Origin of the sequence: Sphingopyxis sp. Root154 (assembly GCF_001427105.1) — a bacterium.
In the GTDB taxonomy this organism is placed as follows: Bacteria; Pseudomonadota; Alphaproteobacteria; order Sphingomonadales; family Sphingomonadaceae; genus Sphingopyxis.
This window is the reverse complement of the sequence record NZ_LMGI01000001.1, coordinates 1,077,426-1,130,932: the sequence shown is the minus strand read 5'-3', so window position 1 is coordinate 1,130,932 and position 53,507 is coordinate 1,077,426. Positions and strand designations below refer to the sequence as shown.

At 65.0% G+C, this 53,507-nt stretch carries 64 protein-coding genes (2 of these 64 cut by a window edge); 25 read left to right on the top strand and 39 right to left on the bottom strand.

Features of this window, described 5'->3' with window-relative positions; translation table 11 throughout:
* Together ctrA and ASD73_RS05110 are read right to left on the bottom strand one after the other, a co-directional pair.
* Window positions 1–496 carry the 5' portion of a response regulator transcription factor CtrA gene (ctrA, locus tag ASD73_RS05115; RefSeq protein ID WP_037513859.1) on the bottom strand. It extends 212 nt beyond the left edge of the window, so 496 of the gene's 708 nt are visible here — the first part of the coding sequence; it begins with the start codon at window positions 494–496; its stop codon lies off the left edge, out of view.
* A gap of 182 nt (window positions 497–678) precedes the next feature.
* Entirely contained in the window at window positions 679–1,626 is a 948-nt protein-coding gene (locus ASD73_RS05110) for a LysR family transcriptional regulator (protein ID WP_056368589.1), read from the bottom strand.
* A gap of 135 nt (window positions 1,627–1,761) precedes the next feature.
* Here ASD73_RS05110 and ASD73_RS05105 point away from each other — a divergent pair, with 135 nt between their 5' ends.
* The 7 genes from ASD73_RS05105 to ASD73_RS05075 all read left to right on the top strand — a co-directional run bounded on the left by ASD73_RS05105 (window position 1,762) and on the right by ASD73_RS05075 (window position 6,107).
* The gene (locus tag ASD73_RS05105; RefSeq protein WP_056368591.1) at window positions 1,762–2,457 is read left to right on the top strand and encodes a pirin family protein; all 696 of its coding nucleotides are present in this window, start codon (window positions 1,762–1,764) and stop codon (window positions 2,455–2,457) included.
* 124 nt (window positions 2,458–2,581) lie between these two features.
* Window positions 2,582–3,178, top strand: coding sequence for an FMN-dependent NADH-azoreductase (locus ASD73_RS05100; protein ID WP_056368593.1), 597 nt, complete (start codon window positions 2,582–2,584; stop codon window positions 3,176–3,178).
* Window positions 3,179–3,182: 4 nt separating this feature from the next.
* The gene (locus tag ASD73_RS05095) at window positions 3,183–3,989 is read left to right on the top strand and encodes a DODA-type extradiol aromatic ring-opening family dioxygenase (protein WP_056368595.1); all 807 of its coding nucleotides are present in this window, start codon (window positions 3,183–3,185) and stop codon (window positions 3,987–3,989) included.
* Window positions 3,990–4,013: 24 nt separating this feature from the next.
* On the top strand, window positions 4,014–4,697 hold the full coding sequence (locus ASD73_RS05090; protein WP_056368597.1) for an RluA family pseudouridine synthase: 684 nt from the start codon (window positions 4,014–4,016) through the stop codon (window positions 4,695–4,697).
* Window positions 4,690–5,091: an alternative ribosome rescue aminoacyl-tRNA hydrolase ArfB gene (arfB, locus tag ASD73_RS05085; protein WP_056368599.1), complete on the top strand. Its 402-nt coding sequence runs from the start codon at window positions 4,690–4,692 to the stop codon at window positions 5,089–5,091. The genes ASD73_RS05090 and arfB overlap by 8 nt, the downstream gene beginning before the upstream one ends.
* A gap of 7 nt (window positions 5,092–5,098) precedes the next feature.
* On the top strand, window positions 5,099–5,689 hold the full coding sequence (locus ASD73_RS05080) for an SOS response-associated peptidase (protein ID WP_056368601.1): 591 nt from the start codon (window positions 5,099–5,101) through the stop codon (window positions 5,687–5,689).
* 88 nt (window positions 5,690–5,777) lie between these two features.
* A complete protein-coding gene (locus ASD73_RS05075; RefSeq protein ID WP_056368603.1) occupies window positions 5,778–6,107 on the top strand; it encodes a PilZ domain-containing protein in 330 nt (109 codons plus the stop codon).
* A gap of 6 nt (window positions 6,108–6,113) precedes the next feature.
* Here ASD73_RS05075 and ASD73_RS05070 read toward each other — a convergent pair whose 3' ends face one another.
* Window positions 6,114–6,539, bottom strand: coding sequence for an EVE domain-containing protein (locus ASD73_RS05070; RefSeq protein ID WP_056368605.1), 426 nt, complete (start codon window positions 6,537–6,539; stop codon window positions 6,114–6,116).
* Between the two features lie 132 nt (window positions 6,540–6,671).
* On the opposite strand from ASD73_RS05070, the gene ASD73_RS05065 reads away from it, so the two are divergent.
* Window positions 6,672–7,601, top strand: coding sequence for an isopenicillin N synthase family dioxygenase (locus ASD73_RS05065; RefSeq protein WP_056370273.1), 930 nt, complete (start codon window positions 6,672–6,674; stop codon window positions 7,599–7,601).
* A 43-nt stretch (window positions 7,602–7,644) separates the two neighbouring features.
* Window positions 7,645–8,067, top strand: a complete 423-nt coding sequence (locus tag ASD73_RS05060) for a GFA family protein (RefSeq protein WP_056368607.1) — start codon at window positions 7,645–7,647, stop codon at window positions 8,065–8,067.
* Between the two features lie 34 nt (window positions 8,068–8,101).
* Here the strand turns inward: ASD73_RS05060 and ASD73_RS05055 are convergent, their stop codons facing one another.
* The 3 genes from ASD73_RS05055 to ASD73_RS05045 are packed head-to-tail and all read right to left on the bottom strand — an operon-like array spanning window position 8,102 to window position 9,920.
* On the bottom strand, window positions 8,102–8,506 hold the full coding sequence (locus ASD73_RS05055; RefSeq protein WP_056368609.1) for a hypothetical protein: 405 nt from the start codon (window positions 8,504–8,506) through the stop codon (window positions 8,102–8,104).
* Window positions 8,482–9,300 (bottom strand): DUF1295 domain-containing protein, encoded by an 819-nt coding sequence (locus ASD73_RS05050; protein ID WP_056368611.1) that lies wholly within the window; start codon window positions 9,298–9,300, stop codon window positions 8,482–8,484. Before ASD73_RS05050 ends, ASD73_RS05055 begins: the two co-directional genes overlap by 25 nt.
* The gene (locus ASD73_RS05045) at window positions 9,297–9,920 is read right to left on the bottom strand and encodes a lysophospholipid acyltransferase family protein (protein ID WP_056368613.1); all 624 of its coding nucleotides are present in this window, start codon (window positions 9,918–9,920) and stop codon (window positions 9,297–9,299) included. Before ASD73_RS05045 ends, ASD73_RS05050 begins: the two co-directional genes overlap by 4 nt.
* A gap of 133 nt (window positions 9,921–10,053) precedes the next feature.
* On the opposite strand from ASD73_RS05045, the gene ASD73_RS05040 reads away from it, so the two are divergent.
* Window positions 10,054–11,466, top strand: a complete 1,413-nt coding sequence (locus ASD73_RS05040) for a M20/M25/M40 family metallo-hydrolase (RefSeq protein ID WP_056368615.1) — start codon at window positions 10,054–10,056, stop codon at window positions 11,464–11,466.
* Here ASD73_RS05040 and ASD73_RS05035 read toward each other — a convergent pair.
* The 16 genes from ASD73_RS05035 to ASD73_RS04965 all read right to left on the bottom strand — a co-directional run bounded on the left by ASD73_RS05035 (window position 11,463) and on the right by ASD73_RS04965 (window position 24,555).
* Entirely contained in the window at window positions 11,463–12,278 is an 816-nt protein-coding gene (locus ASD73_RS05035) for a ferredoxin--NADP reductase (protein ID WP_056368617.1), read from the bottom strand. The genes ASD73_RS05040 and ASD73_RS05035 overlap by 4 nt on opposite strands.
* Entirely contained in the window at window positions 12,275–12,736 is a 462-nt protein-coding gene (locus ASD73_RS05030; protein ID WP_056368619.1) for a hypothetical protein, read from the bottom strand. The genes ASD73_RS05035 and ASD73_RS05030 overlap by 4 nt, the downstream gene beginning before the upstream one ends.
* A gap of 252 nt (window positions 12,737–12,988) precedes the next feature.
* The gene (locus ASD73_RS05025) at window positions 12,989–13,444 is read right to left on the bottom strand and encodes a PilZ domain-containing protein (protein WP_056368621.1); all 456 of its coding nucleotides are present in this window, start codon (window positions 13,442–13,444) and stop codon (window positions 12,989–12,991) included.
* A 312-nt stretch (window positions 13,445–13,756) separates the two neighbouring features.
* A complete protein-coding gene (locus ASD73_RS23150; RefSeq protein WP_156407301.1) occupies window positions 13,757–13,897 on the bottom strand; it encodes a hypothetical protein in 141 nt (46 codons plus the stop codon).
* A gap of 122 nt (window positions 13,898–14,019) precedes the next feature.
* Window positions 14,020–14,562, bottom strand: coding sequence for a hypothetical protein (locus ASD73_RS05020; protein WP_056368623.1), 543 nt, complete (start codon window positions 14,560–14,562; stop codon window positions 14,020–14,022).
* Between the two features lie 182 nt (window positions 14,563–14,744).
* Complete coding sequence (locus ASD73_RS05015; protein WP_056368624.1) at window positions 14,745–15,281, bottom strand: hypothetical protein; 537 nt, start codon at window positions 15,279–15,281, stop codon at window positions 14,745–14,747.
* Window positions 15,282–15,474: 193 nt separating this feature from the next.
* Window positions 15,475–16,296 (bottom strand): glycine zipper 2TM domain-containing protein, encoded by an 822-nt coding sequence (locus ASD73_RS05010; protein ID WP_056368626.1) that lies wholly within the window; start codon window positions 16,294–16,296, stop codon window positions 15,475–15,477.
* Between the two features lie 115 nt (window positions 16,297–16,411).
* The gene (locus tag ASD73_RS05005; protein WP_056368628.1) at window positions 16,412–16,900 is read right to left on the bottom strand and encodes a GAF domain-containing protein; all 489 of its coding nucleotides are present in this window, start codon (window positions 16,898–16,900) and stop codon (window positions 16,412–16,414) included.
* A complete protein-coding gene (locus ASD73_RS05000) occupies window positions 16,900–19,059 on the bottom strand; it encodes a prolyl oligopeptidase family serine peptidase (protein WP_056368629.1) in 2,160 nt (719 codons plus the stop codon). The genes ASD73_RS05005 and ASD73_RS05000 overlap by 1 nt, the downstream gene beginning before the upstream one ends.
* Before the next feature lie 220 nt (window positions 19,060–19,279).
* Window positions 19,280–19,702, bottom strand: coding sequence for a 50S ribosomal protein L17 (rplQ, locus tag ASD73_RS04995; protein WP_056368631.1), 423 nt, complete (start codon window positions 19,700–19,702; stop codon window positions 19,280–19,282).
* Between the two features lie 112 nt (window positions 19,703–19,814).
* Window positions 19,815–20,873, bottom strand: coding sequence for a DNA-directed RNA polymerase subunit alpha (locus ASD73_RS04990; protein WP_056368633.1), 1,059 nt, complete (start codon window positions 20,871–20,873; stop codon window positions 19,815–19,817).
* Window positions 20,874–20,972: 99 nt separating this feature from the next.
* Window positions 20,973–21,362, bottom strand: coding sequence for a 30S ribosomal protein S11 (gene rpsK / locus ASD73_RS04985; RefSeq protein WP_003040416.1), 390 nt, complete (start codon window positions 21,360–21,362; stop codon window positions 20,973–20,975).
* 102 nt (window positions 21,363–21,464) lie between these two features.
* Window positions 21,465–21,833 carry a 30S ribosomal protein S13 gene (gene rpsM / locus ASD73_RS04980; protein ID WP_037513891.1) on the bottom strand — a complete coding sequence of 123 codons (369 nt, stop codon included), beginning with the start codon at window positions 21,831–21,833 and terminating at the stop codon, window positions 21,465–21,467.
* Between the two features lie 200 nt (window positions 21,834–22,033).
* Entirely contained in the window at window positions 22,034–22,825 is a 792-nt protein-coding gene (locus ASD73_RS04975) for an inositol monophosphatase family protein (RefSeq protein ID WP_056368635.1), read from the bottom strand.
* Window positions 22,826–22,836: 11 nt separating this feature from the next.
* The gene (locus ASD73_RS04970) at window positions 22,837–24,180 is read right to left on the bottom strand and encodes a TldD/PmbA family protein (RefSeq protein WP_056368637.1); all 1,344 of its coding nucleotides are present in this window, start codon (window positions 24,178–24,180) and stop codon (window positions 22,837–22,839) included.
* Window positions 24,181–24,234: 54 nt separating this feature from the next.
* Window positions 24,235–24,555: a hypothetical protein gene (locus tag ASD73_RS04965; protein WP_235534156.1), complete on the bottom strand. Its 321-nt coding sequence runs from the start codon at window positions 24,553–24,555 to the stop codon at window positions 24,235–24,237.
* 374 nt (window positions 24,556–24,929) lie between these two features.
* On the opposite strand from ASD73_RS04965, the gene ASD73_RS04960 reads away from it, so the two are divergent.
* Window positions 24,930–26,867, top strand: coding sequence for a S9 family peptidase (locus ASD73_RS04960; protein WP_056368641.1), 1,938 nt, complete (start codon window positions 24,930–24,932; stop codon window positions 26,865–26,867).
* Between the two features lie 56 nt (window positions 26,868–26,923).
* Here ASD73_RS04960 and ASD73_RS04955 read toward each other — a convergent pair whose 3' ends face one another.
* The 10 genes from ASD73_RS04955 to ASD73_RS04910 form a co-directional block, all read right to left on the bottom strand.
* Complete coding sequence (locus ASD73_RS04955; RefSeq protein WP_056368643.1) at window positions 26,924–27,529, bottom strand: hypothetical protein; 606 nt, start codon at window positions 27,527–27,529, stop codon at window positions 26,924–26,926.
* A gap of 79 nt (window positions 27,530–27,608) precedes the next feature.
* Window positions 27,609–28,124: a demethoxyubiquinone hydroxylase family protein gene (locus ASD73_RS04950; RefSeq protein ID WP_056368644.1), complete on the bottom strand. Its 516-nt coding sequence runs from the start codon at window positions 28,122–28,124 to the stop codon at window positions 27,609–27,611.
* Complete coding sequence (locus tag ASD73_RS04945) at window positions 28,121–28,603, bottom strand: disulfide bond formation protein B (protein WP_056368646.1); 483 nt, start codon at window positions 28,601–28,603, stop codon at window positions 28,121–28,123. The genes ASD73_RS04950 and ASD73_RS04945 overlap by 4 nt, the downstream gene beginning before the upstream one ends.
* Window positions 28,604–28,615: 12 nt before the next feature.
* A complete protein-coding gene (locus ASD73_RS04940; RefSeq protein ID WP_443027950.1) occupies window positions 28,616–30,028 on the bottom strand; it encodes a S41 family peptidase in 1,413 nt (470 codons plus the stop codon).
* A gap of 134 nt (window positions 30,029–30,162) precedes the next feature.
* Window positions 30,163–31,356, bottom strand: coding sequence for a murein hydrolase activator EnvC family protein (locus tag ASD73_RS04935; protein ID WP_235534154.1), 1,194 nt, complete (start codon window positions 31,354–31,356; stop codon window positions 30,163–30,165).
* A gap of 17 nt (window positions 31,357–31,373) precedes the next feature.
* Window positions 31,374–31,802 (bottom strand): 23S rRNA (pseudouridine(1915)-N(3))-methyltransferase RlmH, encoded by a 429-nt coding sequence (locus tag ASD73_RS04930; protein ID WP_056368651.1) that lies wholly within the window; start codon window positions 31,800–31,802, stop codon window positions 31,374–31,376.
* A gap of 33 nt (window positions 31,803–31,835) precedes the next feature.
* Entirely contained in the window at window positions 31,836–32,234 is a 399-nt protein-coding gene (rsfS, locus tag ASD73_RS04925; RefSeq protein WP_156377288.1) for a ribosome silencing factor, read from the bottom strand.
* Window positions 32,231–32,884, bottom strand: coding sequence for a nicotinate-nucleotide adenylyltransferase (locus ASD73_RS04920; protein WP_056368653.1), 654 nt, complete (start codon window positions 32,882–32,884; stop codon window positions 32,231–32,233). Before ASD73_RS04920 ends, rsfS begins: the two co-directional genes overlap by 4 nt.
* 7 nt (window positions 32,885–32,891) lie before the next feature.
* The gene (locus ASD73_RS04915) at window positions 32,892–33,518 is read right to left on the bottom strand and encodes a hypothetical protein (RefSeq protein ID WP_056368655.1); all 627 of its coding nucleotides are present in this window, start codon (window positions 33,516–33,518) and stop codon (window positions 32,892–32,894) included.
* Window positions 33,515–34,801 carry a glutamate-5-semialdehyde dehydrogenase gene (locus tag ASD73_RS04910; RefSeq protein ID WP_082521360.1) on the bottom strand — a complete coding sequence of 429 codons (1,287 nt, stop codon included), beginning with the start codon at window positions 34,799–34,801 and terminating at the stop codon, window positions 33,515–33,517. The genes ASD73_RS04915 and ASD73_RS04910 overlap by 4 nt, the downstream gene beginning before the upstream one ends.
* Window positions 34,802–34,880: 79 nt before the next feature.
* Between ASD73_RS04910 and ASD73_RS04905 the strand changes: the two genes are divergently transcribed.
* Entirely contained in the window at window positions 34,881–36,005 is a 1,125-nt protein-coding gene (locus tag ASD73_RS04905) for a DUF3667 domain-containing protein (RefSeq protein WP_056368657.1), read from the top strand.
* Between the two features lie 57 nt (window positions 36,006–36,062).
* On the top strand, window positions 36,063–37,694 hold the full coding sequence (locus ASD73_RS04900; protein ID WP_056368659.1) for an alkaline phosphatase D family protein: 1,632 nt from the start codon (window positions 36,063–36,065) through the stop codon (window positions 37,692–37,694).
* On the opposite strand, the gene ASD73_RS04895 is transcribed toward ASD73_RS04900, so the two are convergent.
* Window positions 37,679–38,581 carry a PD40 domain-containing protein gene (locus ASD73_RS04895; RefSeq protein WP_056368661.1) on the bottom strand — a complete coding sequence of 301 codons (903 nt, stop codon included), beginning with the start codon at window positions 38,579–38,581 and terminating at the stop codon, window positions 37,679–37,681. The two genes, ASD73_RS04900 and ASD73_RS04895, sit on opposite strands and share 16 nt — an antisense overlap.
* A gap of 115 nt (window positions 38,582–38,696) precedes the next feature.
* Between ASD73_RS04895 and ASD73_RS22925 the strand changes: the two genes are divergently transcribed.
* Window positions 38,697–39,113 (top strand): Lrp/AsnC family transcriptional regulator, encoded by a 417-nt coding sequence (locus ASD73_RS22925; RefSeq protein ID WP_056368663.1) that lies wholly within the window; start codon window positions 38,697–38,699, stop codon window positions 39,111–39,113.
* Between the two features lie 9 nt (window positions 39,114–39,122).
* On the opposite strand, the gene ASD73_RS04885 is transcribed toward ASD73_RS22925, so the two are convergent.
* Entirely contained in the window at window positions 39,123–39,491 is a 369-nt protein-coding gene (locus ASD73_RS04885) for a RidA family protein (protein WP_056368665.1), read from the bottom strand.
* 234 nt (window positions 39,492–39,725) lie between these two features.
* Between ASD73_RS04885 and ASD73_RS04880 the strand changes: the two genes are divergently transcribed.
* From ASD73_RS04880 to ASD73_RS04870, 3 genes are read left to right on the top strand one after another with little or no spacing between them, the layout of a single operon-like run.
* Window positions 39,726–40,052 (top strand): ArsR/SmtB family transcription factor, encoded by a 327-nt coding sequence (locus ASD73_RS04880; RefSeq protein WP_056368667.1) that lies wholly within the window; start codon window positions 39,726–39,728, stop codon window positions 40,050–40,052.
* A complete protein-coding gene (locus ASD73_RS04875) occupies window positions 40,049–40,477 on the top strand; it encodes an SRPBCC family protein (protein ID WP_056368669.1) in 429 nt (142 codons plus the stop codon). The genes ASD73_RS04880 and ASD73_RS04875 overlap by 4 nt, the downstream gene beginning before the upstream one ends.
* A 21-nt stretch (window positions 40,478–40,498) precedes the next feature.
* Window positions 40,499–40,708 (top strand): hypothetical protein, encoded by a 210-nt coding sequence (locus ASD73_RS04870; protein ID WP_056368671.1) that lies wholly within the window; start codon window positions 40,499–40,501, stop codon window positions 40,706–40,708.
* Here ASD73_RS04870 and ASD73_RS04865 read toward each other — a convergent pair.
* Complete coding sequence (locus tag ASD73_RS04865; RefSeq protein ID WP_056368673.1) at window positions 40,699–41,622, bottom strand: crotonase/enoyl-CoA hydratase family protein; 924 nt, start codon at window positions 41,620–41,622, stop codon at window positions 40,699–40,701. The genes ASD73_RS04870 and ASD73_RS04865 overlap by 10 nt on opposite strands.
* Window positions 41,623–41,835: 213 nt before the next feature.
* Here ASD73_RS04865 and purC point away from each other — a divergent pair, with 213 nt between their 5' ends.
* From purC to ASD73_RS04850, 3 genes are all read left to right on the top strand, one after another.
* Window positions 41,836–42,615 (top strand): phosphoribosylaminoimidazolesuccinocarboxamide synthase, encoded by a 780-nt coding sequence (purC, locus tag ASD73_RS04860; protein WP_056368675.1) that lies wholly within the window; start codon window positions 41,836–41,838, stop codon window positions 42,613–42,615.
* Between the two features lie 92 nt (window positions 42,616–42,707).
* Complete coding sequence (locus ASD73_RS04855) at window positions 42,708–43,346, top strand: methyltransferase family protein (RefSeq protein ID WP_056368677.1); 639 nt, start codon at window positions 42,708–42,710, stop codon at window positions 43,344–43,346.
* A gap of 14 nt (window positions 43,347–43,360) precedes the next feature.
* Window positions 43,361–44,149 (top strand): sterol desaturase family protein, encoded by a 789-nt coding sequence (locus ASD73_RS04850; RefSeq protein WP_056368679.1) that lies wholly within the window; start codon window positions 43,361–43,363, stop codon window positions 44,147–44,149.
* A 63-nt stretch (window positions 44,150–44,212) separates the two neighbouring features.
* Here ASD73_RS04850 and ASD73_RS04845 read toward each other — a convergent pair whose 3' ends face one another.
* On the bottom strand, window positions 44,213–46,201 hold the full coding sequence (locus ASD73_RS04845) for a lipoxygenase family protein (protein WP_056370282.1): 1,989 nt from the start codon (window positions 46,199–46,201) through the stop codon (window positions 44,213–44,215).
* A gap of 159 nt (window positions 46,202–46,360) precedes the next feature.
* Between ASD73_RS04845 and ASD73_RS04840 the strand changes: the two genes are divergently transcribed.
* From ASD73_RS04840 to ASD73_RS04830, 3 genes are read left to right on the top strand one after another with little or no spacing between them, the layout of a single operon-like run.
* Window positions 46,361–47,506: a GGDEF domain-containing protein gene (locus tag ASD73_RS04840; RefSeq protein ID WP_235534149.1), complete on the top strand. Its 1,146-nt coding sequence runs from the start codon at window positions 46,361–46,363 to the stop codon at window positions 47,504–47,506.
* A gap of 42 nt (window positions 47,507–47,548) precedes the next feature.
* Entirely contained in the window at window positions 47,549–50,443 is a 2,895-nt protein-coding gene (locus tag ASD73_RS04835; protein ID WP_056368681.1) for a M16 family metallopeptidase, read from the top strand.
* Between the two features lie 22 nt (window positions 50,444–50,465).
* Window positions 50,466–51,038 (top strand): Slp family lipoprotein, encoded by a 573-nt coding sequence (locus ASD73_RS04830; RefSeq protein WP_056368683.1) that lies wholly within the window; start codon window positions 50,466–50,468, stop codon window positions 51,036–51,038.
* Window positions 51,039–51,200: 162 nt separating this feature from the next.
* Here ASD73_RS04830 and ASD73_RS04825 read toward each other — a convergent pair whose 3' ends face one another.
* The 3 genes from ASD73_RS04825 to ASD73_RS04815 all read right to left on the bottom strand — a co-directional run bounded on the left by ASD73_RS04825 (window position 51,201) and on the right by ASD73_RS04815 (window position 52,603).
* Window positions 51,201–51,620: a hypothetical protein gene (locus ASD73_RS04825; RefSeq protein WP_056368685.1), complete on the bottom strand. Its 420-nt coding sequence runs from the start codon at window positions 51,618–51,620 to the stop codon at window positions 51,201–51,203.
* 225 nt (window positions 51,621–51,845) lie between these two features.
* Window positions 51,846–52,328, bottom strand: coding sequence for a bacterioferritin (bfr, locus tag ASD73_RS04820; protein WP_056368687.1), 483 nt, complete (start codon window positions 52,326–52,328; stop codon window positions 51,846–51,848).
* A gap of 101 nt (window positions 52,329–52,429) precedes the next feature.
* Window positions 52,430–52,603 (bottom strand): (2Fe-2S)-binding protein, encoded by a 174-nt coding sequence (locus ASD73_RS04815; RefSeq protein WP_037513974.1) that lies wholly within the window; start codon window positions 52,601–52,603, stop codon window positions 52,430–52,432.
* 193 nt (window positions 52,604–52,796) lie between these two features.
* Here ASD73_RS04815 and purS point away from each other — a divergent pair, with 193 nt between their 5' ends.
* Both purS and purQ read left to right on the top strand, forming a co-directional pair.
* Window positions 52,797–53,027, top strand: coding sequence for a phosphoribosylformylglycinamidine synthase subunit PurS (gene purS, locus ASD73_RS04810; protein WP_037513977.1), 231 nt, complete (start codon window positions 52,797–52,799; stop codon window positions 53,025–53,027).
* 14 nt (window positions 53,028–53,041) lie between these two features.
* Window positions 53,042–53,507, top strand: the 5' portion of a protein-coding gene (purQ, locus tag ASD73_RS04805; protein ID WP_056368689.1) for a phosphoribosylformylglycinamidine synthase subunit PurQ. 200 nt of this gene lie beyond the right edge of the window; 466 of the gene's 666 nt are visible here — the first part of the coding sequence; it begins with the start codon at window positions 53,042–53,044; its stop codon lies off the right edge, out of view.

Genomic DNA, 53,507 nt, shown 5'->3' with positions numbered 1-53,507 from the left:
CTTTGCGAAGGCTCAGCAGCTCGAGCATCTGATATTCCTTGCCGGTCAGATGCACGCGCGTCGTGTCGACTTCGACCGTCTTGGTGTCGAGGTTGACCGCCAGCTTGCCTGTCTTGATGACGCTCTGGCTGTGGCCCTTCGACCGGCGGACGACCGCGTGGATGCGGGCGACCAGTTCGTCGCGGTGGAACGGCTTGGTGACATAATCGTCGGCGCCAAAGCCGAACGAGCGCACCTTCGAATCCATTTCCGAAATGCCCGACAGGATCAGCACCGGCGTCTGCACCTTGGCGGTGCGGAGCTTCTTCAGCACGTCATAGCCGTGCATGTCGGGCAGGTTCAGGTCGAGCAGGATGATGTCGTAATCATAGAGCTTACCCAGGTCCAAGCCTTCCTCACCGAGATCGGTGGTATAGACATTGAAGCCCTCGGTCGTGAGCATCGTATCGATCGCTTTCGCGGTCGTCGGCTCGTCCTCGATCAGCAGTACGCGCATTGGGCACCCCTTTTTCCCACGATAATCCCGCGAACCCGATCGCATGACCATCAAGGATGTCACCGACCAAACCCCCGTTGCAGGACTGCCGGAACATTAACCACGAAACTAATGAAGGGAAAAGGTTAATTTTGATTTAACCCTCAGAAGTCCGCGAGTCGCGGCCATTTTGCAACAGTCGCTCAGGCCGTTTTCGGATCATGGTGAAGCGCCACATAGCGATCATGTGCGCCGGTACAGGACATCTTCAGCGTGTCGACCAGATGGTCCGAAAGCGCACGCACGCGCGCCGGGCGCAGCCGCGATGGCGGTGACAGCAGGTGCAGGTGCGACTGCGGTAGCGACCAGTCGGTCAGGATCGGGACGACCGCGCCCGATGCCAGTGCTTCGGCGGCGATGAAGTCGGGCAGCGAGGCGATTCCGACCCCCGCGACGACCAGCGGCACCGCGACATCGCCATTGTTCGCGAACAGCGGCCCGGTCGGCAGCACGGTCGCCTCCTCGCCCTTGCGGTGGAAATGCAGCGGCATCGCGCGCTGGCGGTGGCCGTAACCGATCAGCCGGTGGCCCGCGAGTTCGAGCGGATGTTTGGGCGTGCCGTGCTTTTCCAGATAGGCGGGGCTGGCGATCACCGAGGCCGCGACGGGGGCGATCGTGCGCGCGAGCAGGCTCGAATCGGCGAGCGGCGCGATGCGCAATGTCAGGTCGATCCCCTCGGCGACCGGATCGTTTCGCGCATCGCTCAGCAATACTTCGATCTCGACCGCCGGATGCCGCTCGAGAAAGACCGCGAGCGGCGGGCCGAGCACCTTGATCCCGAAGCTCATCGGCGCGGCGAGACGGATCGGCCCCGCCAGGTCGACGCGGTCTCCGCGCGCAGCTTCAGTGGCCGCGGTCGCCGCCGCGACCATCGCGCGCGCCTCGTCGAGCAGCCCCGCGCCGGCGGTCGACACCGCGACGACGCGCGAGCTTCGGTGGAGCAGGGTGATGCCGAGCGACGCCTCGAGCCGCGTCACCGCCTTCGACACGCTCGCCTTCGACAGCCCGAGCGATGCCGCCGCGGCGGTAAAGCTGCCGCCATCGGCGACAGCGACGAAACAGGCCCAGCCTTCATAGTCGGGAAGTGCCACGCAACAGCTCCTGAATGGAAACGATGGTTTTCCATCTACGCTATTTTCGAAACGATCGGAATGCCTATTTTGTCCTCAACAGATGAACGCCGCCGGGCCCCGATGCCCCAAGGCGGCAAGGAAAGGACAAGGCCAATGATCGACATTCGCAAATTCGACAGCTTGGGCCACGCCGACCACGGCTGGCTCGACGCCCGTCACCATTTCTCTTTCGCAAACTATCACGACCCGAAACGGATGGGTTGGGGCGCGCTCCGCGTCTGGAACGACGATGCCATCGCGGCGCAGTCGGGTTTCCCCCCGCACCCGCACCGCGACATGGAAATCATCACCTATGTCCGCAGCGGCGCGATCACGCATCGCGACAGCATGGGCAACAGCGGCCGCACCGCGGCGGGCGATGTCCAGGTCATGAGCGCCGGCACCGGCGTGACGCACAGCGAGTTCAACCTCGAGGATGAGGAAACGACGCTGTTCCAGATCTGGATCATGCCCGACCGTGATGGCGGCAATCCTGGCTGGGGCGCGCGCCAGTTTCCCAAGAATGACCGCTCGGGCCAGTTCGTGACGCTGGCGAGCGGCATCGAGGGCGACGAAGCCTTGCCGATCCGCGCCAACGCCCGCGTCGCTGCGGCGACGGTCAACGCCGGTGAGAGCATCTCCTACGACCTCGAAGCTGGACGTCACGCCTACCTCGTCGCCGCCAAGGGCCGCATCCGCGTCAACGGCGCGGAGGCCGATCCCCGCGACGGCATCGCGCTCCGCGATGTCGGAACGATCGAGGTTGAGGCGCTCGACGACGCCGAGCTGGTGCTGGTCGACAGCCTCTGACGAAGCCACCGGGCCGCCGACGTCCCCCTCCCTGACGGCGGCCCACCCGGTGCCGCGAGTTCTTCCCAAAACATGGGCGGCTCGCGGCACCCTCTCTCCCCTGAAGTGAAAAGGAGTATCCCCGATGACCCATATTCTTCGCATCGACGCCAGCGCCCGCAACGAAGGTTCGACCACCCGCCCGCTCGCCGACCAGCTGGTGAACCGCCTCGTCGAACAGGGTTACGGCGCCACCATAACCCGTCGCGACCTCAACACCGCACCGCCCGCGCTGCTCACCGAAAGCTGGATCGGCGCCAATTTCACCGACGAAGCGGCGCGCAGCGACGAGCAAAAGGCCGTGCTCGCGGGGTCGGACGAACTGATCGCCGAACTCGAAGCCGCCGACACGATCGTCATCACCGCACCGATCTATAATTTCGCGATCCCCGCGTCGCTCAAAGCCTGGGTCGACCTGATCGCCCGCGCGCGCCGTACCTTCCGTTATACCGAAGCCGGTCCCGAAGGGCTGCTGACGGGCAAGCGCGCGTTCATCGTTTTTGCCTCGGGCGGCGTACCGCTGGGCAGCGAGGTCGATTTCGCGAGCGGTTACCTGAAGCATATCCTCGGCTTCGTCGGCATCACCGACGTCACGATCATCGCCGCCGACGGCCATATGATGGACGGCGAAGCGGTCGCTCGCGCCACCTCGACGATCGATGGCCTGAAGCAGGCTGCCTGAACCGATGCGCCATCTCCCGAGCCTCTTCCTTTCGCATGGCTCGCCGATGATGGCGCTCGAGCCCAGCCCGGCGCGGACCTTCCTCGCCGGGCTGGGTGCCGGGCTCCCGCGCCCGCGCGCGATTCTCGTCGTGTCGGCGCATCATGACGCCGCGTATCAGGGCGATCGCGCCACCGTCACCGCCTCGCCGGCGCCGCCGACGATCCACGACTTCGGGGGCTTTCCCGACGAACTGTTCGCGATGTGCTACCCCGCGCCGGGCGATCCGCTGCTCGCGACGCGCGTGGTCGAACTGCTCGCGGAACACGGCCTTGCCGTCACCGCCGATCCCGAACGCGGGCTCGATCACGGCGCCTGGGTGCCGTTGTCGCTAATCTACCCCGACGCTGACATTCCCGTCGTCCAGCTCTCGATCGCCTCGAACGCCTCGCCCGAATGGCATTATGCGCTCGGGCAGGCGCTCGCGCCGCTTCGCGATGAGGATGTGCTGATCATCGGATCGGGCAGCATCACGCACAATCTGCGCGCGCTGTTCGCGGCGCGTCTGCCGATCGACGCCCCGGCGCCAGCATGGATCACAGACTTCACCGACTGGATCGCGGATCGGATGGCCGCCAGCGCCGTCGATGACGTGCTGCAAAGCGTCGAGCGCGCGCCGCATGGCCGCGACAATCACCCGACCCCCGACCATATATTGCCGCTGTTCGTGGCGATGGGCGCGGGTGGGGCGGCGGCGCCCTTCAAAGCCGAACGGCTGCACGCCAGCGTGACCTATGGCCTGCTCGCGATGGACGTTTACGCTTTCGACTGAGCGGCAGCCCGCCTATAGCGCGCCATGCTCCTTTCAGATCGTGTTCTCTTCCTCGATGGCGAGGCCCTCGTCATCGACAAGCCTGCGGGCCTTCCCGTCGATGCCCCGCGCGACGGCAGCATCAGCCTCGAGAATCATCTCGACCTTTTGAAGTTCGGCTTCAAGCGCTGGCCGCTCGCGGTCCACCGGCTCGACCGCGACACCTCGGGCTGCCTGCTGCTCGCGCGCAATCCCAAGGCGCACGGCCGTTTCACCCGCGCGTTCGAAAGCCGCGAGGTCGAAAAGCAATATCTCGCGATCGTTGATGGCATCCCCGACGGCGACGGCGGCACGATCGACCTTCCGCTGTCGAAGGTGTCGACCGCCGAAGAAGGCTGGCGCATGGTCGGCGATCCGAAGGGCAAGCCCTCGGTCTCGCATTGGGAAAAGCTCGCCGTCGTCGGCGACCGCGCGCTGCTGCGCTTCCGCCCCGAAACCGGCCGCACGCACCAGCTGCGCGTCCACGCGCTCGAAGGGCTCGGCTTTCCGCTTGTCGGCGACCCCGTCTACGGCCGCGGTGGCACCAGGACGCGCACCTTGCTCCATGCCGAACGGCTGGTGGTAAAACGTGACGTCAAGCCGTCGATAATTGCCGAGGCGCCGTTCCCCGACAGCTTCATCGCATTGGGCTTCGCGGCGCCGGAGGGAGCGGAGCCAACGCGTGGCTGAGATCCCCGAAAGCGCGATTAGTGAAAAATTTCTAGCCGGCACGGGCCCCGGCGGACAGAATGTCAACAAGGTCGCGACCGCGTGCCAATTGCGCGTCAATGTCTATGCGCTCGGCCTCACGCCCGACGCGTTCAAACGACTGAAAACCCTCGCGGGCAGCCGGATGACGACCGAGGGCGAACTCATCATCCTCGCGCGCCGCTATCGCACGCAGGAAGCGAACCGCGCTGACGCTCGCGAACGCCTGTCCGAACTGATCGACGCCGCGCTCGTGCGCCCCGAACGCCGCATCAAGACCAAGCCGAGCAAGGCGGCCAAAGCGCGCCGCGTCGACAGCAAGAAAGCGCGCAGCAGTGTCAAGGCCGGTCGCGGACGGGTGCGCGGGACCGACTAAGCTTGCAATGACCAGTCTCTACCGTCTTGATGTCCCCGCCAGCACGATCGCCGCGGCGTTCGGTGCCGAGGCCGGCAATGACCCTTGGACCGGCGACTATGTCGCGCCCGGTCGCCCGGCGCCGGTGATCGTCAGCGACGGCCGTGGCGGATCGCGGCGTTATCTGCGCCCGAAACTCTGGGGCGTTCCGCCGCCGCCGCAGGGCGACCGGCCGGTCACCAGCGTTCGCAACCTTGCCAGCCCGTTCTGGATCGGGACGCTGCGCCACGCCGAATTGCGCTGCCTGATCCCCGCGACCGCCTTTGCCTATTGGTCGGGCCCCGAAGGCGCGCGGCGCCAGCACTGGTTCTCGGTGCCGTCGCGGCCGGTCTTCGCCTTTGCCGGAATCCATCGGCAGGGCGATGACTGGCCCTGCTTCGCGATGCTTACGACTGACGCCAATCGGCTGGTCGCGCACCATCAGCCAAAGGGCATGCCGGTGATCCTTCATCCCGAAGATTATGGCACCTGGCTGAGCGGCGAGTGGCGTGCCGCCGTGGCGCTCGCGGTCCCCTATCCCAGCCAGTTGATGGCGGTCGGCGACACACCACCGGTATAACCGATTTTCACCATATCGCTTCACTTTGAGGTAACCAACGGTGTCCTAAAAGCGGTGCGACCAAGAATGACATGCAGGGACCGAATCCGTGTTGGGGAATCGCACCATCGAAACCAGGAAAGCGCCGACCGCCGGGCGAGGCGCCGAGCGCGCACCCGTGACCGCGCGCGCGCGTTTCCGCGAGCCGGGGCTAAACCCCTTCGACGTCGAACTGTTCGATCTTTCGTCGACGGGCTTTCGCATGGTCACCTTTTTCCGGCCGCAGATCGGCAAACATATCTGGGTGAACCTGCCCGGGCTCCAGCCGCTGGAGGCGGTCGTCCGCCGCGCCGATGGCAACAATTATGGCTGCGAATTCGTCAATCCGCTTCATCCTTCGGTGGCGAAGCACCTGCAGGTAAAGCTGCGCGGCCAGTAAGCCGGTTCAGCCCTCGGGCTTCTCCGATTTTTTCAGGATGTGCTTCCACTCATCGGGCGTCACGCGCCCGACCGATAGCCGCGACTGGCGGATCAGATCCATGTCGGCGAGCTTGGAATCGGCCTTGATCGCCGCCAGCGTCACCGGATTGGCGAGCGAGCGCACTGGCGCGACGCGCACCACGACCCAAGGCGATCCCTTCTCGGCAGTCGGGTCGGGAAAGCTCTCTTCGGTGATCTCCATGATCCCGACGCATTCCTTGCCGATATTGCTGTGATAGAAAAATGCCTCGTCGCCGACCTTCATCGCCATCATGTTGAGTTTCGCGGTGTGATTGCGCACGCCGTCCCAGATGCCGGTGCCGTCCTTGACGAGTTGCTCCCACGCATAGGCGTCGGGCTCGGATTTCATCAGCCAATATTGCTTGCTCATGGGCCGGGGCTTAGCCGAGCCGCGCGCGGGACGAAACCGCCTTTTTCCCTTTAACCGTCGGCGGACAGCGCCTAAATCGCGACTCATGACGCGCCCGAGCGGCGCCGCCCCGATCAGATGGACAATAATCGCATGACTGCTGCCGTACCCGTCATTTCCATGTCGCTCCCTGCCGACCAGTTCGCAAAGGATTTCGGCGCCTCCTTCGAACGCTTTGGTTTCGCGATGATTACCGATCATGGCATCGACCCCGCGCTGATCGACGAAGCGTGGGACAAGGCGAAAGCCTTCTTCGCGCTGCCCGAGGAAACCAAGCGCGCCTATCATATCGCCGGCGGCGGCGGCGCGCGCGGCTATACCCCCTTCGGGACCGAGATTGCCAAGGGCGCGAAGGAAGTCGACCTCAAGGAATTCTGGCACGTCGGCCGCGACCTGCCCGCCGGGCACCGCCTCGCCGCGCAGCAGCCGAACAATGTCTGGCCCGCCGAAGTCGAAGGCTTCCGCACTGCCTATGACAAGCTCTTCGCCGAATTCGACCGCGTCGGCGGCCGGCTCCTGTCGGGCATCGCGCGCTATCTCGGCCTCGCGCCCGATTTCTTCGACGACACCGTCGCCGACGGCAACAGCGTGATGCGCCTGCTCCATTATCCGCCGGTCGAAGCCCCCGCGAAGGGCATCCGCGCCGAGGCGCATGAAGACATCAACACGATCACGCTGTTGCTCGGCGCCGAAGAAGCCGGCCTCGAAATCCTCGACAAGGACGGCAGCTGGCTTCCGGTCTCGCCCCCGCCGGGCGCGATGGCGGTCAATGTCGGCGACATGCTGCAACGGCTGACCAACAACAAGCTGCCCTCGACCACCCACCGCGTCCGCAATCCCGACGCGGGCCGCGCGAGCGTCGCGCGCTATTCGATGCCCTTTTTCCTGCATTTCCGCTCAGACTATCCGATCGAGACGCTCGAAAGCTGCGTCGATGCCTCGCACCCAAATTTATATCCGACGCCGATCACCGCAGACGAGTATCTGCAGGAGCGGCTGCGCGAGATCGGACTCAAGAAATAGGTTGATTTGAGCTATACTGGCTGTTCTCCGGAGGAGAGTGGCTATGACCTACGAAGGCGAATGCTTCTGTGGCGCGGTGAAGCTGGAGGTTACGGGCGAGCCCGAAGGCATGGGCTATTGCCATTGCCAATCGTGCCGATCCTGGTCCGGCGGGCCCGTTAACGGCTTCACTTTGTGGAAGCCCGGAAACGTCCATATCATTGAAGGAGAGGATAATGTCCGAACCTTCAACAAGACGCCGGGCAGCAGCCGCAAATATTGTAGCCAGTGCGGCGGTCATCTGATGACCGATCATCCGGGGCTCGGCGTCGTCGATGTCTTCTCGGCGACACTATCGACGCTCGCGTTCGCGCCGGGACTGCACATCAACTACGCCGAGACGGTGCTGCCGATGAAGGACGGACTGCCCAAGTTCCGCGATTTTCCTGGCGCTTTCGGCGGATCGGACGAGCAGGTCGCCGAATAGGCGGGTCTTGTCGCCGTTCATGGTTCCCGTCGACTTAACGATTTCTCCAATAATCGAACGCGAGCTGCTGCTGTTCCCTGATAAACCGCGCCGCCGCGACGCCTTCCCACGGGCCATTATAGCCGAGCAACAGCGCCGTCCCGCCGACCCACCAGCCTTGTCCGGGCAGCCGGTCGCTCTCGCGCACCACCAGCACCGCCAGATCGGGTCCGCCGTCCATCGCGCTGAGGCGGTCGACCTCTTCGAGCGTCCGGCACACCGCGCGCATCTTGGGCCGCGTGAAGCGGAAACCCAGATCGCCGAGCAGTTCGGAGTAGCTGACGCTGCGCCCTTCGCGCGCCGCCTCGATCAATATCGCGCGGATGCGCGGCGCGTCGCCGAGCGCCGACACATCGGCCGGGCTTTCCTCGCCGCCTAAACCCTGGTCTTTGGCGGCCATGGGATGAATCCGGAGGTGCGCGCGACATAGTCGGCATAATCGGGCCGCGTCTTGTGCAGCCCCTTTTCGAGCAGTGCCTTGCCCGACCATCTGGTGAGCGTGAAGGTCAGGAAGACCGGTCCGATCACACTCGCGAGCGCGGGCGCCCAGCCGAGGTCGGCGACCACCAGCCAGATGCCCCACCACGCCAGCGCATCGCCGAAATAATTGGGATGGCGGGTATAGCGCCACAGTCCGGTGTCGAGCACCTTGCCCTTGTTCGCGGGGTTTTTCCGAAAGGCGTCGAGCTGCGCGTCGCCGATGCTTTCGAACGCAATGCCGGCGAGCGCCGCCGCCGCGCCGATCCAGCCAAGGGCGCCGACGCTCGCGGCCGGGTTGCCCGCGCTCGCCCAGATACCGATCTGCGCGGGCAGGCAGGTGATGAACAGCAACGGCGCCTGCGTCAGGAACACCAGGACAAGCGCGGTCCTCGCCCAGCTCCACTTCCGCTTCTCCATCGAGAGCGCGAGGATTTTCTTGTAGCGCGGGTCCTCGCCATGGCCTGCCCAGCGGATCGTCAGATGGATTGCGAGCCGTAGCCCCCACAGCGATGTCAGGCCGAGGAGCAGCCTGGCGTGCGCGCCCTCGGCGCCGACCTGCCACCATGTGCCCCACGCGAGCAACACCATGCCGAACGCCCAAAAGGCGTCGATGAATGATACATCGCGGATCAGCGTCGCGATGCCCCACAGCAGCAGGATCAAGCCGAGCAATCCGCCGAAATTAACCGTAAGCAGCAAAAGGGCGTCACTCACGCGCGCATGTCTCGTTCCTCATCGCGGCCGACGATGTCATCGATCGAGCGCGCCTGCCGCTCGGGGAATCGGGCGGTATGGCTCTTATATACCTCAAATACCTTCATCATGTCGGCGCGAAAGTCGCCGCTGGGCCATATCAGCGGGCCGAGCCCGCCGGTCTTGGTGCCATAATCCATGAAGCCGACGACGAGCGGCACCTTGGCCGCCATCGCGATCTGATAAAAGCCGGTGCGCCATTTCGCCGCCTTGCCGCGCGTGCCCTCGGGCGCGACGGTCAGCATGAATTCGGCGCGACGCGCGAATTCATCGACCATCTGCTGGACGACATTGCCGCCGCCGCGGCGATCGACCGGAACCCCGCCCATCTGGCGGATAAAGCCACCGATCGGCCAGCGGAACAGCGACAATTTGCCCATGAAAAAGGGACGGATCTTGAGGTCGGCGGTCAGTCCGAGGAAATTGACGAAATCCCAATTGCTCGTGTGCGGCGCCGCGATCAGGATGAAACGCCGCGGCTCGGGCACCTCGCCGACCGCTTTCCATCCGCGCATCCGGTACAGCAAAAGCAACAGACGGCGCACCGCGCGCGCCACCAGCCCCGGCGGGTCGTCATTCATACTCGTCACGCTTGGTCCTCTCCCTAGGCCCGGATTGCGCGAAAGCCCGCCGCGGCGCAAGGGGCCGCGCATCGCGGGCTTGCCGCGGCCCGGTCTTTCTGCTCCCTTCGTCCGCAAAACAGGGGAGAAAAAGATGAAGACGCTGTCCGCGCTGCTGACGTCCGCCATGCTGCTTGCGGTGCCGGCTATTGCCGCCGAGGCGCAGCCACGCCCCGATCAGATCGCCTTCCGTGACCTTTACAAGGAGCTCGTCGAGACCAACACGACGCTCTCTTCGGGCAGCTGCAGCCTCGCCGCCGAACGCATGGCGGCGCGGCTGAAGGCGGCGGGCATTCCGGCCAGCCAGCTTACCCTGTTCGCCACCGCCGAAAACCCCAAGGAAGGCGGTCTTGTCGCCGTCTATCCGGGCACCAGCAAGACCGCGAAGCCGATCCTGCTCGTCGCACATATCGACGTCGTCGAAGCGAAGCGCGCTGATTGGGAGCGCGATCCGTTCGTCATGGTCGAGGAGAATGGCTATTTCTATGGCCGCGGCACCGCCGACGACAAGGCGCAGGCGGCGGTATGGGTCGACACGCTGATCCGTTTCCAGAAGGCGGGCTACAAGCCCAAGCGCACGGTCAAGGTCGCGCTGACCTGCGGCGAAGAAACCAACGGTGCGTTCAACGGGGTCGAATGGCTCGCCGCGAACAAGCGCGACCTGATCGACGCCGAATTTGCATTGAATGAGGGCGGGGGCGGCGACAGCGACGGGAAAGGCAAAGTTCTGGGCCAGTCGGTACAAGTCGGCGAAAAGACCTTCGCGAACTTCCGGTTAGAGACGAGAAACCCCGGCGGGCACAGCTCGGCGCCGGTGCCCGACAATGCGATCTACGAGCTTTCGCGCGCGCTCACCAAGGTTGCGGACTATGAATTCCCGGTCGAGATGACAGACACGACGCGCCGCTTCTTTGCCGAGGCGGGCGCGGCGCGCGGCGACGAGACGGGGAGGGCGATGGCCGCGCTGGCGAAGAACCCCGCCGACAAGACTGCCGAGGCGATCGTCAACAAGGACCCGTTCCTCCACAGCAATTTGCGCACCACCTGCGTCGCGACGTTGCTGGATGGCGGCCATGCCCCGAACGCACTGCCGCAGCGCGCGGGCGCGAACATCAATTGCCGCATCTTCCCGGGGCACAGCATCGAATCGATCAAGGACGAACTCGCGAAGGTGATCGGCGATCCGGGCGTCACGATCACGCAGCTGCCGCCCAAACGCCCCGCGCCGCCCGCACCGCCGCTCGATCCGAAAATCATCGGCCCGATGCAGACGCTCGTCGACAAATATTGGTCGGGGCTAAAGGTCATCCCGTCGATGGCGAACGGCTATACCGACGCGACCTTCCTTGGCGCCGCCGGCATCCCGACCTATGGCATCCCCGGCATGTGGGGCGACCCCGACGGCAATGGCGCGCACGGCCTGAACGAACGCATGGAAGTCCGCTCGGTCTATGTCGGGCGCGACTATATGTTCGATCTGGTGAAGGCTTACGCGGACAAGCCTTAACCCACGAACGCGCGCTCGATCACGAAGTCGCCGGGCGCGGCGTTCGACCCTTCCTTGAAGCCGAGCGCCTCGAAGCGCGCTTCGAGGTCGCGGATCATCGCCATGCTGCCGCACATCATGATGCGGTCGGTGGCGGGGTCGAAATGCGCCGGGCCGGTCAGCGGATGGCCGAACAGGCCGCCATTTTCGATCAGCGCATCGATGCGCCCCTCGGTGCGGAAGGGCTGGCGCGTCACCGTCGGCAGGTAATGGAATTGCAGCAGCGCCTGGTCCTGCACCAGCGGGTCGCCCGCGAGCTGGCTTTCGAGCTCGTCGCGGAACGCCAGGTCGCTGACCTGCCGCACGCAGTGGACGAGCTGGATCTGGCTGAAGCGCTCATAGATATCCGGATCGCGCGCGAGGCTGAGGAAGGGCGCGAGGCCGGTGCCGGTCGACAGCAGGAACAGCCGCTGGCCGGGAAGCAGCGCGTCGGCGACGAGCGTCCCGGTCGGCTTGCGCCCGAGATAAACGGGATCGCCCGGCTGGATCTTCTGGAGCCGCGAGGTCAGCGGGCCGTCGGGCACCTTGATCGACAGAAATTCGAGCTCGTCGGCATAGGCGGGGCTGGCGATCGAATAGGCGCGGAGCAACGGGCGGCCTTCGCCCGGCAGCCCGATCATCACGAACTCGCCCGAGCGGAAGCGGAAGCTCGGCGGGCGTGTGATCGTGAAGCTGAACAGATGCTCGTTCCAGTGGCGCACCGAACGCACCTCCTCGACGGTCAGCGAGGCGGAGGGGGCCAGCTTGGCGGCTTCGGCAATACGGTCACTCATCGCTTTGAACTTTCCTGATGTGTCATGGTGCCGGCCGCGAGGTCCGGCATATCGAATCCCGCCGCGACCAGCCGGTCGACCGCGGCGCCCATCGCCTTGGCGATCGGGCCGACGCTTTCTCCCTCGGCCAGAAAGGCCAGCGTCGCATGGGCATTTGCGGCGTTCTCAAGCGAAAAATCGCGCCAGAGTCCAAGCAGAATTGCTTCATCCTCTGAAATCTGGAGACAGGGCAGGGGCGCAAGCAGCAATGTTTCGACCGCATCGCCGGCAAGCAGCGCCATCGCGACGTGGAAGTCGGGCAGGGCGGGCGCGGCATCGACCGCGGAAAAGCCCCGATGCAGGACCTGCGGCGGACATCGCCCGCGGTCGGCGGCGTGCACCCACCCGCGCATCGCCCAGAGCAGAAAGCGTCCGCTGTTGCAAAGGCTGTCCACCCGGCGGTCGACAAAGGCGTACATAGTTTCCCTTTCCAGCGCGCGCGGCAAGGCGCGCCGGCGGGCTTATATGTTATTGCGAGTCATTTGCAATTAATATTTCTATGGGGGATGCCGCCGGCGGACTGAACCCGGGCCGTGCGGCCAAAGGAAGCGCTTCCGTCCGGCCGTTCAAGATCGGGCGTGGCCGCGCTCTTTCTTCTTTCGTCATTCCCACTTCCGCGGGAACAACGGATGTTAGAAACATTAGCTCACCGCCCCCAACGCCAAACTGCTTCACTGCCGTTTGCCTTGCCACACGCTGCGGCCGGAGTGCGCCGGCTGGGCAGCGCCGAGGACGAGGCCGGGCCGGCGTGCGGGAGCGCTGGGGGGTGGGACGATCTCGAAGCCCGAGGGGACGGCATGGGTCGCCGGAGCCGCCCCGCCGTGCGCGGCGCGGAGCAATGTCGTGTCGATCGTCCGGTCGGTTTCGATGCCAAATCTTTTGTCGACCACCCAGCGGACGGTGCCCAGCATCGGGTCGTGACCTGGCAGAAACACCGTGATTCGCTCGCCGATATTAAGGGCGACGGGCCCCTGTCCGCCGATACCGGTTTCGGACACGTTGCGGATCGTTACATCGAATTGCCCGAGTCGCGTGCAGGCAAGCGCGCCCTTTACCAGGCGCGACTGACGCCGCTGGCGTTTGTCGGGAGAAACGGATGAGGCAGGGGAAGCCTCGGGACTGGACATGCGCGACTCATCTCTGTCGCCCGACCCCCACGCCGGCCGATATTGTGGTCCGCAGATAGTCGTAAAGGCAGAAGGTAAATTTTCGTATAGCGTGTTCGGTAATTATTGCGCCGGCGGCAGCCCGTCAAAAGTGACGATGCTTTCGCTGCCGTCTACGGAAAGCGCTGAAACAACAAAGAAATTATCGTCGACGATCGCACCGGACAACACGACCTCGTAGCATCCGACGGGACGACCCGGCGGCCGGACCAGTCGTTGCGTCGGCGCGGCGCCAGTACAGCCGACAGGCGGCAGCGTCCTTAACACGCGGACTTAACACGCGGACGCGCCCGCGACGATCAAGCCATCGGTGCCGTGAATGCCGTCGACGATATCGTTGTTGAGCAGCCGCGACCTGCCAATTCTGTTCCTTGGCGTGGCCTTCAGCCGCGCCGGTCGGCGGCGGGCTTTCATCTTTCGCGAAGGCCGCGGTGAGCAGCAGTACGGCGAGCAGGCTCTGTTTAATCATGCCGCCTCATGCCTTCCAACGCGAACAAAGTTAAAGCCCCTCCCCTAAAGGAGAGGGGCTTTAACGGTTAGCCGAGGCCCGAGAAGCGGATGTCCTGGACGCGTCCATAGCGAATCTCGCAGGTGAACTTGCCCTTGTCGTACGATCCGCCGCGGCCCCAGCGGCCGCCATAACCGTCGCGGACGATGACGCGGCCCTTGACGCGGTAACCGTCACGCTTGCGGTCGATGCTCGTCACCTCGGTCACGTCGATACGGCCATAGCGGCGGCTGCCGCGCTCGACCGAATTGACGCACTGGCTGACCGCGCTGCGGCTGTTGCCATAGCGGTTATAGTCATAGCCATAGCCGTAGCGGGCATCGTCATAGCGGCCGCGATAGCGATCGTCGTAACGGGCGTCGCGGTCGTAACGATCATAGCGGTCGTTGTCGCCGCTCGACAGGATCGCGGCGAGGCCGCCGATCACGACGGCGCCGGCGATGATTTCGCCCGCGCTGATCCCGTCGCGGTCATAGCGATCGCGCGCGACCGCGGGGGCGGCGCTCATCAGCATCGCGCCGGCGGTGGCCGCACCAATTGCGGCCTTGGTCAGGGTGGTCTTGATAGCCATGGTTCGGTCTCCTTAAGCGCAGGCGGCAGCGTCGCGGCCTGTTGGAGACTGTTTACCGATTCGGCTGTGACAAGGCGCTGAACCCGCTGCTTATCTGGGGTTCAGACTTGGTTTCGCTGGCGTTCATAAAGAAAAGGCCCCTCGCCATGGGCGAGAGGCCGTTTACCGGTCGTTGAATAGCGTCAGCCAAAATTGACGTCGACGACGCGGCCGTTGCGGTAGCTGCAGCCAAAGCTGCTCACCTCGCCGCCGAGGCGCGAAGCGGTGCCGGTGACGTACCAGCCGCCGTTATTCGGTTCGGTCCCGGTGATGCTGTCGACGCGGGCGTCGTCGCCCATCTCGCCCTCGACCGCCCAGCTGCACGCGTCGGCGGCGCGGCTTTCGGCCTCGCCGCGGCCATAGGCGCCGGGTGTGATGTCATTCGGTGCATCGGGTTCGTAACGCGGCACCTCCAGCCGCTGGTCGTCGCCGCGATAGGGCGGCTCGTAACGATAATCGGGCGCGCGTTCGCGCTTGTCCTTGCCCACCGAGCTCGCGATCGCGGCGATCGTGCCGATGACGAGCAGCCCGCCGAGCACCTCTCCGGTGCTGATATGGTTGCGGTCGCGATAACCCCAGCCGCCATGATGGCGCCCGCGCGCTTCGGCGGGGACGGCGCTGAGGCCGACCGAGGTCAGGACGATCGCCGCCGCGGTGGTGATGCTGGTCAATTTACGCATCGAGGGAAACTCCCCTTCGGCGGGCTCAGGATGGTCCAGCCCGCAATGTCACCGCCCTACGCGCGCGATGCTTTCGCGCCGCTGAACCGTGGCCGGCGCGCGGCGAGCCGAGTCCCGATATGGAAAGGCCCGCCATCCGAACGGATGACGGGCCTTGGGACCAGTTATAGGTGACCAGACCTGTTCCTGGGTATCAGCAGACGCAGCGCGGCTTAGGCCGTGGCTTCCACTTTTTCTTCGCGACATAGCGTTTCCGCACCGGGACATTTTCATAATAGGTGCGCGTGCTCGTCTCGACCGTTTCGGTGACGATCGGGGCGCCGTTGATGATCGTCGTGACGACGACGCCAGGGGTGTAATAGCCGTAGCCATAGCCGCCATATTGATAGCTCGTCGAATAGCCGCCGGGATAATATCCACCCTGATAATTGCCGCCATCATGGCGATAGCGGACAGTGCGGTTTGACCAATATTCGTCGCACTTCTTCTTGTCCGACGCATTGCCGATCGCCGATCCGGCAAGGGCGCCGACCCCGGCGCCGATCAGCGTGCCCGCGGTGCGATCGCCGCGTCCGGCTATGCGGTTGCCGGCGATGCCCCCCACGAGCCCGCCGACAACCGCGCCGCCCACTGTGCCCCCCCGGCCACAGCGGCGTTCCATCTCTTCGTCGTAACGGGCGTCATAGCCGCCCTGATAGTAGGGTTCATAGGCGGGCGGCGGCGGGTAACCCGCGCCATGGCCCTCGATCGTGCCTTCATAACGGCCTTCGTAACGGCGGCCGTCGGATGTCTCGTACGTACCGTCCCAGGTGCCGGTCCAGCGGCCCTCGGCGTCATAGGTGCCGTTGACGTGGCGATAATCGACTTCGCTCGGTACGCGGTCGGGATAGCCGGTGTAGACGCGGCTATCGGGATCGGCGGGAACACCATAGTCGAGCGCGGGCTGTTCGGCTCCGGCGCGCCCCGCCAGCAACAACGACCCTGCGGCCATTCCCAACAACACGAACGTGCGCATGACTTACTCCCTGTTCCACCGGCCCGAACCGATTGGTTAACAGTTTGTTAGCAAATTTAGCGATTCGTCGCGAATCCGTTAACCGTGACTTATCTGTCCCGATTTGGGGCGGGATTCAGGCCGCGAGCGCGGTCGCGATGCGCACGACGAGCGCTTCTGCGCCCGCCTGGTCGGCGGCGGTGAAGCGGTCAGGGATCGGGCTGTCGAGGTCGAGCACGCCGACCAGTCGGTCGTTCGCGATCACCGGCACGACCAGTTCGCTGCGGCTGTCGGCGTCGCACGCGATATGGCCGGGGAAGGCATGGACATCGTCGACGCGCTGAGTCGCGCGCAGCCGCGCGGCGGCGCCGCACACCCCTTTGTCGAGCGGAATGCGGATGCACGCCGCCTTGCCCTGGAACGGGCCGAGCACCAGTTCCTGACCGTCGAAGCGATAGAAGCCCGCCCAGTTGAGGTCGGGGATCGCCTGCCAGATCAGCGCCGCGACATTCGCCATATTGGCGATGCCGTCGGGCTCGCCCGCGACGAGCGCCGCCGCGGCGTCGCCCGCCTCGGCCCAGAGTTCGGCGGAGTCGGTCGCGGAGAAGGACAGGGCATAGGACATTATTCGACGCTCAGCCCGGTCCACTTCGCCGCGAAGGCATATTTGTCGGCCGCCTCGGCGATGATCTTGTCGGTGGGCTTGCCGCTGCCGTGTCCGGCGCGCGTTTCGACGCGGATCAGGTGCGGCTTGTCACCCGCCTTCGCATGCTGGAGCGCGGCGGTATATTTGAAGCTGTGCCCCGGGACGACGCGGTCGTCGGTGTCGGCGGTCGTCACCAATACCGCAGGATAGGCGGTGCCGTCCTTGATATTGTGGTACGGCGAATAAGCGAGCAGGTTCTTGAAATCGCCTTCCTTCGACGGATAGCCATAATCGTCGACCCAATAGCGCCCCGCGGTGAAGCGGTCGAAGCGCAGCATGTCCATCACCCCGACCGCCGGCAGCGCCGCGGCGAACAGGTCAGGGCGCTGGTTGGTCACCGCGCCGACGAGCAGCCCGCCGTTTGATCCGCCTTCGATCGCGATCTGGCCTTTGCCCGCGATGCCTTCGGCGATCAGATATTCGCCCGCGGCGATGAAATCGTCGAAGACATTCTGCTTCTTGTCGAGCCGGCCGGCGTCGTGCCATGCCTTGCCATATTCGCCGCCACCGCGGAGGTTCGCGATCGCGAGCACGCCGCCCTTGTCGACCCACGCGAGCTTGGTAGGTGAAAAGCCGGGGGTCATCGAAACGTTGAAGCCGCCATAACCGTACAGCAGCGTCGGCGATCCCTTGCTGCGGTCGAGACCCTTCTTCATTACAATGAACATCGGCACCTCGGTGCCATCCTTCGACTTGTAGAAACGCTGTTCGACACTGAAGTCGGCGGGCTTGAAGGTCAGCTTCGGTTCGGCGAAAATCTCGCTCTTCCCGGTCTGCGTGTCGAAGCGGTAGATCGTCGTCGGGCGCGCGTAACTTGAAAATTCATAGAAGGTCTCGGGGTCGCTCGACTTGCCGCCAAAGCCCTTTGCCGCGCCGATGTCGGCGAGCCGGATGTTGGCGACTGGCTTGCCGTTCAAGGCGACCATGCGCGCCTCCGACTTCGCATCACCCAGGTAGGAGAGGATCAGGCGGTCCCCGACGCGCGATGCGCCGACCAGCGTTGCCTCATTCTCGCCGACCAGCTGTGTCAGCGAGGCGGGTTTTTTGATGTCCATCGACACAATGCGTCCGCGCGGCGCGCCCTGGTTGGTGACGAAGGTAAAGCGCGTGCCCTGGTTGGTGACATACTCCCAGTTGTTCGCGAAATCGTCGACGAGGGCGATCGGCTTGGCGCCGCGCTTGCCGAGCGGATGGAGGGTCAGGCCATAGCGCTCGTCGGTCCCTTCGGACGAGACGACGAGCAGATATTGGCCGTCGTCGGTGACCACCGCGCTGTTGTTGAGTTTGGGCTTGTCGGGGGTGGCGTGGATCAGCACGTCTTCGCTTTGCGGCGTCCCGAGCGTGTGGAAATAGACGCTGTGATTTTCGTTCAATGACTGGAACGCTTCACCCTCTTTGGGCTCTGGGAAGCGCGAATAATAAAAGCCGCTGCCGTCCTTCGCCCAGTCGAGCGCCGAGAATTTGACCCAGCGCACCTCGTCGGGAAGATCCTGCCCGGTCGCGACGTCCTTGACGCGCACGATGCGCCAGTCGGTGCCGCCGTCCTGCACCGAATAGAGAAGATATTTGCCATCCTCCGACGGGTTCCATTCGCCGAGCGCGGTCGCACCGTCCTTCGCCCAGCTATTGGGGTCGATCAGCACGCGGCCTTCGCCCTTCAACCCTTCGCGGACATAGAGCACCGACTGCGGTTGCAGCCCGTCGTTCCGGCTATAGAAATAGCGCGTCCCGGCCTTCGTCGGCAGTCCGAAGCGCTCATAATTATAGAGCTCGGTCATCCGCTCCCTGAACGTGTCGCGGCCCGGCAGCGTCTCCAGATAGCTGTCGGTGACCTTGTTCTGCGCCGCGACCCAGTCGGCGACCTTCGGATTGACACGCACATCGTCCTCGAGCCAGCGATACGGGTCGGCGACGCCGACGCCGAACTGCGGATCGACCGTGTCGCCGCGCGCGGTGTCGGGATAGGTCAATGCCTTGGACGTCGCCGATGTCGCGGCGGCATCGGCCGCCGCTGCTGCGCCCGGGGTCATCGTAAGGGCAACCAGCGCCAGCGGCGCGGACAGGGCTTTACGGGACATGGCAAGGCGATCCTCATGTTCTGGGGAGAAATTATCGTGCGCCGATATGTAGGCATCGGCAAGGGCCGGGCAAGAGGGTTTTCCCGTCCCTGCGGCAGGCACGGCTTTTCATCCATGCGGATGTCGGCTTTGGGGTGGGAAGCGGACTTGTCACCCCCAAAGAAAAAGGGCGGCTGTCCCACCGGACGCCGCCCTTGATCTGTTAGCGAAGACGCGAAGCTCAGGCTTCGGCCAGCTCGTCGTCATACTGTTCGACGGGACCCGAGTCCTGGCCCTTGGCATCGACGTCGCGATCGACGAATTCAATGATCGCCATCGTCGCCGCGTCCGAGGCGCGGATGCCGGCCTTGATCACGCGGGTGTAGCCGCCGTTGCGGTCCTTGTAGCGCTCGGCCAGGACGTCGAACAGCTTCTTGAGCTGCGTGTCGTCGAGCAGGCGGCTGTTCGCGAGGCGACGGTTGGCAAGGCCACCGCGCTTGGCGAGCGTCACCAGCTTTTCGATATAGGGACGCAGTTCCTTCGCCTTGGCGACGGTTGTCGTGATCTGCTCATGCTTGATGAGCGAAGCCGACATGTTGCGGAACAGGGCCGTGCGATGCGCGCTCGTGCGCTGAAGCTTCCGGCCACCCGATTTATGACGCATAATTCTTTCCTTCGTTCGTTAAGGGCCCGTGTGAGGTAGCCCAGACCAGGTCGATTGCGGGCCGACCCATTCCCGTTGGATGACGCCCCGGCGAACCGGGGCGCTATCTCGATCAGCCGAGGAGCTCTTGTTCGAGCTTCTTGGCCATTTCTTCGATATTCTCCGGCGGCCAGCCGGGGATGTCCATGCCGAGGCGCAGGCCCATCGACGACAGCACTTCCTTGATTTCGTTCAAGGACTTGCGGCCGAAGTTCGGCGTGCGAAGCATTTCGGCTTCGGTCTTCTGAACGAGATCACCGATATAGATGATGTTGTCGTTCTTGAGGCAGTTCGCCGAACGGACCGACAGTTCGAGCTCGTCGACCTTCTTGAGAAGGAAGCGGTTGAGCTGGTTGACGTCCGATTCATCGGCGGTGGTCGGCGAGGCCGCCATGCCGATGAGGCCGCTGTCATTCATCGCTTCTTCGAAGTGGACGAAGACCTGGAGCTGGTCCTGGAGGATGCGCGCGGCGTAAGCGACGGCGTCTTCCGGGGTGATCGTGCCGTCGGTTTCGACGGTCAGGTTCAGCTTGTCATAGTCCAGTTCCTGGCCGATGCGGGCATTGTCGACCTTGTAGGCGACCTGGCGCACGGGCGAGTAGAGCGAGTCGACCGGGATCAGGCCGATCGGCGCGTCGATCGGACGGTTGGCGGTCGCGGGGACGTAACCCTTGCCGGTGTCGGCAACGAGTTCCATGTTCAGCGTCGCACCGTCGTCGAGGTGGCAGATGACGTGGTTCGGGTTCATCACCTTGATGTCGCCCGACACCATGATGTCGCCGGCCTTGACGGTCGCGGGACCGGTTGCCGAAAGCTGGAGCCGCTTCGGGCCTTCGCCTTCCATCTTGAGCGCGATCTGCTTCACGTTGAGGACGATGTCGGTGACATCTTCACGCACGCCGGTCAGGCTCGAGAATTCGTGGAGCACGTTCTCGATCTTGATCGACGTGATAGCCGCACCCTGGAGCGACGAGAGCAACACGCGGCGCAGCGCGTTGCCGAGCGTCAGGCCGAAGCCGCGCTCGAGCGGTTCGGCGACGAAGGTCGCCTTGCGCTTGCCGTCGCTGCCAGCCTTGATTTCCAGGTTGCTGGGCTTCTTCAATTCCTGCCAGTTCCGGATATTGACAGTCATGGATTTCCCTTTGCTTTGGGCGGGACGAGTGGGGTCGACCACCTGTCCAGCGAGGATTTTTGTACGGGCGGCGCTCCGGCGGAGCGTGCCCGAAAGACGTCAGACGCGGCGGCGCTTGGCCGGGCGGACGCCATTGTGCGGGATCGGCGTCACGTCGCGGATCGACGTGATGTGGAACCCGACGGCCTGCAGCGCGCGGAGAGCCGATTCGCGACCCGCACCCGGGCCCTTGACTTCGACTTCCAGCGTACGGACGCCATGTTCGGCGGCCTTCTTGCCGGCGTCTTCGGCGCAAACCTGCGCCGCATACGGGGTCGACTTGCGGCTTCCCTTGAAGCCCATCATGCCGGCGCTCGACCAGGCAATTGCGTTGCCCTGCGCGTCGGTGATGGTGATCATCGTGTTGTTGAAGGTCGCGTTGACGTGGGCCACGCCCGACGAGATGTTTTTGCGTTCGCGCCGACGAAGGCGCTGCGGTTCACGAGCCATGATGTATTCCTAACCTAAATCCTGAATGGCCGGTGGCGGGCGATGCGCCGCTGCCCCGGCAGGGGAAATAAGGAAGCGCGCCCGGACGGACGCGCTCATACCTTACTTCTTCTTACCGGCGATCGCCTTGGCCTTGCCCTTGCGAGTGCGCGCATTGGTGTGCGTGCGCTGGCCGCGGACCGGAAGGCCCTTGCGATGACGCAGGCCGCGATAGCAGGCGAGGTCCATCAGGCGCTTGATGTTCATCGCCGTGTTACGGCGAAGATCACCCTCGACCGTGTGGTCGGCGTCGAGCGTTTCGCGGATCTGCAGGATTTCGGCATCCGAAAGATCCTGAACGCGACGCGTGTGGTCGATGCCCAGCTTGTTGGCGATGTCGACAGCGCTCTTGCGACCAATGCCGTGGATGTAGGTGAGCGCGATGATTACGCGCTTGTTGGTGGGCAAGTTGACGCCCGCAATACGTGCCATTGGTAACTTTCTCCTGCTCCACGGGGCCGTAGGCAATCGGCCCCATCTCAAAGCGTCTGATTTTCCAACGCAAAAAACGGACCACGATGCGCACGCAGGCGCTTCGCCGTCCGGTCAGGCTGTCGGAATGGACGCGCAACTAAGGTGAGTCGGCCCGATTGTCAAGCGAAGTGCGGTGGTTTGAGGCCGTAGATTATTGCTCAGGATGGCGATGTAAGAGCGACCGCCCGATCATGCAAGCGGTCGACGACGGCGGCATGGATTTCGGGGGCGCAAGCGATGACGCCGAACGCCTGGGCGCGCGGGGTATTGAAGCGCAAAGGGGCTCCGAACGCGTCGGTCACGGTGGCTCCAGCCTCGCTGGCGATCAGCGCCGAGGCTGCGACGTCCCACTCGAACCCCCAGCGCAGCGTCGCAACGAGGTCGGCGCGGTCATCGGCGACGAGCGCCATGCGCAATGCAATGCTGTTCGGCTTGGTGACGATGACGAGGTCGCTATCGACCTTGGGCAGCGTGTCGGCGGGGACGCGCGAACCCGCGAACTGCGTGCGCCGGCTGGCGTGCAGGGTTTCGCCATTGAGCAGTGCGCCCTGGCCCTTTTGCGCGACCCATAATTCGTCGAGCGCGGGGGCATATAGGATGCCGAACTCAGGCGTGCCGTCGATCACGAGCGCGACCGACACGCACCAGCCGGGCCGGCCGCGGATGAAATCACGCGTGCCGTCGATCGGGTCGACGCACCACATCGCGCGGCACGAGAGGCGGTCGGCGTTATCGGCGGTCTCTTCGGACAGCCATCCCGCCTCGGGCACCATCGCGCCGAGCACCGCCTTCAGCCGCGCGTCGACTGCAAGATCGACATCGCTGACCGGATTGTCGTGCGACTTGTTCCAGACATTGACCGCTTGCCCCTCGCCGCGCCAGCGCGCCATCGCCATGTCGCCGACTTCGCGGGTCGCGGCGATCGCGGCTTCGAGGTTGCGGCCGGGCATCGGCGCCGGTCCTAGCTCGACGCGACGGTCATGCCGTCGATGCGCAGCGTCGGCGCGTTGGTGCCGTGGCGGAATTCGAGGTCGTTCGCGGGGATCAGCGCCGCGAACATGTCGATCAGATTGCCCGCGATGGTGAATTCGGCGATCGGGCCGGCGAGCACGCCGTCCTTGATCAGGAAACCCGATGCGCCGCGGCTGTAATCGCCGGTCACGGCGTTGACGCCGTGGCCGATCAGTTCGGTGATATAAACGCCGTCGGCGATGCCCTCCATTAACGCCGCAGGCGTCACACTGCCCGCCGCGAGGTTCAGGTTGCTCGCACCGACCCCCGATGCGCCGCCGCCGCGGCTCGCATGGCCGGTGGGTGCCAGCCCAAGCTGCTTCGCCGAGGCGGTGTCGAGCAGCCAGCCGGTGATCTTGCCGCCCTCGACCAGATTGCGCGCGGCGGTCGGCAGGCCCTCGCCGTCGAAGGCGCGGCTGCGCAGGCCGCGCGGGCGATGCGGCTCGTCGCGGATGACGATGCCGCTGTCAAACAAGATCTGGTCTTCCTTGCCGAGCAGGAAGCTCGTCCCTCGTGCGATCGCGGGGCCGGCGATCGCGCCGAGCAGATGGCCGACGATGCCGCCGCTGACCCGCGGGTCGAGCAGGACCGGGACCTTGCCGTTCGGCGCCTTGCCCGGGTTCAGCCGCGCGACGGCGCGGGTGCCAGCACGGGCGCCGATGTCGGCGGTGCTTTCGAGGTCAGTCAGGTGATGCGCGCTGTGCCAGCCATAATCGCGCTGCATGCTCGCGCCTTCGCCTGCGATGACGCTCGCCGACAGGCTGTGGCCGCTCGAACCGTAACCGCCGGCAAAGCCGTGGCTGGTCGCGAGCGCGAAGCGCGTGCGGCTGTGGCTCGCGCTGCCGCCTTCGCTGTTGGTCACGCCCGCGACGGCGCGCGCCGCTTCTTCGACCGCGAGCGCCGCTTCGCGCAGCGCGGCGGGGTCGGCTTCGCTGTTATCGTCGAGGTCGAAATCGGGGATGATACCCTTGAACAGCAACTCTTCGGGCGCGAGCCCGGCATAGGGATCCTCGGGCGCCTCGCGCGCCATCGCAACGCAGCGCTCGACCAGCTTGGCGAGCTCGCCCGCGTCCATGTCGGCGGTCGATACGCTGGCGCTACGCTGGCCGACGAAGACGCGCAGCGAAATATCCTGCCCCTCGGACCGCTCGACATCCTCGAGCGCGCCGAGCCGCATCGAGACCGAGGTCGCGGCGTTGCAATAATAGAGCGCGTCGGCGGCATCGGCGCCGGCTTTCGCGGCGGCGTCGCACAGCATCTGCGCGCGGTCGAGGGCTTCGGAAACGGTCAGCATGGCCGCGCCCTATACGGCGCGCGGCAAAAAATCAAAACCAGCGCTGAAAAAGGGTCAGTTCGCGATCTTCGCGATGGCGTCGGTGGCGGCCATCGCGCCGCTGATCCACAGGAAGGGCAGCGTGAGTGCCGCGACCCACAGACGGCGGACGTCGCGGCGGAAGCGCGCATGCAGGCCCCAGCTGGCGAGCGCCTGACGGCTGAGGCGATACCAGTGCCGTTCGGTCGAGCGCGCGACGGGCAGGGCGAGCACGAGGAGCATGATCAACGCCACGACGATGAAAGCAGACGGCGCCCCGGCGGCGACCGCGCTCATCACGAGCCAGATCTGCAAGGCGGCAAAAGCGAGGAGCGCGGCGGCGGCGTGCCACGTCATTCGGCGACCGAGACTCCGTGCCGGCGGCACACTGACGGTCGTGCGCCTCCATAGGCGCGGTCCAAATGCTGATGCCATGTTACAGCCCCCTAGGCTGGCGATTCCCAGAACCGCACGTTTTGCCCCAAAAATTCCCAAGTCAAGACAGCTTGCCAGCGATTCGTTAATTTTTGCACTCGGTTCGGCGCGGATTCGCAACTGAATCGCGCTAGACTGCAAAAATACTGCAAAAACGGCCATATTCATCGCCTTATCGGCTCATAAATGCGGTCAATGGTCGAGCCGGGTCTGCGGTTGGTCGACTTGCTTCCGGAGCAGGCGGCGGTAGCGTCTAGGTCCTATCCGTCCATTCCAGGAAACCGGGGAAATCTATCATGCGTCATCTCGCCGTTCTGGCCGCCCTTGCCTTGCCCTTTGCCCCTGCGCTGGCCGCCGGGGAAGAGGCGCCGGCCGCCGAACCGAAGCCCGCCGCGCTTGTCGCCGACGGTGTGCCCGAAGTGCCCGCGGTGCTGGCGGCGGCAACCCGGCCCTATCTCGAATATCGCACCGCAGCCTTCGTCGGCTGGAACCCCGCAGACCGGTCGATGCTCATCGCGACGCGTTTCGGTAACACGGCACAGCTTCACCGCGTCACGCGGCCGCTCGGCGCGCGCGAGCAGCTGACCTTCGAGGCCGAACCGGTTTCGCATGGCGGCTGGTCGCCCGGGACCGGCGATGTGATGCTGATCGAAAAGGACATCGGCGGCAGCGAATTTTATCAGATTTTCGCGATAAAGGATGGCCGGCTGACGATGCTGACCGACGGCAAGAGCCGCAATTCGCTCGACGCGTGGAGCAAGGACGGCAGCCTCGTCGCGTTCACTTCGACCCGCCGTAACGGCCGCGACAATGATATTTATGTCATGAACCCGCGCGACCCCGCGTCGGCACGGCTGGCCGGGCAGGTCGACAGCAACGGCTGGTCGGTCGCAGGTTTCGCGCCCGACAAGAGCTGGGCGCTCGTCCAGCGCTCGGCGTCGGTCGAAAAGACCGATCTGTTCCGTCTCGACCTTGCGAGCGGAAAGATGATGCCGGTCGGCAATCACGCAAAGGAGATCGCTTTCAGCGGCGCCTCCTTCGCGCCCGACGGCACGATCTGGGTGGCGAGCGACGCCGGCAGCGACGTGCAGCGCCTCGGCACGCTCGATCCCGGGACCGGCGCCTTCACGCCGCGCGGCCCGGCGGAAAAATGGGATGTCGAGGCATTCGACATCTCGGGCGACGGACGATTCATCGCCTATGCGGTCAATGAGGCGGGCGTGAGCCGGCTGCGCGTGCTCGACGTCGCGAGCGGCCGGGCGCGCACGGTCGATGCGCTGCCCGCGGGCGTCATAGGGCATATAGATATCGCACCGTGGGGCGCGATCGGCATCGGTTTCACGTCGGCGCGCAGCGCGGCCGATGCCTATAGCATTGACCCCGAAACGCTCGCCGTGACGCGCTGGACGCAGAGCGAAACCGGCGGACTGAACGTCGCGCGCAACATCGAACCCGAGCTGGTCAGCATCAAGAGTTTTGACGGCACCGAGATGTCGGGCTTTCTCTATCGCCCCGATCCTGCGAAATTTCCAGGCAAACGGCCGCTGATCATGCATGTCCACGGCGGGCCGGAAAGCCAGTGGCGCCCCGAATATCTCGGCAGCACCAACTATATCGTCAATGAGCTGGGGGTCGCCTATTTCTACCCGAACGTCCGCGGCTCGACCGGTTATGGCAAGCGCTTCGTCGGGCTCGACAACGGGCCGTTCAAGCGCGAGGACAGCGTCAAGGACATGGGGGTGTTCCTCGATGTCCTCGCCAAGGACACGCGGCTCGACGCGTCGCGCTTCGGCCTGACCGGGCGCAGCTATGGCGGTTATATGTGCTACGCCGCCGCGACGCATTTCGCCGACAAGCTGCGCGCGAACCTCTGCGTCGTCGCCATCTCCGACTTCGTGACCTTCCTGGAGAATACGCAGGAATATCGCCGCGATCTGCGCCGCGTCGAATATGGCGACGAGCGCGATCCCGCGCAGCGCCGGAAGCTGACGGAAATCTCGCCGCTCACGCGCGTTGCCGACATCCGCAAACCGTTGTTTGTCGTCACCGGCGCCAACGACCCGCGCGTGCCTGCGTCCGAAGCGGATCAGGTCGTGGCCGCGGTGCGCAAGGGGGGCGGCACCGCCTGGCATCTGGTGGCGACGAACGAGGGGCACCAGTGGGGCAAGAAGGAGAATGTGGACTACACATTCTGGTCTTCGCTGCTCTTCTGGCAAACATATCTGTTAAACTGACGGCGGGTGTCACCCTCCGGCGAATGCCGGGCGCGACCGCTCGCCGGAAAGCCGGCTTAGTTTTTCGGCGGGGTCGGCAGCGGCTGTGCGTCGGCTTCGTCAGGGGCGGTCGGCGCGGGAGCCTGGCCGCTTGCCTGACGCTCGAGCTCCTCGGCCGCCTTTTGCCGTTCGGCGAGCGCGCGTTCCTCGGCGACCACCGCGGCTTCGACTTCGTCCGACGCGGAGTCGATGCCCGCGATGCGCTTGGCGCGTTCGTCGGCGATCATCGTCTGCCAGTCGGTCTTGTTCGCCGCCTGGCGTTCGGCCTTCGCGCCGGCGACCAGCGCCTGCGTACAGCCGGTGAAGCCACCGAGGCCGGTGGGCGAGCAGCTGTCGGTGCCAAAGCGGCCAATGCGTTCGACCGCAACAACCTTGTTCGCCCAGGCTTCGTTGCGGACGTCCAGCGGATTGCCGCGGAGCATCTCTGGAACGCGATAGCGTTCGGTTTCGGGAAGCTTCGCGCAGACCAGAATTTCGTCAGCTGCCCCTTTGGGGCATTGGTCGTCGCCGTAGACGACGACCTGATTGACCTTTTCGCCCTCGACCACGGTTTGCTGTGCCGCAGCGGGCAGGGCGGCGGCGCTGCCGGCGAGGATCAGCGCGAACAGGGGGAGGCGGGTCATCTCGATCTTCCTTTGTCGTTTCGGGCGGCATGGCAGCCGCTACCTGCATCCGTCGTGAACGGCGCCGGCGGTTATTCTATCAGATACGTTTCGACAGCGCGATGGCTGCACGGCAGCCCGCGCGGATCGCAAAGCTCAGGACCGGGTAACCGGGCGCGCTCTCGGCACCCGCCGCAAGCGCGGCTTCCTTATGCTCCAGTTCCTCGGCGCGGAATTCGTCGACCGCGGCGCTGAGTTCGGGATCGCTGTCGCCCAGTTCGTCGAGCTGGTGCTGGTAATGACGATCGATCTCGGTCTCGACCGCGGCGGTGCACGCCATCGCGGCGCGTGGGCCCATCGCGGCGGTCACTGCGCCCAATGCAAAGCCCGCGACGCTCCAGAAAGGCTGGAGCGCGGTCGGGCGCACACCGCGCCTGGCGATCATGTCGTCGAAGAATTTGCGATGCCGCTCTTCCTGTTCGGCCATATGCGCGATCTCGCGCGCCATCGGGTGGCGGTCGCCCATCACCGCGAGTTGGCCGGCGTAGATGCGCGTTGCGCCATATTCGCCCGCCTGGTCGACGCGGATCATCGATGCGGTGCGCTTGTTCCTCATGCCGCCGATGTGGTCTTCCGGCGCAGCAAGGTCAAGACGAACGCGGCCGCGCCCAGCGAGAAGATTGCGTTGAAACCCGCGAGCGAGATGCCCAGCAACGTCCACTGCGCGGTGTCGCAGCGGATCAGCGGCGCGTTCATGATCGAATCGAGCGACACGGGGCCCGCAGCGCCGGTCGCGCAGGTCGTGACGCCTTCCCAGAAGCCATATTCGACCCCGGCGTGAAAGATGCCGATCGCGCCGCTCACCGCGATCGCGACCGCCGCGAGAAGGGTGAGCGCACGCATCGCCTTGTCGTTGTGGCGCAGCAGCAGCGCGAGCAGCGCGAAGAGGATTGCAGCCTGATGCGGCCAGCGCTGCCAGTAACACATCTCACACGGGTGCAGGCCAAAGCCATATTGCGACACGAGCGCGCCGCCGTAGAGCAGGAGCGGCGCGAGAAACGCGACGACGGGCGCGGAAAGCCGCGAGTTCAGCATGCCCCGCGCCCCTTAGTTGCGTGCGGTCGGCTTGGCGGGCTTGACCGGCGGCTTGCTGCCCTGCGCCATGCGCGGTGCCATCGGGTTGATACGCCCGATCGTCTGCAGCGCATAATGCAGCTGGAAGTCCTCGATGCCCTTCGCTTTCAGGTCGGCGGCGGTCGCGGTGAAGCGCGGATCGGCCTTTTCGTCTTTTTCGAGCAGGCCGTTGTCGACCTTCTTTTCGTTGACGAGGTGGCGGCGCAGGTCGCTCTCGCGGAACTTCGGCCGCGAGGCATAGTCAGGATCCGAAATTTGCGGCACGCGGATATCGGGTTCGATCCCGCCTTCCTGCACGCTGCGGCCCGACGGCGTGTAATAACGCGCGGTGGTCAGGCGCAGCGCGGTGGTGTCGGTCAGCGGCAGGACGGTCTGCACCGATCCCTTGCCGAAGCTGCGTTCGCCCATCACGACCGCGCGGTGCTGGTCTTGCAACGCGCCCGCGACGATTTCGGAGGCGGAGGCCGATCCCGAGTCGATCAGCACGACGACCGGCGCGCCGCCGGCGAGGTCGCCGGGTTCGGCGAAATAGCGTTCGATATCGCCCTTCTTGCGGCCGCGCTGCGAAACGATCTCGCCGCGTTCGAGGAACAGGTCGCTGATCCCGACGGCTTCGTCGAGCAGCCCGCCGGGGTTCGAGCGGAGGTCGAGGATCCAGCCGCGCGGTTTCTTGCCGAGCGATTTTTCAACCGCCATCATCGCGGCCTTGAGGTCGGTCGTCGCGTCGGCCGAGAAGCTGGTCACGGTGAGCACGCCGACATCGCCGCTGACTTCCCACTTCACGGGCTTCAGGTCGATGATTTCGCGCGTCAGCGTCATTTCGATCGGCTTGTCCTGGCCTTCGCGGACGACGGTGATCCCGATCTCGGTGCCCGGACGCCCGCGCATCTGTTCGACCGCCTCGTCGAGCGTCAGGCCGAAAATCAGTTCCTTGTTGATGTGCGTGATATAATCGCCCGCCTTGATCCCCGCCTTGTCGGCCGGGGTGTCGGCGGTCGGCGCGATGACCTTCACCACGCCGTCTTCCATCGTCACCGACAGGCCCAGCCCGCCATATTCGCCATCGGTCTGCGTGCGCAGGTTCGAAAAGCCGCGCGCGTCGAGATAGCCCGAATGCGGGTCGAGGCTGGCGAGCATGCCGTTGATCGCGCCTTCGATCAGCTTCGAATCGTCGACCGGTTCGACATAGTTGGATTTGACCTCGAGATAGACGTCCATGAAGCGCGAAATTTCTTCCTGCGTCTTCGAATCGACGGTCGCCATCGCGCCGGTCGCGAGCGGAACGAGCGCCAGCGTCGAGAGCGCGGCGGCGCCCTGCCACAAGGCGAAGCGGCGCCGTGGGGACGAAGAGGTTCCGGACACGGCGGTCTTGGTCGATTCGGTCATGGGCGTCTTTCAGTCACGCGAGAACAATCCCGCCTTATAATCCCCGGCACGCCATCCTCCTACGCAAATCTGCGGGCGTCAAGCGGTGCATCCCTATGCGAGACAGCGGCCGAACGGGCGATTAACGGTACCGCTCAGCCGATCATCGCGACAATGTCGACGGGACGGCCGGCACGGCGGAGCTCGACGGTGATGCGGCTGTCGTCCGACCCCGCGCGGCCGATCGGCGCCCCTGCGTCCACCGTATCGCCGACTCCGACCGACAGCGCGATCATGCCGGTAAGCAGCGACACCCAGCCGCCGCCATGGTCGATGATCACGATCTTTCCATAGCCGCGATAATCGCCGGCAAATCCGACGCGCCCCGGGGCGGGGGCGACCACCTGCCCGCCCGGGCGCGCCGCGATGGTGACGCCGCGCGATCGGACGCCGCTTTCGTTAACCTCGCCAAGCCCCGCGACGATGCGTCCGACGACGGGCAGGCGATAGGCGCCCTCTGCCAATTCGGCTTCCTCCGCGGCGAGCGGCGCGGCACTGGTGACGCTGCCCGCGGGATTGCGCGGGCGCGGTAGCGGGCCGGCGAGCTTCGCGAGTTCGGCACGCACCGCGCCATCGGCTTCGAGCGAATCCATCAGGTCGACGATGTCGCGCGCCTTTTCACCGAGCCCAAGCGCCCGGTCTGCCTCAAGCTGCGCGCTGCTCATCAGTTCGCGAGAGCGAAGCCGGCCTTCATTTTCGAGCCGTGTGAGCGCATCGCGGCGCGCCGCGAGCTGCGTCTTGCTGGCAGACAGCGCCTTCAACGCCACCGCCTGCTGCTGCCGCACCGTCTGCAGCGCTCCGAGTTCACGCCGTGCCCCGGCGGTGCGGCGTTCGATCACCGGCATCGCGGCGTCGATCACCGCGCGCGCGTGCACCATGTCGGTCAGCGATCCCGGCTGCGCGAGCACACTGACGGGGGGCTGGCGGCTCAATTGCTGAAGCGAGGCCGCGAGTTCGAGCAAGGGTTGTTGTTGCTGCGCCAGCCGCGCGCGCTGACCCCCAAGACGGCGGCTCACGAGAGCAACCCGGGCTTCGCCGGCGCTGATGTCGGCCTCGGCCGACTGGATGCGTGCGGCGAGCGCGGCGCTGCGTTTCTTCAGCCGGTCGGCCTCGCTGCCCGCCGCCACCGCCTGTTTTTCGAGCAATGCGCTGCGCGCCATCGCTGCCGCAGACTGTTGCTTGGCGTCGATCAACTGCGTGCGCTCGTGCGCCGCAATCGCCTGCGGATCGAAGACGTCGCTAGGCGCCAGCGCAAACGCCGCGCCGCCGAAAACGGCGATGATAGCCAAGGCGGCAAGCGCGCGCCTCACTGGCGGCCCTCACGATGATAGGGGTGGTTCGCGACGATGCTCGTCGCGCGCCACAATTGCTCGGCGAGCATCGCGCGGGCCATCAGATGCGGCCAGGTCGCGCGGCCAAAGGCGATGACCTTGTCGGCGCCCTCGCGCTCCTCGGGCGTGAAGCCATCGGCGGCGCCGAGGCAGAAGCGCGCCTCGCGCACCCCGCCGTCGCGCCATTTTTCGAGCAATTTGGCAAATTCGAGCGACGACATCTGGTCGCCGCCCTCGTCGAGCAAGATGGTGCGGCTATTCTCCACCGCGGCGGGCATGCGGCCGCCCGTATCGGGAAGCTCCGAAATCTTCTGCGCCCAGGTCACGCGCTTCATATAGCGCTCGACCAGCTCGGCCTCGGGCCCGCGCCCGATGCGCCCGCGCGCGATGATGTGCAGCAACATGAGCGTCCGCCTAGCCGGTAGGCGGGGCGGACGTCAATTTGCAGCAGTAACCGGCGGCGCGTCGCCGAACGACCACATGCGCTCGAGGTTATAGAAGCTGCGCACCTCGGGACGGAACAGGTGGACGATGACATCGCCCGCATCGAGCAGCACCCAATCGGCATTGGGCAGTCCTTCGACGCGAACCTGGCGGCCCGCTTCCTGCTTGATCCGCTGTGCCAGTTTCTCGGCAATGGCCGAGACATGGCGCGTCGACCGGCCGCTCGCGATCACCATATGATCGGCGATGCTGCTTTTGCCGGCAAGCGGGATGGAAATGGTTTCCTGGGCCTGGTCCTCATCCAGCTGGTGGAGGATCAGTGCGTGGAGCGTGTCCACATTGTCGTTGGCGGATGCGGCGCCATTGGCGGCATCCTGGGTTGCGGAGATCAAATGCGTCCTTTCCTGTTCGTGTCCACAAGCCGCGAACGCGTCAGCGGGTCGCGCAAGGCGCGGCCTTCATAGCGTTCGAACCAGCGGGGGTTGGCCTGCCGTATCGCAGTTGCGGATCGCACATCGGGCGAAAATCGCAGGAACACGAGGGCGGGCGGTCTCCAGTCCGTCCAATGTAATTTCTGGTCCGCGGGCCGGACGAAGCGCCGAAGCCAACCCATCGCACGTCTTGCGTGGGCGCGGTCATTATAGCCCGGACGCGCGATAACCGCAATCGGCATGAGTCGCGCGATCCCCCGCCAGTCGCGCCATTGGGGCAGCTGGACCAAATTGTCGGCCCCCATGATCCAGATAAACTGCCGGTTCGGGTAACGTTGGACAAGCTTTTTGAGCGTATCGATCGTGTATCGCGTGCCGAGTTCGGCCTCGATCGCGGTCGCGCGAATCGGCGACCGCCGCGCCGCGCGCTGCGCCGAGCCGAGGCGCGCGGGGAGCGATGCCATGCCCGCCTTGGGCTTCAGCGGATTGCCCGGCGACACCAGCCACCACAGCTCGTCGAGGCCGAGCGCGTCGATCGCATTCAAACTGATCGCGCGATGCCCGCCATGCGCGGGATTGAAGCTGCCGCCGAGGAGGCCGGTGGGGATCATGGGCGTTTCACTCGCCGATCCGAGCTGGCATCGTGTAGCAATAACGGCCTTTTTCATGAGCCAGCGGGAGTTTGGTGCCGAAGAAGGCCGTTACGTCGGCGAGCGCCCGATCGTATCCGTGATCCAGTCGCGCGGCTACGCGTTCTTCACACCATGCGGCAAAAGGGGTCGCCGCCATGCAGGCGTTGAACAGGGAAAGCTCCCCCGTCGAAAAGTTTTCCGAGATATTCTTGTATGCTGCGAACTTTGCGGTTTGCCGCTCAGCCAAGGATCGATGCTCGAAGAAGAGTTCGTCGAATGATGGCAATTTGCCTTCACGCAGACTGGATGCGGTCGGTGGTGTAGCGCTGACGCGAAGCCTTGCTCCATCAATGATAAAACAGTCGGGATCGAGAAGCATCGTAAGGCGCATGGGCGTTCGCGTATTGCGAGCGACCTTCGAGTTCTCGATGGTTTGTTGGAAGCGCTCGACCAGTATCCCGCGCGCCGCCACTTCGCCTTCGCCGTCGCTGGCACGCAGCATGAGAAACGCATCGCGCGAGAGGAGCCACAGAAAAGGCGTGACTGCAATCAGCAAGAAGGCCAGCGACCAGCGAAACCATCTCGCCTTTTTGCAGCGCTGGTCGGAGTTCAAGGCCGGACCTGTCCCGTGCCGCGCACCAGCCATTTATACGTCGTCAGCCCCTCTAGCGCGACCGGTCCCCGCGCATGCAAGCGTCCTGTGGCGATGCCGATTTCGGCGCCGAGGCCGAATTCGCCACCGTCGGCGAACTGCGTCGAAGCGTTGTGCATCACGATCGCGCTGTCGACACCGGTCAGGAAGCGGTCGGCGGCGGCGGCATCCTCGGTGACGATCGCGTCGGTATGCTTGCTCGAATGCGCGTCGATATGCGCGAGCGCGCCGGATAGGCCGTCGACCATCGCGATCGAGACGATCGCGTCGAGATATTCGGTGTCCCAGTCGCCCGCCGACGCGGCATCGACATGCGGGCTTAGCGCCGCAACCGCCTTGTCGCCGCGCACTTCGCAGCCTGCCTTGACCAGCGCGTCGACGATCGCGAGCGGCGCGGGATAGGCGCGGTCGATCAGGATCGTCTCGGTTGCGCCGCAGACGCCGGTGCGGCGCATCTTGGCGTTGACTGCGAGTTCGACCGCTTTCGCGGGATCGGCGGCGCCGTCGATATAGAGATGGTTGATCCCGTCGAGATGCGCGAGCACGGGCACGCGCGCCTCGTCCTGCACGCGCGCGACGAGGCCCTTGCCGCCGCGCGGGATGATGATGTCGATCAGCCCCTGCGCGCGCAGCATCGCGCCGACCGCGGCGCGGTCCTGCGTCGGCACGAGCTGCACCGCATCGGCGGGCAGCCCCGCCTCGACCAGCCCCGCGGCGAACGCGGCATGAAGCGCGCGGTTCGAATGCACAGCCTCGCTGCCGCCGCGCAGGATCACGGCGTTGCCCGACATCAGCCCGAGCGCCGCCGCATCGGCGGTCACATTGGGGCGGCTTTCATAGATGATGCCGACGACGCCAAGCGGCACCCGCACGCGGCTCAGCACCAGCCCGTTCGGCCGCGTCACACGGTCGATTTCGGCGCCCGACGGATCGGGCAGCGCGGCCACATCGTCGATAGCATCGGCGATCGCGGCAAGCCGTCCCTCGTCGAGCCGCAGCCGGTCGAGCATCGCGCCCGACAGGCCGTTCTTCTGTCCCACGGCCATATCCTCGGCATTGGCGGCAAGAATATCCGCCGCCCGCCAGCGAATCTGCGCCGCCGCCGCAACCAGTCCCGCCGCCTTGTCGGCCGCCGCCGCCAGCGCGAGCAGCTTCGACGCGGCGCGCGCGCGCGCACCCATGTCGGCGATCAGGGCGGCGACATCGCCGGGCATCGGCGGGGCGGTGAGGGCTTCGGCGTTCATGGCGCTGCCACTATCACGTTTTACGTGACCCCCGAAAGTCCCGTTGCACCCTGCGTCGCGCGCCTTTAGGCAGGGCGCCATGAGCGGGGACATCGAAGGCATCGGGGCGGCGGTGACCGCAGGGTTGGCAGGGCATGCGGTCGAGCCGCGTCATGGCGGAACGGCGAGCGGTGATGCGCCCGCGCGCTGTCTCAACTGCGGCACCAGCCTGGCGGGCTCGCACTGCCATTATTGCGGCCAGCGCGCTGACGTGCATCGGAGCTTTGGTGCGATCGGGCACGATCTGGTTCATGCGATCTTCCATTTCGAAGGCAAGGTCTGGAACACGCTGCCTTTGCTCAGCTGGCGGCCGGGCGACCTGACGCGGCGCTATATCCATGGCGAGCGCGCGCGTTTCATCTCGCCGCTCGCGTTGTTCCTGTTCGCGGTGTTCCTAACCTACGCGGTGCTCGCGATCGTCGGCAGCGGCGGTGGGGTGGGCGAGGGAATCGCCAAGGCCGCGGCCGAGCAGACGCGATCGAACGCGCTTAAGGAAAGTTTCCATGAGGAAGCCGATCGCATCGATGTACGGCTCGCCGACAAGAGCCTGCCTGCCACCGAGCGGCGATTACTGGAGGAGGAGCGCGAAACGCTTCAGAAGAGCGCCGACTATCTCGGCGTGGCACGACGCCTGAGTAAAAATGAGCGCGACACGGGGCCGCCGGTGCTTGAAAATCCCGCCAGGCAGGTGATGACCAGCGTCGAGTTCGTCTCGCGCACCAGGGTCAACACCGGTGTGCCGTTCATCGACCATGGGTTGGAAAAGGCGATCGCGAACCCCGCGCTCATATTCTACAAACTGCAGGCGAACGCCTATAAATTCGCATGGGCGCTGATCCCGCTGTCACTGCCCTTCATGTGGCTGCTCTTTCCGTTCAGCCGCCGCTTTCACACCTACGACCATTTCGTCTTTGTCACTTATTCGATCAGCTTCATGCTGCTGTTGTTCGTTGTTGTGCGCTTGCTAAACCTGACGATATTCGGCGATGTCGCGACGGCGTTCGCGATGCTCTATGTGCCCTTTCATATGTATCGGCAGCTGCGCGGCGCCTATCGTTCGTCACGGCTCGGCGCCCTTGTTCGCGCGACCTTGCTTCTCTTTTTCAGTCTGCATGCGGTCGTCATGTTCATGCTCCTGCTGCTCGCGCTCGGGGTGATGGGATAGCACCCGAATCGTCACAAAGGCGGGGCAAAGACCCGGCCAAAGAGGAGGAGATTCGCGATGCATCATCATTGGGGCGAGATCGACCGGCGTCATCTGATCAAACTTGGCACCGTCGGGCTGGCGGCGCTGTCGCTGCCGGGCGCCGCGCGCGCGATGATGGCGCAGGGCTTTACCCATGGCGTCGCGAGCGGCGAGCCGGCGCCGAATTCGGTGCTGCTGTGGACTCGCTATGCTGCGGCGAGCGATGCGACGCTGACCGCCGAATTGTCGGAAAGCGCGGATTTCGCCAAGGTCGTCGCGGGCGGCAGCGTCGTCGCGGCGGGTGAACGCGATCATACCGCAAAGCTGGTCGTCGACGGGCTGAAGCCCGGCCGCTGGTATCATTATCGCTTTATCGCGCCCGACGGCACCAGGTCGGTGACCGGCCGCACGCGCACCTTGCCGCAGGGCTCGACCAAGGCGTTCAATCTTGCGCTCTTCTCCTGCTCGAACATGCCGTTCGGCTGGTTCAATGCCTATGGCCATGCGGCGGCGCGCGGCGACATCGACCTCGTCGCGCATGTCGGCGACTATCTCTACGAATATCCCCCCGGCGACTATCCCTCGGCGAAGCAGGCGCTTCCGGGACGCGAGATCCAGCCCGCGCACGAGATCGTCGCGCTTGCCGATTATCGCCTTCGCTATGCGGCCTATCGCGCCGATCCCGACCTGCAGAAGCTGCACCAGCTGTTCCCGATGATCGCCCAGTGGGACGACCATGAATTCGCGAACGACGTGTGGAAGGGTGGCGCCGAAAATCACAACGAGGGCGAAGGCGACTGGGTGACGCGCATGGCCGCCGCCGAACGCGCCTATCGCGAGTGGATGCCCGTCTCCGACTCGCGCTGGCGCCAATATCAGGCTGGCGACCTCGCGACGATCTTCCTCCCCGAAACGCGCGTGACCGCGCGCGACCGGCAGTTCGAGATCGACGAGATTATCGCGGGCGGCGGCGACGCCGCGGCGAAGCTCAAGCAGTTTGCCGAAACCGGCTACCGCGACGCGGCGCGCCAGATGCTCGGCGCGGAGCAGGAGAAATGGCTGTTCGACGGGCTCGCCGCATCGACAAGGGCGGGAACGCGCTGGCAGGTCTGCGCGCAGCAGGTCGTGATGGGCACGCTCTTTACGCCACCCGAGACGCGCGACTGGTTCGCGGGCGAACAGCCTGACTATGTCCGCCGCCGGGTCGACGCGGGCCAGCTTGCGGCCAAGGCGGGCCTGCCGCTCAACCTAGACGCGTGGGACGGCTATCCCGCTGCGCGATCGCGCCTGCTCGCTGCGGCGCAGCGCGCCGACGCCGACCTCGTCACGCTGACCGGCGACACGCACAATGCCTGGGCCTTCGACCTCGCTGAGGACGGCCGGCCGGCGGGAATCGAGATTGCGGGGCAGAGCGTTACTTCCCCGGGGTATGAAAGCTATATCAAGGGCGTGGCCGACAACGCGCGCGTGACGGCGCTGCGCCGCTCGTCGCCGCAGCTCAAATGGGCGAACACCGAGGATCGCGGCTATGTGACCGTGCAATTCTCGCCCGAGCGGGTGACCGCGAACTGGCACAGTGTCGAAACAATCCGCGCGCGTTCGCTCGCACTGAAGAATACGCACAGCATGACCGCGGAGCGCGGGCGGCGCGTCTATAACGCCGCCTGATCGCCGCACGTCGGCGGCCACGACCGGTCGGGTTCGGGCACCAGGTCGATCAGGAACATCTCGCCCGACAGCTCGCCGTGCCGCTGCGCGAAGAGCAGCCGGTCGCTCTTCGGCGACAGCAGCGGACCGACCTGGAACTGGGCGGGATCGGCCGGAATGCGCCCGGCCTCGACCCAGCGTTCGCCCTCGCGGCGATAGCGGTAGAGATGCGAGCGATCGCCGCGATCGGACACGGTGATCATCGTCTTTCCGTCACGCGAAATCTCCGCTTCATACTCATAGGCTCCGGCGCTGACCGGCGGGCCAAGGTTTGCGACCGTCCATTCGCCCGGCCGGACTTCGGTCGCGACATAGATGTCGCCGCCGCCCGCACTGCCCGCGCGGCTCGAGCCGAAGTAGAGCCTGCCAGCGGCGTCGGTGCGGGGCAGCAGCTCGGCTGCGGGCGAGTTGACCGGTTCGGGCAGGCGCTGCGGTTCGCCCCAGCCGCCACCCGCGATGCGCTCGACATACCAGATGTCGAAGTCCTCCTTCGCGGGCGCGTGCCGCGATGAGATATAATAGAGCCGCTCGCCGTCGGAGGTGACGAAAGGGTCGGCCTCGATCACCGGCAGCGGCATCGCAAAGCGTGGCGGAACGGGCTTGCCCCATGCGCCATTCTCGCACTGCGACTGCATCAGCCGGTAGTTCCGAAAATCCTTGTCAGCGGCGAGGTAGATCATCGTCCGTCCGTCGGGGGTGAAGGTCGGTGAGGATTCATAGCCCGGCCCCGAGATGGCGGCGGGGGTCCATAGCGTCGCGGTGGCCGGCACCGGGCTCTCCGCCGCCGCGGTGCATCCAGCGAGCGCGGCGAGCGAGAGCAATGCGGGAGCGCGGCGGGCAAACATCATGGACTTTCTCTCCGGCAAGAGGTTAGCAGAAGCGCGATTAATTTTGCCGGACTGCAAGCGCTTGGCCATCGTCCGATTGGCGGTGGCGGCGCCAAAAGGGCGGCGGGGAGAGGATATGGACGCGATCGACCGGCAAATCGTGGCAATGTTGCGCGGCAATGCCCGCCTGCCACTGAAGACGATCGCGGCGACCGTGGGTCTCGCGCGCAGTTCGGTGCGCGAACGATTGTCGAAGCTGGAAGCCGCAGGGACGATCGGCGGCTATCACGCGCGCATCGTCGACGAGGGCGGCATCGCGGCGATCCTGCAACTGCGGCTCGCGCGCACGCCCTCGCCCGACATCGTCGCGGCCGTCACCGGCATGGCGGAGGTTGCGCGCTGCTATTCGCTCAGCGGCGAGATCGACCTGCTCGTCGAGATCGAGGCAGTCGATGCGGCCGGGCTCAACGCGGCGCGCGACCGGATCGCGCTGATCGCGGGGGTCGAGGATACGACCACCGCGCTGATCCTGAAACGCGACAAGGATCGATAACAGGGATCGTTAGGCGGCGGCGATCGCCTCGATCTCGAGCAGCCATGCCTCGTCATAGATGTCAGCGATGATGATCGTCAGCGCGGGCGAATGGCCGCCCAGCACCTCGTGTCTTACCTTGTAATTCGCCTCGCGATAGCGGCGGTCCGACAGGAAGACGGTGACCTTGGCCAGATCCTGCAAGGTCATCCCGCCGGCATGAAGCTGTTTTTCGACATTGCGCCAGACGAGCCGGCACTGTTCCTCGAAGTCCGCAGGCACCCGATCCTTTTCGTCGACCGGAATCTGGCCGCTGACGAACAGCCAGCGCGTCGGCGCTTCGACAAGATGCGCCTGCGCATAAGAGACGCCGGTCGGGTTGATCGTGCGATTGGGCATGACGGGCCTCGCAATTGCAATGGACGGGAGGGTCAGGCCCGCCAGCATCCCGGCGCAGACGATGCGGCGCGAAGGGTGGACGGAAGGCGAGCCCGGAGGTTTCATTCCGCTATCTAGCCAGAAGGCAAACGCCGGCTCCAGCATCCGATGGGCGGCACGGCCGCCGCAATGGCGGCGCTTGACATCCATAACTATATGGTTATGAGAAAACATATAGCCAGTGAGTTATGAATTATGACGCAACCCTCGCCCGATCTTCTCTTTAAGGCGCTCGCCGATCCCAGCCGGCGCGCGCTGTTCGAACGGCTCTGCCTGGACGGCGAGCAGACGGTCGGCGCGCTCACCGCGGGCGCGGGCATTTCGCAGCCCGCGGTGTCGAAACATCTCGGCATCCTCAAACAGGCAGGGCTGGTGCTCGACCGGCACGAGGGGCGCCAGACGCACTATAGCGCGCAGCAAAGCGCGCTCGCACCGCTGGTCGACTGGACCGGCCGCATGAACCGCTTCTGGGAGGCGAGGTTCGACGATTTGGAAGATTTGCTCAAAAGGATGGATCAATGACCGACACTGACACCGATGTGCGCACCGTAACCGTCGAGCGCGAAATCCCGCATCCGCCTGAAAAGCTCTGGCGCGCGCTGACGCAGCAGCATCTGATCGAGGCATGGCTGATGAAGAACGACTTCGGCCTCGACCTCGGCCACCGGTTCCAGCTGCGGGGCGACTGGGGCTATGTCGATTGTGAAATCCTCGCTGTCGAACCGGGGCGGACGCTGTCCTACGCTTGGAATACCACGCACGATGATCCGGCCTACGCGCTGGACAGCGTCGTCACCTTCACGCTCGAACCGACCGCGGCCGGAACGCTGCTGCGCATGGAGCAGGTCGGTTTCCGCCCCGACCAGAAGCAGGCCTTCGGCGGCGCCAAGGGCGGCTGGCGCATCCATCTCGAAAATCTGGAAAAGGTCGTGGCCAGGCTCGACTGACAATCAAACAGGGAGAATCTTATGAACTGGAACCTGTGGATCCGGCAGTTTCACCGCTGGGTATCGCTCCTCTTCTCGGGGATAGTCCTCGCGATTTTCGTGATGCTCGGGGCAGGGCAGGAGCCCGCCCAGTGGGTCTATTATCTGCCGCTGCCGCCGCTCTTCCTGCTGATATTCTCGGGCCTCTACATGTTCTTCCGGCCCTGGTTCCGGCCCCGCGGTCAGCTATAGGGCGGGGTGTCCTCGAACTCGGCGAACCACGGATAATCATCCGCGACGCTGACGGTGAAGTTCGCGGGGCGCTTTTCGAGGAAGCTGGATACACCCTCGGCAGCATCGGCGCTGCGGCCGCGCGCAAAGATCGCGCGGCTGTCCCAGCGGTGCGCGCTCATCGGGTGCGGCGCCCCGAGCATCCGCCACAGCATATGGCGGGTGAGCGCGACCGATACCGGCGCGCTGTGATCGGTCAGCTCGCGCGCCTTGGCGATCGCGGCGTCGACGAGTTCGCCGGGGGCGTGGACCGATTGCACGAGGCCCTTTTTATGCGCTTCGGCGGCGTCGATCAGCCGCCCCGAATAGCACCAGTCGACCGCATTCTGGATGCCGACCAGCCGCGGCAGGAACCAGCTCGACGCCGCCTCGGGCACGATCCCGCGCCGCGCAAAGACGAAGCCATAGCGCGCCGTCTCGCTCGCGAGCCGAGCGTCCATCGACAGCGTCATCGTCGCGCCGATGCCGACCGCGGCGCCGTTGATCGCTCCTAATACGGGCTTCTTGCTGTCGAAAATGCGCATCGAAACGCGCCCGCCCGAATCGCGGATCAGCGGGTGCGACCAGTCGATCGTGCCGTCCTCGGCGACAGGGCTTGCCGCCATGCCGTCGGGTAGCAGCGCCGCCTTGTCGGTGCGCTTGTCGTAATCGAAGGTCGCGGCGCCCTGGCCGAGATCCGCTCCGGCACAATAAGCGCGGTCGCCCGATCCGGTGAAGATCACCGCGCGCACGCCGTCGTCGGCGTCGCATTCGTCGAGCGCGGCGACAATCTCCAGCATCATCTGGGTGGTAAAGGCGTTCATCCGGTCGGGGCGGTGCAGCGTCAGCAGCGCGATGCCCTCGTGGCGGTCGAGGCGAATCTGGTCGAAGCTCATCCATCTCTCTCCTTGGCTTTGGGAGCAGCGTCGCAAGCGAGGCGGAGGAGTGCAAGCTCTAGTTGACGTAAACGTAAATCATCGGGTGCGATGCCGGGGATGACGCGCCCGACCTTTGCCGCTATAGGGCGCCCAACCGCCCCGGCGCCGCGCCTCCGTCTGAGTCGCTTTGCCGGGGTCATTCATTTGGTTCCGACAGAAAGTTTGCACGCCATGTCCCGTCGCCGCCAGATTTACGAAGGCAAAGCGAAGATCCTGTACGAGGGGCCCGAACCGGGCACGCTGATCCAGTATTTCAAGGACGACGCGACCGCGTTCAACGCCCAGAAAAAGGGCACGATCAGCGGCAAGGGCGTGCTCAATAACCGGATTTCGGAGCATGTCTTCACGCTGCTCGGCAATATCGGCGTGCCGCACCATTTCATCCGCCGCCTCAACATGCGCGAGCAGCTGATCCGCCAGGTCGAGATCGTGCCGATCGAAGTGATCGTGCGCAACGTCGCCGCGGGCACGCTGTCGAAGCGCCTCGGCATCGAGGAAGGGACGCAGCTTCCCCGCACGCTGATCGAATATTGCTACAAGGACGACGCGCTCGGCGACCCACTCGTCGCCGAGGAGCATATCGCCTGCTTCAACTGGTGCAGCCAGGACGAGCTTCACGACATTCAGGACATGGCGATCCGCATCAACGACTTCATGAGCGGCATGTTCGCCGCGGTCGGCATCCGCCTCGTCGACTTCAAGCTCGAGTTCGGCCGCCTTTACGAAGGCGACTTCAGCCGCATCATCCTCGCCGACGAGATCAGCCCCGACGGCTGCCGCCTGTGGGACATGACGACGAACGAAAAGCTCGACAAGGACCGCTTCCGCCGCGACCTCGGCGGCGAGGTCGAGGCCTATCAGGAAGTCGCGCGCCGGCTGGGCCTGCTGCCCGAGGGCGGCGAGAATGCCGTGCTCGACCTTGAGAGCCATCGGAAAAAACGCGACAAATAAGCCCGCGCCGGGGCGATAGATCCCCGAAATTATCCGGTTGGTAACCATCCGGGCGCTATCCGATCCTCCTGATCTAGTGGGGATAGGACATCATGAGCGTTTCGGACGGCAAGACGCAACCGGCGACAAGCGTCGTCCATTGGGACCTTTTGGAAAAAGTCGTCGTCGTCCTTCTGCTGGCGACGCTGGCGGCGCGGCTCGTCCCGTCGGCGATTGACGGGCATTACCAGAACTGGCTGCTGCTGCTCGCTGAGGGCTGCGTGGTCTTCTTCGTCCTGTTCCGCCGGTCGACCAACGACATCTCGCTCCGCCCGCTCGACTGGGCGCTGGGGTTCGGCGGCACGCTCGCCGCGATGCTCGTCATCGCGCCGAGCGACAACCCGCTGGCGCCGCTCGCCTTTTGCGGTTTCCTGATCATCGCGGGCATAATGTTCCAGCTTTACGCCAAATTCACGCTGCGGCGCAGCTTCGGCGTCATCGCCGCGAACCGCGGGGTGAAGGTCAGCGGCCCGTATCGCGTCGTACGTCACCCCATGTACGCGGGCTACACGCTCACCCACATCGGTTTTCTGCTTAGCGGCCCGAATTGGTGGAACCTCGCGGTCTATAGCCTTGCACTCGGGCTCAATATCGCGCGGATCATGGCCGAGGAACGCGTGCTGATGGCCGATCCCGCCTATCAGGACATGAGCCGGAAGGTGCGTTACCGGCTGATCCCCTTCGTCTTCTGATCGGGACCACGCGGATGGATTTCCTCTTCGGCTTTATCGACGTCCAGAATCTGCTTCTCGTCGCGCTGTTGTTCCTGCCGCTCGAGCGGCTACTGCCGCGACGCAGGGAACAGCGCATGTTCCGCCCGGCGTGGGTCACCGATACCATCTATTTCATCGTCAACCGCGTTCCGATCGGCATTGGCCTGGTTGCGATCATCGTGCTGGCGATGGTGCTCGGCGAACGCTTCGTGCCGGGCGTTTTCCGGGCAATGGTCGCGGACCAACCTTTATGGTTGCAGGTGATCGAACTGATCGTCGTCGCCGATCTGCTCTTTTATACTTTTCACCGTCTCTTTCACAGCGTGCCGCTGCTCTGGCGTTTTCATGCGGTGCACCACAGCATCGAAGATCTTGACTGGCTGGCGGCGCATCGCATCCATCCGGTCGATCAGATATTGACCAAGGGCGCGTCGCTCATTCCCTGTTTCGCACTCGGTTTCACGGCGGAATCGATCCTCATCTTCTCGCTTATCTACCAGTGGCATACACTGCTTTTGCACGCCAATGTCCGCGTCAACATCGGGCCGCTACGCTGGCTGATCGCGTCGCCCGAATTCCACCATTGGCACCATGCCGACCATCCCGAAGCCTGGAACCGGAATTTCGGCGCCCAACTGTCCTTCTGGGACCTGCTGTTCGGCACTGCGAATATGACGCACGGGACACTCCCGGCGCGTTATGGCATCGACGAAAAAATGCCGTCATCCTACCCGTCGCAACTGCTTCATCCGTTCCGGCGCAAGGCCGAAAAGGCAGCCTGAGGACAGAAAATGGGCGGCGGGCCATCCAATTGCGGAATGGCCCGCCGCCCTTGCTCTTGATCGTCAGATGTTGATACTCGTCGGGATCAGGCTCGGCTGCAAATAGGGGTAGGGCTGCATCCGCTCCGCATTGCGCGTCGCGATCTCCTCCTCGACGCCCTGCAATGCCGCCTGGAACCAGGCGAGCGGCCCTTCGGTCCCCGTCACGCGCGGATCCTGGAACCACAAAGGATAGGGAAAGGCGTTGCTGCGGTAATCGCCGAGCGGCCGGTAATGCACCGACCCCAGCAGTTCGAGCACGTTGAGTTGCTCGAGCGCAAGCGCCATCGGCGGCATCATCGCGAGCCAGCCCGCTTTGTCGTGACCGCGCTGTCCGTTGGGCGCCGCCTGCCAGCCCGCGCCGGTGACCGCGGGGGCGAACGCCATGATGTCCTTTTGCGGGAAGTTGACCGCGGCATGCTGCGCGCTCGCGGTGAACATCACCATTGTGCAGATTTCGGCAAGCTGCGCGCGCGTCGTGACCGGCCCGAAGCCCTTGATCTTTGCTTCGCCCGCAAGGCACGCCGCCCAGGCCGTGAGCTCGGTGTCGGCGACGACATCGGCGTCATGCGCATAATAAAGGTCGACATATTGCCGCGCCCATTCGTGGATCGCGTCCCACACGAGCAGCGCATCGTCGCGGTATGGATAATCGGCGAGCGCCGAGTCCACGCCCACCCCACGCGCGGAAAAGTCGGCGTGCGGCATCTTGCCATAGAAGTCGAAGGCCAGCCGCGCGTCGACCGCGGCGAGCTGGCTCGACGTGATCGTGCCCGCGAAAATATGGTCGATCGGGCCGTTTGCCGCGATCAGCGAGGTCGCCGCCTGTTCGTTGATGAACAGCGTCCCCTCGAAATGCGGGACGAGCAGCGCCCAGATCGGGTGGACTTCGGCGAGGTGGCGGTGCGTTGCGACGGCAAAAGCCTCGATTACCAGATGCGTGCGCGCGAGGTGCGCGAACAGCTCGTGATAATTGCCGTCGGCGACCTGCACGACGAACTTCGCCATTTCCCATCCCCATAGCTTGTCGGCGACGAGCGAGGGGGTGAAGATCGCATGGTCGATCGGGTTCTGCCCGCATTGGATAGCGACTGGAATTAGCGACGACCCGCCCGGCGGCACCGCGAAGAGCGCTATCGGCTGCCATGCATATTTGGCCAGAGAGCCATAGGTGCCGGGTTCGAGCACTTCGAGCGGTTGGTAGTCGAGCAGGAAGAGGCGCCCGTCGGCAAGCGCGGCGCCCAGCGTGTCGCCATTCACCACCGCGCTATATTTGGCGGCGCTCAGCGGGAAATTGGCGGGCAGGGCATCGCCGACTGCGGTGATCAGCATGCAGTTCGGACCCTGGACGCGCAGCCGCGCGAAGGTGCTGTCGTCCTGGAACATATAGCTGACGCCCGGCACGGGCATCGTCGCGAACAGCGCGCGATACGCCTCGATGCTGCGCACCGTCTTGCTGCCGAGCCCGTCGGCGTCCTCGACCTTCATCAGCTCTTCGAGCCGGTCCTTGTAACCCTGAAGCAGCGCGACATGCGCATCGCGCTCGGCGGCGGCGACGGCGTTTTCGACGTCGCCCACGATGCGCTCGAAAATATTGCCGCCGGTATGCACGCCATGGTCGACCGCAATCTTCGCCGCGGACGCTTCGATCGCGTCGCATTCGGCGAGAGCGGCTTCATATTCGGCGCGCGGGCTGTCGAGCTCACCCTTGTCGACGCCGCCGAGCTTCACCGTCAGTGCGTTGCGCACGATGCCCAGCCCGACGCCGATCAGGATCACGAACCAGGCGATCGTCGGCTCGTCATTTTTCGGCACGCTGGTCGCGAGCGGCACGCCGGGCAAGGTCGGGACGTCGGTCGTCCAAGTATAAACGGCCTGCGTCGCGGTCAGCTGCGCGGCGCGGGCCGCCTGCTGGGCGGGCGCGTCTTTCTGTGGCAGCGTCGGGTCGCTTGCCGGCATCGGCACGGTCGGCGCAGCGGTAGGCGAAGTTAACGGCGGCATCGGATAAGACATGGCGTGGCTCCTGTCGGGCGCGACAAATTCGCCGGTCGCTATCGCCAAACATGGTTAATATTTCGCAAGCCATGCGCCCGTACGAGGCCGTTAGGTAAGTGATAAGACAAGCTTTCATTCCTTAACCCCTGCTTTACTCGGCCTTGCTATCCCCGCCCTATGACGGGGGTCTATCACTGGCTGCGCATGCGCTTTTTTCCGCCGATTCCGGACGCGATTCGGGACGATGTCGCCTTGCTGCGCGCCAATCGCGTCGAAACGCTGACCCCGATGCTGTTCCTGATGCTGGCGGCGACAACCCCGACCGCTATCTATGCTGGCGTCGATACGGTTCACCCGATCGTTCGTATCGGTTTCCCGGTCACACTCGCGATCATCGGCCTGCTCGGCTTCGTCTTCCTGATGCACAATCGCGGCCGGCGGATGAGCCTGCGCCGCGCACGGCGGATGATCAAAGAATCGATGTGGCTGTCGGGGACGACGGGCGCGATGTGCAGCGCCTGGACGGTGATCAACTGGCTCGCCGCGTCGCCCGCGACACATAGCTATTATGCGATGATTATGGCGATGGGCTCGCTCGCGACCGCCTATTGCCTGTCGTCGATCCGCCTTGCGACCTTCATCAACCTGCTCATCGGGCTGGTACCGATCTCGTTCCTGATGCTGACCTCGGGCAATCCGCCCGAAATCGCCGCGGGCACCAGCCTTGTCGTCGCGACGATCTTCCTCCTGCGTATGATCCTTCAGCAGCACGACCAGTTGATCGACCTGCTCCAGCTTCAGCATCAGATGCGCGACCTTGCGCACACCGATCCGCTGACGGGCCTCGCCAATCGCCGCGAGTTCGACATGCGGCTCGACGAAGAGATTGCGAAGGGCGACGCCGCCAACCCGTTCGCGATCGCGCTGCTCGACCTCAACGGCTTCAAACCGATCAACGATCAGCACGGCCATGCGATCGGCGACGGCGTCTTGTGCGAACTCGCCGAGCGCCTGCGCCGCGCGTGCGGCGATCACGCGGTAGTCGCGCGGCAGGGCGGCGACGAGTTCGCGATCCTCGTGCCCGCCGGGTCGATATTGCTCAAAACCTCGCTCGCCGACCATGTTCTCGCCGCGCTCGCCGCGCCCTACCGCATCGGCGGCCGTTCGATCGGCGTCGGTGCGGGCATCGGCACCGCCAGCTGGCCCGAGCATGGCGACAGCGCGCGCAAATTGCTCGAGGTCGCCGACCGCGCGCTCTATGCCGCAAAAGCCGCCGACCGCGAGAAGACGTCGTCTGTCGAAAGCATCGGCCGGGTCGCGTAACACTGGCTTGACCGCCCGAAGGGCGGTGGCCACATCGTACATATGACCAAATCCTTTGTCTGGCGTGCTTCGACCGCGCTGTCACCCCTCGTCTTCCTTATCGCCAGCACTGCCCCGGCCTGGGCCAGGGAAGCACCCGCAAAGGTTGCGGCGCCCGTGGCGGTCAATCCGCAGAGCGACGCCGCCAAGGCGTGGAACTTCGCGGCGAGCGACGTGCCGGTCGATCCGAACATCATCTTCGGCGTGCTGCCCAGCGGGATGAAATATGCGCTGCTCAAAAACAGCACGCCCAAGGACAGCGTCGTCCTGCGCATGCGCTTCGCCGTCGGCAGCTTTGCCGAGGCCGACGATCAGCGCGGCCTCGCGCACTTCCTCGAACATATGGCATTCAACGGATCGACCAATGTGCCCGAGGGCGAGATGATCAAGCTGCTCGAGCGCAAGGGGCTGGCATTCGGCGCCGATACCAACGCTTCGACCGGCTTCGACGAGACGATCTACAAGCTCGACCTGCCGAACGCGTCGGACGATCTGATCGACACCGGGCTGATGCTGATGCGCGAGACGGGCGGCAATCTGACCATCGATCCCGCCGCGGTCGACCGCGAGCGCGGCATCATCCTGTCCGAACGGCGCGCGCGCGACACCTATCAGCTGCGCAGTCTGATCGACCAGCTCGATTTCCAGATGAAGGGGATGAATGTCGCGAACCGCATCCCGGTCGGCACCGAGGAGGTGATCAGGACCGCACCCGCTTCGCGGCTCCGCGATCTCTACGACCGCTACTACCGTCCCGAACGCGCAACGCTGGTGATGGTCGGCGATTTCGACCCCGCGGCGGTCGAGGCGAAGATCAAGGCGCGCTTTGCCGACTGGAAGGGCATCGGTCCCGCGGGCGCCGACCCCGAAATCGGCAATGTCGATTACCAGCGCGCCGCGGCGGCCGACGACTTCGTCGATCCGGCGATCCAGGATTCGGTGACGATCGCGAGCTTCAAACCGTGGGTCGACGAGCCCGATACCAAGGCGAAACGCGCGCGCAAGCTCGCCGAGGATGTCGGCGAGGCGATCGTCAGCCGCCGGCTCGCCAAGATCGCACTGAACGAGGATTCGCCGATCCTGACGGGCTATTTCAGCGACGCCGAGGGCTGGAAGACATTCGACCAGATCACCGTCGGCGCGGTCGCCAAGGAAGGCGCGTGGAAGGAAGCGCTCGCGCTCGCCGAACAGGAGCAGCGCCGCGCCGTTGAACATGGCTTTACCCAGGCCGAAGTCGACGAACAGCTCGCGAACCGCCGCACCGCGCTCAAAAATGCCGTTGCCGGTGTGACAACGCGGCGCAGCGACGGTCTCGCCGACGCGCTGATCTCGGCGGCCGAGGGCGACTTCGTCCTCGTCCGGCCCGAAACCTCGCAGACGCTGTTCGAGGCTGCGGCATCGTCGCTGACCGCCGTCGCGGTCACCGCGGCGTTCCAGAAGCGCATGGATGGCCTCAGCGCACCACTCGCGCGCGTAACGGCGAAGAAACCGCTCGAGGGCGGCACGGAAGCGATCCTCGCCAGCCTGCGCGCGTCGACGCAGGTTGCCGTCGCGGCGCCGGCCGAGGCTGCGAACGCCGCCTTCGCATACGACAGTTTCGGCACCCCCGGAAAAATCGTCGGCGACGAGCGTGTCGACGATCTCGGCATCCGCCGCATCCGCTTCGCGAATAATGTCATGCTCAACATCAAGACGACCGATTTCCAGAAGGACAAGGTCATGCTGTCGCTCCGCGTCGATGGCGGCAATTTGCTCGCGACGCGCGACGATCCGACCAAGGTCTCGCTCGCGGGGTCGATGGTTCTCGGCGGGCTCGAGGCGCACAGCGTCGACGAACTGCGCTCGGTGCTCGCGGGCAAGACGGTGAGCCCGAGCTTCGGGGCGGGCACCGATGCCTTTGGCGGCAGCGCGCTGACCTCGCCCGAGGATTTTGCGTTGCAGGCGAAGCTGCTCGCGGCGTTCCTGACGCATCCCGGCTACCGCCCCGACGGCCTCGCGCTGATCCGCCGCGTGCTGCCGCAACAATATGCCGCGAACGACGCGACCCCGGCGGCGGTGCTCGGCCGCGACGTCGGCGGCATCCTCGCCAACGATGATCCGCGCTCGCAAACGCCGCCACTCGAGAAGCTGATGGCACTCGATTGGGCGCAGCTGAAGCCCGTCGTCGCCGACAGCTTTGCGCATGGCGCGATCGAGGTTGGCGTCGTCGGCGACATCAACGAGCAGGCGGCGATCGATGCGATTGCGGCCACGTTCGGGGCATTGCCCGAGCGGCGGGCGGCATTCGATCCACGCACCGATGCGCGCATCCGCCAGTTCGCGACCGACCGCAGCGAGCGTACGCTGATCCACAAGGGACCCGCCGAACAGGCCGAGCTGCGCGTCTATTGGCCGGCGCGCGACGACAGCGATCTCGCCGAGGCGATGCAGCTCACCCTTCTGTCGCGCGCCATGCAGCTGATGCTGACCGAGGAGCTGCGCGAAAAGCTGGGCGAAAGCTACAGCCCGGGCGCCGCCGCAAGCCTGTCCGACGAATTCCCCGGCTACGGCCATCTCTTCGCCGCCAGCAATGTCGACTATAAGGATCTCGCGACGACGCGCGCCGCGATCTTCGCGATCGCGAAGGAACTGCGCGACAAGCCCGTCGATCCCGACCTGCTCGACCGCGCGCGCAAGCCGCTGCTCGAAGCGATGGTGAAGTCGCGGCGCGAGAACGCCTATTGGCTGAACTATGTCGCCGAAGCCACGAGCCACGCCGATCGCCTCGACCGCAGCCGCAAGGGGATCGGCGTGGTCGAAGCCGCGACGTCGGCCGAGTTGCAGGCGCTCGCGAAGCGCTATCTGGTCGATGACAAGGCACTGGTGATCAAGGCGGTTAGCGACAAGGCGGGCAAATAGCGGGCCGCGGGAGGTGCCGGGCATGACCGGAAATTCGATCGGTTCGCGCGCCATCGGGGCGGCATCGCTTTTCGGCGCGTCGCTTGTGCTGTGCTCCTCCGCCGCCTGGGGCCAGCCCTCGGAGGCGAAGCCATTTGCGACCGACGGGCGCGCCGAGTTCGTGCGGGAGATCGAAGTTCTGACGACGGCGGAGGTCGCCCCGCTGATGCCCGACGCGGCGCTCGAGGAGCGACATATCGGCAAGCGCGTGCGCTGGGCCGGCGGCGTCTACGGCATCGACGGACCATGCCTGACAATCCTCTTCGCGCGGAGCGGCGATTATGGAGAGCCGAGCTGGAGTCCGCAACCGACCTATCAGACGTTCGTCGCCTGCGGGTCGGGCGTTTACGACAAAGAACTCGTGGAAGCGCACACGAATGTCACGATCATCGGTGAGGTCACGGGCAAACAATATATCGGTATGGGCGGCGGCGGGTCGGACGGTCCCACCATCCGTATCGAGAAGCTGTATCGCTGGTCGGACTGTCTGGCGGGCGATGACAGCCCGGTGTGCAAGCAGGGTTTTCTGATCGCCGGGCCCGCTGCTGACGACTAGACAGGAGAAAGGTCGCATTCGAAGATGTGGACCCTCTCTTATCGTCACCCCGGACTTGATCCGGGATCCATGACTACCGTCGGTTGCCTAGAGCCCGGATCAAGTCGGTGGTGACGAGATGGGTGAAGACAGCGACAGCTGTCCGCCCCAAAGCAGCCCGCGCTAGACCCGTCCGGGCGCGCGGGCTCGGATGAAATTCTCGAGCGCGACGAACAGCATCTCGCGCGCATCGCCGCCGAGCATCTCGGCAGTCAGCCAGTCGAAATGGACACGGTCCCCGCGTGAGGCGGCGCCCACGATCGCGGCGAGCAGCGCTTCGTCGAAGCTGACGCGTGGGCAGCAGGGCGGGGCAACGGCAAAGGGTTCGGGCCAGACATGGCCGATCGCCTCGACCACCAGCCGATAGCGCCGCGCGGCAAGGATATTGCCCCAGCGCCGTTCGAGTTCGGGCATCGGGTCGCGTTCGCCGCGACGGCAAAGGATACAATATCGAAGCGCAAGGACCGCCTGCGCCGCTTCGACCGACAAATCGCGCACCAGCGGCTGCTCGGTCAATTGGCGGATCAGCTCGCTGCTTTGCATGAGGTTCGTTTCTCCCGGCCCATGCAGTCCGTCCGTTCCCGTTTTCGAAAAAGATGCCGGCCGCTTTAAAGCGCAGCTTTAAGTTGCGCGGCCGGCAGGAGGGGACTGCCCCACCTTGCTATTGAGAATTATTCGCAAATACAAGCGAAAAAAGAGACGCTCGAAAGCGCCTCTCTTATCAACGGCTTAGGGTGTGGACGTCGCCCAGCGACCGCCGAATCACTGTCAATCGTTGCCCGCGGGCTTCGACTGGAGCTGGATATAATTTTCGATGCCCATGCGCTCGATCATCTCGAACTGCTTTTCCAGCTCGTCGACGTGATGCTCTTCGCTTTCGAGAATGTCGGCGAACAGGTCGCGGCTGACATAGTCGCGCACGCTTTCCGAATGGGCGATCGCGTCCTTGAGCTGCGGGATAGCTTCTTCCTCAAGCGCGAGGTCGGCCTTCAGGATTTCCTCTACCGTCTCGCCGACGCGGAGGCGTCCGAGCATCTGGAAATTGGGGAGGCCGCCGAGGAAGAGGATGCGATCGGCCAGCTTGTCGGCGTGCTTCATCTCGTCGATCGACTCTTCGCGTTCGAACGCGGCGAGGCGGGCAACGCCCCAATTGTCGAGCATGCGATAGTGCAGCCAATATTGGTTGATCGCGGTCAGCTCGTTCTTGAGCGCCTCGTTCAGAAAATCGATGACCTTTTCGTCGCCCTTCATGGTGTCAGTCCTGTCATTTTTATCTTGGAATGGAATGAGCGCATTATACGCGCCCCGACCCCATCAGGCCAAGGTCAAAAATGGCGGAAAACCAAGAAAAATCAGGCGGTCGCGGCGACGTCGCTGATGATATTGCGAGCGAAAGGCAGGCACTGTCCGCACTTGGGTTTGCGACCCAGTTGCGCATAGGCGGCTTTGGCGCACCGCAATTGGCCATCGCGCGCAACATCGCGCAGCTGGCTTTCTCTTATTGCGTTGCAGACACAGACGACCATGTGCGAATCCTTCTCAACAAGAGCGATGTAGGGATAGTGCGAGCGATTCGCAACAGGAAAATGCGACTGGTTCGCAATCCGAACAGCGGCATTTTTCGGGTGCCGGGCGGCCCGCCGCCCCTTGCCCCCAAAGTGATTCGCGGGCATAGGCGCGCCCATCTTCCCCGCCCGCCAAAAGCAAAGGTCCGCCCCCATGAAAGTGAATGTCTATGTGACGCTCAAGCCGGGGGTGCTCGATCCGCAGGGCAAGGCGATCCATCATGCGCTCGAGGGTCTCGGTTTCGGCGGTGTGGCGGACGTCCGCGCCGGCCGTTTCATCGAGCTGGATGTCGCCGACGGCACCAGCGACGCCGACCTCGACGCGATGTGCGCCAAGCTGCTCGCGAACACGGTGATCGAAAACTACCGCATCGAACGTCCGTAAAGGGAGCGCACGCCATGAAGACCGCCGTCATCGTCTTTCCGGGCTCCAACTGCGATCGCGACATGGCGATCGCGCTGGAACAGGTCGCCGGCCGTGCGCCCGCGATGGTGTGGCACCGCGAGACCGAACTGCCCGACGGCACCGATTTCATCGCGCTGCCCGGCGGCTTTTCCTATGGCGACTATCTGCGCTCGGGCGCGATGGCCGCGCGGTCGCCGATTCTTCGCAGCGTTGCCGATGCCGCGGGGCGCGGCGTACCGGTGCTCGGCGTGTGCAACGGATTTCAGGTGCTGACCGAGGCGCTGCTGCTGCCGGGCGCGCTGATGCGCAACGCCGGGCTCAATTTCGTCTGCCGCACCGTGCCGCTCAAGGTCGAAAACAGCCAGTCGCTGTTCACCGCGAGCTATAGCGCGGGTGAGGAGATCAACATCCCCGTCGCGCACCACGACGGCAATTATTTCGCCGACGCGGCGACGCTCG

Bases quoted from the DNA above. Each gene is read 5' to 3' on its own strand.
- ASD73_RS05010 (WP_056368626.1), bottom strand. From the start codon at position 16,296: ATGCGCACGTTCGTGTTGTTGGGAATGGCCGCAGGGTCGTTGTTGCTG.
- ASD73_RS04975 (WP_056368635.1), bottom strand. From the start codon at position 22,825: ATGCCCGGCCGCAACCTCGAAGCCGCGATCGCCGCGACCCGCGAAGTC.
- ASD73_RS04875 (WP_056368669.1), top strand. From the start codon at position 40,049: ATGACCGACACTGACACCGATGTGCGCACCGTAACCGTCGAGCGCGAA.
- ASD73_RS04960 (WP_056368641.1), top strand. From the start codon at position 24,930: ATGCGTCATCTCGCCGTTCTGGCCGCCCTTGCCTTGCCCTTTGCCCCT.
- ASD73_RS22925 (WP_056368663.1), top strand. From the start codon at position 38,697: ATGGACGCGATCGACCGGCAAATCGTGGCAATGTTGCGCGGCAATGCC.
- ASD73_RS04850 (WP_056368679.1), top strand. From the start codon at position 43,361: ATGGATTTCCTCTTCGGCTTTATCGACGTCCAGAATCTGCTTCTCGTC.
- ASD73_RS05060 (WP_056368607.1), top strand. From the start codon at position 7,645: ATGACCTACGAAGGCGAATGCTTCTGTGGCGCGGTGAAGCTGGAGGTT.
- ASD73_RS04940 (WP_443027950.1), bottom strand. From the start codon at position 30,028: ATGACCGAATCGACCAAGACCGCCGTGTCCGGAACCTCTTCGTCCCCA.
- ASD73_RS04965 (WP_235534156.1), bottom strand. From the start codon at position 24,555: ATGACGTGGCACGCCGCCGCCGCGCTCCTCGCTTTTGCCGCCTTGCAG.
- ASD73_RS05030 (WP_056368619.1), bottom strand. From the start codon at position 12,736: ATGTACGCCTTTGTCGACCGCCGGGTGGACAGCCTTTGCAACAGCGGA.
- rplQ (WP_056368631.1), bottom strand. From the start codon at position 19,702: ATGCGTCATAAATCGGGTGGCCGGAAGCTTCAGCGCACGAGCGCGCAT.
- rpsM (WP_037513891.1), bottom strand. From the start codon at position 21,833: ATGGCACGTATTGCGGGCGTCAACTTGCCCACCAACAAGCGCGTAATC.
- ASD73_RS05000 (WP_056368629.1), bottom strand. From the start codon at position 19,059: ATGTCCCGTAAAGCCCTGTCCGCGCCGCTGGCGCTGGTTGCCCTTACG.
- ASD73_RS04815 (WP_037513974.1), bottom strand. From the start codon at position 52,603: ATGGTCGTCTGTGTCTGCAACGCAATAAGAGAAAGCCAGCTGCGCGAT.
- ASD73_RS04910 (WP_082521360.1), bottom strand. From the start codon at position 34,801: ATGAACGCCGAAGCCCTCACCGCCCCGCCGATGCCCGGCGATGTCGCC.
- ASD73_RS05015 (WP_056368624.1), bottom strand. From the start codon at position 15,281: ATGCGTAAATTGACCAGCATCACCACCGCGGCGGCGATCGTCCTGACC.
- ASD73_RS05035 (WP_056368617.1), bottom strand. From the start codon at position 12,278: ATGAGTGACCGTATTGCCGAAGCCGCCAAGCTGGCCCCCTCCGCCTCG.
- ASD73_RS05100 (WP_056368593.1), top strand. From the start codon at position 2,582: ATGACCCATATTCTTCGCATCGACGCCAGCGCCCGCAACGAAGGTTCG.
- ASD73_RS04880 (WP_056368667.1), top strand. From the start codon at position 39,726: ATGACGCAACCCTCGCCCGATCTTCTCTTTAAGGCGCTCGCCGATCCC.
- ASD73_RS04870 (WP_056368671.1), top strand. From the start codon at position 40,499: ATGAACTGGAACCTGTGGATCCGGCAGTTTCACCGCTGGGTATCGCTC.
- ASD73_RS04835 (WP_056368681.1), top strand. From the start codon at position 47,549: ATGACCAAATCCTTTGTCTGGCGTGCTTCGACCGCGCTGTCACCCCTC.
- purC (WP_056368675.1), top strand. From the start codon at position 41,836: ATGTCCCGTCGCCGCCAGATTTACGAAGGCAAAGCGAAGATCCTGTAC.
- ASD73_RS05045 (WP_056368613.1), bottom strand. From the start codon at position 9,920: ATGAATGACGACCCGCCGGGGCTGGTGGCGCGCGCGGTGCGCCGTCTG.
- ASD73_RS05025 (WP_056368621.1), bottom strand. From the start codon at position 13,444: ATGTCCAGTCCCGAGGCTTCCCCTGCCTCATCCGTTTCTCCCGACAAA.
- ASD73_RS05055 (WP_056368609.1), bottom strand. From the start codon at position 8,506: ATGGCCGCCAAAGACCAGGGTTTAGGCGGCGAGGAAAGCCCGGCCGAT.
- ASD73_RS04885 (WP_056368665.1), bottom strand. From the start codon at position 39,491: ATGCCCAATCGCACGATCAACCCGACCGGCGTCTCTTATGCGCAGGCG.
- ASD73_RS05040 (WP_056368615.1), top strand. From the start codon at position 10,054: ATGAAGACGCTGTCCGCGCTGCTGACGTCCGCCATGCTGCTTGCGGTG.
- ASD73_RS05090 (WP_056368597.1), top strand. From the start codon at position 4,014: ATGCTCCTTTCAGATCGTGTTCTCTTCCTCGATGGCGAGGCCCTCGTC.
- ASD73_RS04855 (WP_056368677.1), top strand. From the start codon at position 42,708: ATGAGCGTTTCGGACGGCAAGACGCAACCGGCGACAAGCGTCGTCCAT.
- purS (WP_037513977.1), top strand. From the start codon at position 52,797: ATGAAAGTGAATGTCTATGTGACGCTCAAGCCGGGGGTGCTCGATCCG.
- ASD73_RS04955 (WP_056368643.1), bottom strand. From the start codon at position 27,529: ATGACCCGCCTCCCCCTGTTCGCGCTGATCCTCGCCGGCAGCGCCGCC.
- ASD73_RS04990 (WP_056368633.1), bottom strand. From the start codon at position 20,873: ATGACTGTCAATATCCGGAACTGGCAGGAATTGAAGAAGCCCAGCAAC.
- ASD73_RS04950 (WP_056368644.1), bottom strand. From the start codon at position 28,124: ATGAGGAACAAGCGCACCGCATCGATGATCCGCGTCGACCAGGCGGGC.
- ASD73_RS04895 (WP_056368661.1), bottom strand. From the start codon at position 38,581: ATGATGTTTGCCCGCCGCGCTCCCGCATTGCTCTCGCTCGCCGCGCTC.
- ASD73_RS04840 (WP_235534149.1), top strand. From the start codon at position 46,361: ATGACGGGGGTCTATCACTGGCTGCGCATGCGCTTTTTTCCGCCGATT.
- ASD73_RS04900 (WP_056368659.1), top strand. From the start codon at position 36,063: ATGCATCATCATTGGGGCGAGATCGACCGGCGTCATCTGATCAAACTT.
- ASD73_RS04970 (WP_056368637.1), bottom strand. From the start codon at position 24,180: ATGCTGACCGTTTCCGAAGCCCTCGACCGCGCGCAGATGCTGTGCGAC.
- ASD73_RS05070 (WP_056368605.1), bottom strand. From the start codon at position 6,539: ATGAGCAAGCAATATTGGCTGATGAAATCCGAGCCCGACGCCTATGCG.
- ASD73_RS04945 (WP_056368646.1), bottom strand. From the start codon at position 28,603: ATGCTGAACTCGCGGCTTTCCGCGCCCGTCGTCGCGTTTCTCGCGCCG.
- ASD73_RS05005 (WP_056368628.1), bottom strand. From the start codon at position 16,900: ATGTCCTATGCCCTGTCCTTCTCCGCGACCGACTCCGCCGAACTCTGG.
- rpsK (WP_003040416.1), bottom strand. From the start codon at position 21,362: ATGGCTCGTGAACCGCAGCGCCTTCGTCGGCGCGAACGCAAAAACATC.
- ASD73_RS04930 (WP_056368651.1), bottom strand. From the start codon at position 31,802: ATGTTGCTGCACATCATCGCGCGCGGGCGCATCGGGCGCGGGCCCGAG.
- ASD73_RS04830 (WP_056368683.1), top strand. From the start codon at position 50,466: ATGACCGGAAATTCGATCGGTTCGCGCGCCATCGGGGCGGCATCGCTT.
- ASD73_RS05080 (WP_056368601.1), top strand. From the start codon at position 5,099: ATGACCAGTCTCTACCGTCTTGATGTCCCCGCCAGCACGATCGCCGCG.
- ASD73_RS04905 (WP_056368657.1), top strand. From the start codon at position 34,881: ATGAGCGGGGACATCGAAGGCATCGGGGCGGCGGTGACCGCAGGGTTG.
- ASD73_RS04825 (WP_056368685.1), bottom strand. From the start codon at position 51,620: ATGCAAAGCAGCGAGCTGATCCGCCAATTGACCGAGCAGCCGCTGGTG.
- ASD73_RS23150 (WP_156407301.1), bottom strand. From the start codon at position 13,897: ATGAAAGCCCGCCGCCGACCGGCGCGGCTGAAGGCCACGCCAAGGAAC.
- ASD73_RS04920 (WP_056368653.1), bottom strand. From the start codon at position 32,884: ATGATCCCCACCGGCCTCCTCGGCGGCAGCTTCAATCCCGCGCATGGC.
- ASD73_RS04845 (WP_056370282.1), bottom strand. From the start codon at position 46,201: ATGTCTTATCCGATGCCGCCGTTAACTTCGCCTACCGCTGCGCCGACC.
- ASD73_RS05020 (WP_056368623.1), bottom strand. From the start codon at position 14,562: ATGGCTATCAAGACCACCCTGACCAAGGCCGCAATTGGTGCGGCCACC.
- bfr (WP_056368687.1), bottom strand. From the start codon at position 52,328: ATGAAGGGCGACGAAAAGGTCATCGATTTTCTGAACGAGGCGCTCAAG.
- ASD73_RS05095 (WP_056368595.1), top strand. From the start codon at position 3,183: ATGCGCCATCTCCCGAGCCTCTTCCTTTCGCATGGCTCGCCGATGATG.
- ASD73_RS05065 (WP_056370273.1), top strand. From the start codon at position 6,672: ATGACTGCTGCCGTACCCGTCATTTCCATGTCGCTCCCTGCCGACCAG.
- ASD73_RS04865 (WP_056368673.1), bottom strand. From the start codon at position 41,622: ATGAGCTTCGACCAGATTCGCCTCGACCGCCACGAGGGCATCGCGCTG.
- ASD73_RS05105 (WP_056368591.1), top strand. From the start codon at position 1,762: ATGATCGACATTCGCAAATTCGACAGCTTGGGCCACGCCGACCACGGC.